This window comes from Rhizobium sp. RU36D (assembly GCF_900176345.1).
Taxonomy (GTDB): domain Bacteria; phylum Pseudomonadota; class Alphaproteobacteria; order Rhizobiales; family Rhizobiaceae; genus Allorhizobium.
This window is the reverse complement of record NZ_FWXU01000005.1, coordinates 230687-288357: the sequence shown is the minus strand read 5'-3', so window position 1 is coordinate 288357 and position 57671 is coordinate 230687. Positions and strand designations below refer to the sequence as shown.

Sequence of the window (57671 nt, the reverse complement as noted above, 5' to 3'; positions counted from 1 at the left end):
CGCCGCATTCTATACTCATGCGAGTTCTGGCAGGCCCTTCAGCAGCTTGTCCATCGTGATCGGATAATGCCGAACCCTGACGCCGGTTGCATTGTAAATGGCGTTGGCAATGGCCGCTGATACGCCGCACAGCCCTAGTTCACCCACGCCCTTCGCCTTCATCGGCGATGAATACGGATCTGCCTCATCAAGGAAGATGACCTCCTGATGGGGTATATCGGCATGAACAGGGACTTCGTATCCGGCCAGGTCATGATTGACGAAAAATCCGTGGCGGATATCGACGGCCAGTTCTTCCGACAGGGCGCCGCCGGCGCCCATGGTCATGGCGCCGATGACCTGGCTGCGGGCGGTGATCGGATTGAGGATACGGCCCGCAGCGCAAACGGCCAGCATGCGCCGGATCCGCGTTTCGCCCGTCGCGACATCCACGCCCACTTCGACGAAATGAGCGCCGAAGGTGGATTGCTGGTGGGTTTTCGTCAGGTCGCCCCATTCCATCTGGTCTTCGCCGACCAAGCCCTCCGCGCCGGCCGCCTCGGCCAGCGGAACCGCGCGGTTTCCGGATCGAACCTGGCCATTTTCAAACACGATATCCGAGGAATTGAAGCCAAGCCGGGCTGCAACGGCCTCCCGCAACTTCACGCAGGCCGCATAGACGCCTGAAGTTGCGGAATTCGCGCCGAACTGCCCGCCGGAACCTGACGAGACCGGAAAGCGCGAATCCCCGAGTTGCACCGAGACCTTGTCGACCGCGACACCCATCATCTCCGCCGCTGTCTGGGCGATGATGGTGTAGCTGCCCGTGCCGATATCGGTCATGTCCGTCTCGACCGTGATTGTCCCATCCTGCGCAAGGCGAACCCGCGCACCTGATGGCTCGACCAAGTTGTTGCGGAAGGCAGCGGCGACGCCAAGGCCGATAAGCCAGTTTCCCTCGCGACGCATTCCCGGAGGCTGGCGTCGGTCCCAGCCGAAGCGTTCCGCTCCCCGTTCCAGGCAACCGACGAGGTCGCGCTGCGAGAAAGGTCGCTCGGGATGTTCGGGATCGACATCCGTGTCATTGACGATGCGGAATTGGATCGGGTCCATGCCGAGCTTCTCGGCGATCTCATCGATAGCGATTTCAAGCGCCATCAGGCCGGGCGCCTCGCCGGGAGCCCGCATGGCGTTGCCCTCGGGCAGATCCAGCGTGGCAAGGCGCATGGCCGTCATGCGATTGGCGCCTGCATAGAGCAGCCGTGTCTGCATGACAGCGGTCTCGGGACCGCCGCCGGGCAGATCGCCGGACCAGCTTTCGTGACCAATGGCGGTGATACGACCATCACGCTCGGCACCGATGCGAATGCGCTGGATCGTTGCCGGCCGGTGGGTGGTGTTGTTCATCATGAAAGGCCGGGGCAATGCGACCTTCACCGGTCGCCCGGCAGCCTTAGCACCGAACGCTGCCAAAACCGCATCGGCCCTCAGGAACAGCTTGCCGCCAAAGCCGCCGCCAATGAAGGGCGACATCAGATGCACCTTGTCCTTGTCGATCCCCAGTGTCCGTGCAAGGTCGCTGCGCCACCAGTCGATCATCTGGCTGGAGGTCCATACCGTCAGTTCGTCGCCTTTCCAGGCAGCGATCGAGGCATGGGGTTCCATCATCGCATGGGATTGGTCCGGCGTGTGGTATCGCTCGTCCACAGTCACCGGAGCAGCGGCGAAGGCGGACGCAAAATCGCCGACCGCGGTATCCGGCTCGGTGGATTCGTCGGGCTTTTCTGCATTGCCGATTTCGGCGGCCAGATCATAGGTTCCCGGTGTGGCGGCATAGTCCGCCTTCACCAGGGCCGCCGCGCTGCGCGCCTGCTCGAAGGTCTCGGCCACGACGACCGCAATCGCCTGGTGATAGTGCTGGATCTCGCTGCCGCCGAAGAGCTTGGCGGTGTTGAACTTGCCCTTCTTGAGGTCGCCCACGTCAAGCGTGGTGACGACATCAAGCACGCCAGGCGCCGCTAGCGCCGCCGACGTGTCGATAGCAACGACGTGGCCCTTGGCGATGGCCGATCCCACCGGATAGCCATAGGCATAGTTGAGGCTCTGATCATGCCATTCATAGGCATATTTCGCCCGGCCTGTGGTTTTCAGTTCGCCATCGACGCGATGGATGGGCTGACCGACGACCTTCATCTGGTCGATCGGGTTGGTGGTCGCTGGTGTATCAAACTTCATGTCTCAACCCCTTGCTTCCAAAAGCACCGCACCAAGCGTCCGCTCCACGAGATCGATCTTGAAACGGTTCTGCTCCGTGGGCCGGGCATCGGCCAGAAGTGCTGCCGATACGGCCCGCGCACCGCGCGACAGCTCCTGGTCGGCCGCCTCAAGCCGCCACGGCTTGTGCGCGACACCGCCGACGGCGATTTTCCCGGTGCCGTCGGGCAGAATCACCGCGCCGACCGAGACGATCGCAAAAGCATAGGAAGCGCGGTCACGAACCTTGCGGTAGATCTGTCGTCCGCCCACAGGCGGCGGCAGCACAACCGATGTGATGAACTCGCCCTGTTCCAGGACGGTTTCGATATGCGGCGTCTCGCCGGGAAGGCAATGAAAGTCGGCAATCGGGATGCTACGGGTGCTACCGTCGCCCTTCACCGTCTCGACTACCGCATCAAGGGCTCGCAGCGCCACGGCCATGTCGCTCGGATGCGTCGCGATACAGGCCTCGCTGGTGCCGACGATGGCGAGTTGGCGGGTGAAGCCGCCAATGGCGGAACAGCCGCTGCCCGGCTGGCGCTTGTTGCAGGGCTGGTTAGGATCATAGAAGTAAGGACAGCGCGTGCGCTGCAGCAGGTTGCCTGCCGTCGTCGCCTTGTTTCGCAGCTGACCCGAGGCGCCGGAGACCAGCGCGCGCGTCAGCAGCGCATAGTCGCGGCGCACCGTCTCATGTGCTGCGAGATCGGTGTTACGCACCATTGCGTCGATCCGGAGGCCACCATCTGCCGTTGCATCAATAGTATCCAGGCCAAGCCCGTTGACATCAATGAGGTGGGTCGGCGTTTCGATCTCAAGCTTCATCAGGTCCAGCAGGTTGGTACCGCCGGCGATGAATTTGGCGCCGGGGTTTGCTGCTGCCGTCGCTGCTGCCTGCTCGACGGAAGTGGCCCGTTCATAGGTGAACTCTCTCATGCCCGAACTCCCGCAACATCGGTGATGGCATCGATGATGTTGGAATAGGCGCCGCAACGACAGAGATTGCCACTCATGCGTTCGCGTATTTCCTCTGGCGTAACCGCCGCAGGAGACATCAGATCACCGGTCACGTGGCTTGGAATATCAGCCTTGATTTCCTCAAGCACGGCAATGGAGGAACAGATCTGGCCCGGTGTGCAATAGCCGCATTGAAAACCGTCATGCTTCACAAAGGCAGCCTGCATGGGATGCAGGTTCCCGGGTTCTCCAAGGCCCTCGATCGTGGTGATGTCATCGCCCTCATGCATAACAGCCAGCGTCAGGCAAGAGTTGATCCGCCGACCATTGACCATGATGGTGCAAGCCCCGCATTGCCCATGATCGCAGCCCTTCTTCGTGCCGGTGAGGTGCAGATGCTCGCGCAGCGCATCCAGAAGCGTGGTTCTATTGTCGACGGAGAGCGATCGCGCCTCCCCGTTGACAGTCAAGGTTAGATTGGTCGAACTTGTCACTGTGTCTCCCCGTATCGGTGCTGACGCTGCCTCGCCGCACTAAGACAGTCACGGCCGTTCTAACAAGTAGGCCCCGGATAGAAAGTTCCAACTGCCTATTGTCCGAATGAAGGCTCGACCTCCATACCTGAGGCTGCGCCGCGCCGACGGAGCGTGGTTTAAGCCGAAACCGATCACAGCGACGCCATGATGCCGCCGTCCACATAAAGCACGTGGCCATTGACGAAGGACGAGGCATCCGAGGATAGGAAGATGCAGGCGCCCACCAGTTCTTCCACCTGTCCCCAGCGGCCTGCCGGCGTGCGTTTTTCCAGCCAGGTGGAGAAGGCCGGATCGGCGACGAGCGCGGCATTCAGGGGCGTATCGAAATAGCCGGGCGCAATGGCGTTGCATTGCAGTCCATATTTCGCCCAATCCGTCGCCATGCCCTTTGTCAGGTTTCCGACGGCGCCCTTCGTAGCGGTGTAGGGCGCTATACCCGGCCGCGCAAGCGCCGTCTGGACGCTGGCGATATTGATGATCTTTCCGGCACCGCGCTTGATCATATGGCGGGCGACCGCCTGGCCGACATTGAAAACGGTGGAGATATTGGTCTTCAGCAGGCGCTCGAAGGCATCGGCCGGGAAATCTTCCAGCGGCGCGCGATGCTGCATGCCGGCATTGTTTACGAGAATATCGATGGCGCCCGTCTCGTCTTCGAAACGGTCGACCGCCGTTCTGACGGCCTCATGATCCGTGGCATCGAAAGCGAGGGAATAGCCGGCGCCAATCTCGCGGCGGGCGGCCTGAAGCTTGGCTTCGTCGCGACCGTTCAGGATGACCTCGGCACCAGCGGCCGCCAAACCTTTGGCCAGAGCAAAGCCTATGCCCTGCGACGAGCCGGTGACGAGCGCACGCTTGCCGCTCAAGTCGAAGAGTTGGATGCTCATGAATGCCTCCTGATGCTTGCGGGAAGAACGACGATGTCATTTTGAAACCGCCTCCTCGAATCCTCGTCCATTCCCGCAATAGCGCATCAGCAGCCGGGGTGCACCCCTATCAGCACGACACCATGATGCCTTCCGTCCCTATTGACCGCTCAACCCCGTCCCAGCAGCCAGAATCCGATCAAGCGCCGCCGTGAACCGGTCGACCTCTTCCAGGGTGTTGTAGTGGACCATGGAGACCCGGAGCATGCCGCCGTGGTCGGTCAGGTCAAGATACTCTGCCAGCCGGCGGGAATGGAAATCACCGAAACGGATGGCGATGTTTTCACCGTCCATCGCGGCGCAGATCGCCTGGGCTTCCCGACCATCAAAACGAAACGCGATGGTGGGAACACGCTCGCCGTTGCGGTTCACGGACTGGCCGACGATCCGGCAGTCATTGCGGGAGCGCAGATAGTCGAGCAGCCTATCGGCCAGCAGGTTTTCCTGCGCCGTGATCGCCGCAAAGGCCGCTTCGATCTTCTGCCGGGTCGATCCGCTTTCACCCGTACGCTCGCCGAGAGCTGTGAGATAGTCCACGATGCCGCAGGTCGAATAGGCAAGCTCGTAATTGGGGTTTCCGGGCTCCAGCTTACCCGGCACTTTGTCCTTGCCGTAGAAGTAGTGGTAGAGCGTATCGAGCTCTAACAGCAGGTCATAGCGTCCATACATCAAGGCGTAATGCGGACCATAGGTCTTGTAGAGGCTGAAGACATAATAATCGACGTCGAGAGCCTGGACATCGACGGCACGATGCGGCGCATAGGCCACCGCATCCACGCAGATCTTGGCACCGCGGGTATGCACGAAGTCGGCGATCTCGCGGATCGGATTGATAGAACCCAGGATGTTGGAGACATGGGTGACGCAGACCATGCGGGTGCGCTCGCTCATCAGCGGTGCGAGATCGGCGAGGTCAAGCGACAGGGTATCTTTGTTCAGCGGCCAAAATTTCAGCGTGATGCCGCGCTCCTGCAGCCGGTCCCAGGGGCCGATATTGGACTCGTGATCGCTGACGGTGACGATGATCTCGTCGCCCGGCGAAAGCTGGCTCTGCATGGCCCTCGCAAGATTCTGCAGCAAGGCGGTCGTCGAGCCACCGAAGACGATTTCCTCCGGCCGCGCGGCGTTCACAAGATGCATCGCAGCCGTCCGGGCCTCGTAGAGCGCCCGCGCGGCATCCTGGGAAACAGCGTAGGATCCACCGATCTGCACATTCTTCTCGATGAGGAAGGTGTTGATGCGATCGATTGCGCCCTTCAGGATCTGCGATCCGCCGGCATTGTCGAATAAGGTCCAGCCGCGTGCGAGACCAGGAAACTGGCTGCGCACGAAATCGAGATCCAGTGGCGAAGTGGTGGCCATCCTTGTGGTCCTCCTGATGTTTTTCTTGTTCAATGATTGAGGACCGCGCGCAGGAAACCGCGCGTCCTGTCTTCCTTGGGATTGTCGAAGATCTGCTCCGGCGTACCTGCCTCGACAAGGCGGCCGCCGTCCATGAAGATCACCCGATCGGCCACCTGGCGCGCGAAGCCCATCTCATGGGTCACGACCACCATGGTCACGCCCGTACCGGCGAGCTTGCGCATGACATCCAGCACCTCGCCCACCATTTCCGGATCCAGCGCCGAGGTCGGTTCGTCAAACAGCAGGACCTTCGGCTCCATCGCCAGCGCCCGGGCAATCGCCACCCGCTGCTGCTGGCCGCCAGACAATTGCCCCGGATACTTCTCCGCCTGTTCCGAAATACCGACGCGGGCGAGCAGCTCTCGCGCCTTGCGTTCCGCCTCAACCGCCGAGGTTTTGCGAACACGCATCGGCGCCAGCATGATGTTTCTGAGCACTGTCATATGCGGGAAAAGGTTGAAGGACTGGAACACCATTCCCACTTCGGAGCGGACCTTGGCGAGTGTCGGGCCGGGCCGCACTTGAACCCCGTCCACCGTGATGGTGCTGCCGGGCGAGAAGGCCTCCAGATGATTGATGCACCGGATCAGCGTGGATTTGCCAGAACCGGATGGGCCGATGACGCAGACAACTTCTCCCTCCGCGATATCGAGCTCGATACCGTGGAGAACGGTGAAGTCGCCATAGGATTTGACCAGTCCCCGGATCGAAATCAGGGTAGAGCCCAGTTTGGCCATCAGCGTCTTCCCTTGCTGAAATGCTTTTCCAGCCGCCCGACCACCCCGACCATCGGCCAAAGCAACAGAACATAGATTACGGCGGCGCCGATCAGCGGCGTCGGATTGGCCGCGAGGGCCTGGGCCTGTGTCGCCTGCTTCAGGAGGTCCGGCATGGCGACAACGGAAGCGAGCGCCGTGTCCTTCAGCACATTGATGCAGTTGTTGGTAAGCGGCGGTATGACGATGCGGATCGCCTGCGGCAGTATGACGTCGATCATCGTGTGCTTGTTGGACAATCCCAATGCGGCGGAGGCCTCGAACTGGCCATGCGGGATCGCCTCGATCCCGGCCCGGAAAATCTCTGCGGTATAGGCCGCCGAGACCAGCGAAAGGGCTGTCACCGCCGACACGAAGGGCGAGAGGCGAATGCCGACAAAGGGCAGTGCGTAATAAACGACGATCAGCAGGACCAGCAGCGGTATCGAGCGGAAGATATCGACATAGATGCGGATCAAGAGCTTGATGACGGCAGGCGCGTAGAGCCGCGTGACCGCCAGGAACAAGCCGCCGGCAAGGCCGAACACAATGCTGGTGATGCCGATCTGGATCGTGACCAACAGACCGCGCAAGAGTTGCGGCAGGCTGTCGACCAGCACCTGCATGTTGAAGAAGGTATTGAGAAGGTTCATGCCATCCAGGCTCCCATGACAGTCCGGCGGGATCCGACATCCCGCCGGATGCTGTTCAAGCCTTACTTGCCCTTGGGCATGTCGAGAACCATGGCGGTCGAGGTCGTTTCTTCAGCCTTCGCGCCGAACCAGGTTTCATGCAGCTTGGCGATGAAGCCTTCCTTCTTCAGCGTGGTGATCACGTCATTGACCTGGGCTGCCAGCGGATCGCCCTTGTTGAACATGATCGAATATTTCTCGCCGGTCGGGATGCGCTCGACGACCTTCAGTTCCGGTTTGTCCTTGACGTAGTACAGCAGCGCCGGAATGTCTGAGATGTAGCCATCAATGCGGCCGGCGACGAGATCGAGCATGGCGGGAGACAGGCCTTCGAAGCGGCGGATTTCGCCCAGCTTGTATTCGCCCTTATGAGCCTCGGCCCAGATGTCGCCGGTGGAGGCGGTATCAACGCCGACGACCTTGCCGCCCATGTCCTTCAGACCGGTGATGCCAGACTTGGCCGTGACCGTCAGCGACTGGTCGCTATCGTAATAGGGCTGGGCAAATGCCACCGATTCCAACCGCTTCTCGGTGATCGTGATGGAGGAAACCGCCATGTTGATGCGACCGGACTGAACCGCCGGGAAAAGGCCGCTGAAGGGCGTGTTGACGAATTCGACCGTCCTGCCGAGACGCTTGGCAATCTCGTTGACCAGATCGACTTCGAAACCGGCGACCTTGCCGCTGGCGTCCTCGAACTCCCAGGGCACGTTGCCGATATTGGCGCCAACAGTGAGGTCGGCGGCGTTTGCGCCTGCCGCTCCGATCACGGCCAGCACCGCCGACAGGATGGTCGTCTTGAATTTGGATGTGCGCGTCATGAGGCTTCCCCTTGTTTTTTGAACATGACTCTACCACTATTGGCCTGACTGGTCAGACCAGTCAGGCCAAAGAAGCATGCTGGTTAGCCCTTGGCAAGACGGCTTGTGAAAAAATACAGTGGTTCGCCACCTCAGCGCAGATCGAGAAGGACCATCATGCTGAACAAGACGCTCGTGCCACAATCTGTCGCCCGAGAGATCCAGACGATGATCCAGACCGGCGTTCTAAAGGCCGGCGAAAAGATACCCTCGCAGCGGGAATTCGCCCAGAAGTTCGGCATCAGCCGGGCCTCGTTGCGCGAGGCCTTGTTGACGCTGGAAACCCTTGGCCTGATCAAGACCGAGGCGGGTCGAGGAACATTTGTCGCCGCTCCCGTGACGGGTGCCAGTGGTTCGGCCGGCCATATGGCCCCCTGGCGTTATTCCGACAGCTATCCGGTCTTCGATGTCTTCCAGACCCGCATCCTGCTGGAGGGCGAGATTGCGCGTCTCGCCGCCGGACGACTGACGCAACTGCAACTGGAGAAAATGGAGAGCGCGACGCGGACCATGGAGGAATGCTGGGCAAGCCAGGACTTGCTGGCCAATGTCGAGGCTGACCTCGAATTTCACGGCACCATCGTTTCCGCCTGCTCCAATGCGATGCTGAAGGCGCTCTACCAGACGGTTCGCGACCAACTCACAGAAACCCAGCGCCAGCCCATCCCGATCACGGATCCCGAGCGCATGCGGGAATCCATATCCGAGCATCGGCGCATCATCGCAGCCCTCAGCGCCAATGACAGCGCCGCGGCCCAGCGGGAAATGCAGAACCACATCCGCAACACCGCCCGGTGCGCCGGCCTCTCGCCTTGATGCAAGGACGTCGGCTGCGAGCCCGTGGTGCGCCATCTCACCAAGGCTATGGTTTCAGAAGACCTTGCCGATGATCCGTCCGAAGATCGTGTAGTCAGGAGCCCCCGGCAGCTGCTGGCCAACCGGTATGGCGCCGGTCACTTCCAGCGTCACCCGATCATTGATGGTCCAGCCGGCACCAACGCCGATGCCGGTCAGGCTCACCTTGGCGGGGCTCGTCGAATAGACGCTACCGTGATCCACGAAGCTGAACAGGTCTAGACTGCCAAAATCGCCGCTGAAGCTTTTGTGCAGTTCGATATTGGCATAATAGCCGCTACCGCCGGCCGCGGCCCCGCCATCATAGCCCCGGATCGTGGTCGGCCCGCCGATCTGGAATAGCTGATCGCCGGTCACCAGCTTGGTGGAGGCAACCTGCCAGGAGCCAAAGGCCTGCAGCACGAATTCCTGCGGCAGCGCCCCGGTGAGTGATGCAGATCCATTGAAAAAATGCGCCTGCTCGCTGCCGCCGGTGACCAGAAGATCTGTCGTGGAGAAGGCATAGGATGGCGACACCGACACCGCGATATCAGTACCGTAATAGTTGATGGTCACGCCGGCCGTCGGCTTGCGTGTGATATTGTCGGTGACCTCCAGATTGCCCTGCCGCGTGATCGACCGGTTGATCGTGGCACCGAGATTGGCCAGCAAAAGCCAGTTGGCATCCGAATAGATCGGTTGCGCATAGTTGAGGCCACCGCCCTGCGAACTACCAGTGACATCGAGATCGGCAAATGGCCCATCGATGATCTTGATACGGGACGCCGAATAGCTGATGCCGAGCCTGCCGCCAGTTGGTGACACGCCAAATGTATAGGACAGATTGCCGGCAAGATTGCCCTTGGAATAGACGCCGTAGGCCTTGAACCTGTCGTCTATGCCAAGCAGCCCATAATGCTGGAACAGGAACCCGCCCTGGTATCGCCCTGTCGTCTTTGAGCCAAAATTGTCGGTGAAGACGTCGAGCAGATTCTGTTGGGGTTCCGTCACGGACAAGGTGACGTCGGTCTGACCGAATTCCGTGCCGGGCTGCAGGATGGTGCGGATGCGGGCCTCGCCGAGACGGTTCTGCGCCGAAACCCGGCTGCCGAGCTTGGGCACGTCAACCACGGTTCCTTGCTGCAATTGCACCCGTGATCGGACATACTCTTCCGAGCGCGGCGCCCCCTCAACGGACACGGCACCGACGCGACCCTCGATGAGCTCTATCTTGAGCACCCCTCCCTCGAGATCCTGTTCCGGCAGGGAGGCGCTGGCGGTGACAATGCCGCGGGCGCTGTAGCGGGCATTGACTGCATTGACCAGTGCCTGGATTCCCGAGAAATCGAGGGTGCGCCCAACGAAGGGCTGCGCGATCGCCGCCAGCTCGTTCTGGCTGAAGAAATATGACGGCGTGAATTCCACACGGGTCAACTCGAAGGTCGGTCCGCCTGGCGGCACCTCGGGCGCCTGCTCCCGCGCCGGCCCCGTCACGCCATCGGCGCCGTCAGGGCGACGCGGCGTGACCTGGTCTTCGAGTTCACGCTGCAGACGATCCGTGCGGTTTTGCAAGGCTCCGGCATCGACATTGGCCGGTGGCTGCTGAGCCTGGGCGTTGGCCGCAGACAGACTGCCCGTCAGCAACGCACAGCATATCCCCAAGCTGATCGCGAGTGGCGAAAGCAAGATGCGCTGTCTCAAGCTCGGTTCCCTCCCGCCAGGACTCGCAGCGACGTTTTCATCGGGAATCGGCAAGCAAAAGCCATACATCACCGAATCGGATTCGTCACTGTATTGTCCAGCCTGACGGCAGGTCCAGGCCCACTATTTGGATCAACGGCCAGAGCCGGACGTGTCTGTTGCGCCAGGAAGTCCAGAAGGGCCGCGGCGGTCGGGCCGGTCATGCCGGAGCCTGCTCCGGTTTCATCCTCATCCCCTCCGCTGCCGGCCGATTGCAGCGCCAGATTGATGTCGCGCGACATGCTCATGCCGGCATAGAGTAGCCCATTACGTTCGAAATAGGTTTCCGATCCGGGCCCAAACTGGACGTAGAACGCGTCTGTCGTGGTGCGCATTCCCTCTTGAACCAGCTTGAAGCGATAGTCAGGCTGGAAAAGCTGCACGTCGAAGCCGTTGACCGGCACCGGCGACCTGTTGTTCATGAAGATATCGCGCATGGAGGTATTGAGCGTCATCGTGTTGGTAACAACCCCGCGCGCGATGGAGACGAAGGAGCCGCTGGTCCTCAGGCTTGAGGTGGCGACGCGATAATCGCCAATGGCGACCCCGCGGGGTGTCGTGAGGAAGGCCTGCAAGGTTTGCGCATCCGCCCCGCCTGCGCCCGTGACATCCAGCGCCAGCGGGCCGGTACTGCCGGCATGCGCGAGGTTGGTGATGCGGATATTGTCTGCGGCCAGCGTCGCATCGTTCTGAACGGCGAGTTCGTTGGCGTCGAACTGCGATGCCCCGAAGATTGCAAGCCGCACGGCCTGTGCGCGCCCAAGCCTGATCGAACCGCCGCCATCGACCGACAGCGCCAGACGGTCCGAAGCCGAGAGCTGCTCTGCCTCGATCTGCCGACCGGCAGATATGCTCAAGTTCGCGGCGCGACCGTTATTGATACTGACAACCGCGGCCGACAGCGCAAGATTGCCACCGGCACGCAGCTCTTGCGCACGCAGTTCGGACGCGGCCGCGAGGGTCAATGCCCCACCCGCTTGCAGGCTGCCCAGCTGTATCGCACCGCCTGATGAGGTCAGGCTGCTATCGCCGTCACCCGCGACAGCGCCGCTGATCTGCACAAGTCCACCCGACTGGATGTCGAGCGAGGAGCCCGCCGCGACGCGGCCAAACAGGGTGGAGCTGCCGGCGCGGGTCGTGAGCACGGTGCCGACATCCAGCGCGGCGACATCGATGTTTGCGCCTGCGGCCAGCACTGTTGCGCTTTGGCTCTCGAGCGTTGCGGCCCTCAGGTCGGTGCCCGCGGAAAGTGCCAACGCGCGACCGGCACGGATTTGCGTCGCATTGAGCATCGTGCCTGCAGTGAGGGAAATGGAGCCGCCGGCTTCAGCATTGCCGACTGCCATCTGTCCCCCAGCCGTCGCCGTCATATCCTCCACCACCTGGATGTCATCGGCATCCAAGCTGCCAAAGGCATCAATAAATGCGCTACGGCTGCTGACCAAGCGATCCAGGATGATCGATCCCCCGGTTGAGGCGAGACGGGCGTCGCCCGCCACCGTTTCCAGACTGTTGACCGAAAGCAGGCCTCCGGCACTCAGTGCTGCCGATGTTCCGGTTTGGGCTGTGGCAATGGTCATGGCGCCGCCCGCGCGGCCCGAAAGTGCCGTGCCGACGTCAAGCCTGTCTGCCCCAAGCGCGCCGCCGGCAGCGATGTTTGCCGCACCGCCGGTTGCGAGGATGGAGATCCTGAGATCGCCGACCACATCCAGAGTGGCATCGGTGCCGGCAGACAGGTTCGTCGCCGTCAACGAGCCGGCATAGAATTCGAGCGCCCCGTCTGCGGTGGCGGTGCCAAGATCAAGCAGACCTCCGGCACGCGCTTGCAGCGCGCCTTCCACCAGAAGTTCATTCGCATCGATACCGCCCTGAGCCTGCAGCGTCGCATCCCGTTCAGACGTCAGCCGATCGATCAGGATCGATGCACCGGTGGAAGCGAGGCGGATGCTGCCCGTCCGCGAAGTCGCTGAGGTGATATCAAGCAAGCCACCCGACACCACATCCATGGCGGCGGCCTGCGCCGTGCCAAGGGTCGTCGAAGTGCCAGCGCTACTTGCAAGCACGGTGCCGATGTCGAGATTGCCAACGCTGATGGCGCGGCCCGCACGAAGCGTGGCCGATGTTCCCGTCCGCAAGGAACCCACAGTGATATCCAATGCCGCATCAAGCTCTGCCGCAACCGGCACTTCGATCGTCGAGGCGGAAATGAAGGTACCGGCATAGAGGACGAGGGACGAGCCGACCCCGATCGAGCCCAGCTGGATCTCGCCACCGGCCCGAGCGCGCAAGGCACCTGCCGCCGTAACCGACCGCGCGTTCAGATCCCCGAAGGCATTCAGCAAGGCGTCGTTGCCGGCATCGAGCGTGCCAAGCCGGATCGAGCCACCGGTGGAGGCCATGCGGATGTCGCCGGTGCCAGTCGTGGCGCTCGCGATATCGATGAGACCTGTTGAGGTAACATCCATCGATGTGCCAGCACCGACAGTTCCAAAAGTCGTCGTCGTGCCAGCCGTCGTTGTCAGCACCGTGGCGATGTCGAGCGTTTGGATGTCGATCAATCCACCAGCGCGAAGCGTGGCGAAGGTGCCCGTCGTCAGGTCGGTTGCCCGGATATCTGACAGGGCGTCCAGCGTCGCCGACGTCCCGGCATTGAGCGCGGTGAACTGAATGCCTGAGCCGGCATTGAGGCCAACCGAGCGACCGCTACGCAGGGTGGCAACATCGATTAGGCCACCAGTCGCGGCGTTGATCGAGCCATCAGCAACCGCCGAGGTGCCGCGGATATCACCAAAGGCGTTGAGCACAGCGTCGTTACCCGCATCAAACGATCCGAACCGGATCGAGCCGCCGGTGGAGGTCATGCCGATATTGCCGGTGCCAGTCGTGGCGCTCGAGATGTCGATCAGGCCGGCAGATGTGACATCCATAGACGTGCCAGCGCCCACCGTATCAAACGTCGTCGTCGTGCCAGCCGTGCTGGTCAGCACCGTGCCGATGTCAAGCGTATCGATACCAATCAAGCCGCCGGCGCGAAGGGTCGCGAAGGTGCCGGTCGTCAGGTCGGTTGCCTGGATGTCCGACACGGCGTCGAGCGTCGCCGACGTTCCGGCATTGATGGTCGTGGCCTGAATTCGGGAACCCGCATTGAGGCCAACCGAGCCACCCGTGCTCAGGTTGGCGATATCGATCAGGCCACCGGCTGTCGCGTTGATCGAGCCGTCAGCAACCGCCGAGGTGCCGCGGATATCGTCAAAGGCGTTGAGCACAGCGTCGTTACCCGCATCAAGCGATCCGAACCGGATCGATCCGCCGGTCGAGGTCAAGCCGATGTTGTCGGCGCCCGTCGTAGCGCTCGATATGTCGATCAGGCCGGCAGATGTGACATCCATAGACGTGCCAGCGCCCACCGTATCAAAGGTCGTCGTGGTGCCAGCCGTCGTCGTCAGCACCGTGCCGATGTCGAGCGTATCGATACCAATCAAGCCGCCGGCGCGAAGGGTCGCGAAGGTGCCGGTCGTCAGGTCCGTGGCTCGGATATCGGAAACCGCATCCAGCGTGGCCGATGTCCCAGCTTCGATCGTCGTAGCCTGAATTCGTGAACCGGCATTGAGGCCAACCGAGCCACCCGTGCCCAGGGTGGCGATATCTATGAGGCCACCCGACGTGGCGCTGAGCGAGCCATCTGCAACCGCCGAGGTGCCGCGAACATCGCCAAAGGCGTTGAGCATCGTGTCGTTACCCGCGCCGAGCGATCCGAAACGCATGGAACCGGCGCTAGAGGTCAAGCGAATGTCGCCCGTGGTTGTCGTGGCGCTGGTAATATCGATGAGACCCGTTGAGGTGACATCCATTGATGTGCCAGCTCCGACAGTACCGAAGGTGGTGGTCGTGCCCGCGGTTGTCGTCAGCACCGTCCCGATATCAAGCGTGGAGATATCGATCAGGCCACCAGCCGTTGCGCTGATAGAGCCGTCGGCAACCGCCGAGGTGCCACGAACATCGCCAAAGGCGTTGAGCACGACATCATTTCCGGCATCCAGGGTGCCGAAGCCGATCGAGCCGCCGGTGGAGGATATGCCGATATTGCCGGTGCCCGTCGTGGCGCTGGTAATGTCGATGAGACCCGTTGAGGTAACATCCATTGATGTGCCAGCGCCCAACGTACCAAACGTCGTCGTGGTGCCGGCCGTGCTGGTCAGCACCGTGCCGATGTCGAGCGTGGAGATATAGATCAACCCACCGGCGCGAAGCGTGGCGAAGGTGCCCGTCGTCAAGTCGGTGGCCTGGACATCCGATACGGCGTCAAGCGTGGCCGACGTACCGGCGTTGACGGTCCTGGCCTGAATTCGGGAACCCGCATTGAGGCCAACCGAGCGACCGCTACGCAGGGTGGCGATATCGATGAGGCCGCCTGATGTGGCGCTGATCGACCCGTCGGCAACCGCCGAGGTGCCACGAACATCGCCAAAGGTGTTCAGCACGGCATCATTACCGGCGTCAAGCGATCCGATCCGAATGGAGCCGCCGGTCGAGGTCATGCCGATATTGCCGGTGGTGGTTGTGGCGCTGGCAATGTCGATCAGGCCGGCAGATGTAACATCTATCGACGTGCCAGCGCCCACCGCAGCAAATGTCGTCGTCGTGCCGGCTGTGCTGGTCAGCACCGTGCCGATGGCGAGCGTGTCGATATCCACCAATCCGCCAGCGCGAACGGTCGCGAAAGTACCGGTCGTCAGGTCGGTGGCCCCGATGTCCGACACAGCGTCGAGCGTGGCCGATGTTCCGGCATCGACCGTCGTGGCCTGAATGCGTGATCCGGCATTGAGACCCATAGACCTACCGCTACGCAGGGTGGCAATATCGATCAATCCACCAGATGTGGCGCTGATCGAGCCGTCAGCAATGACTGACGTGCCTTCGATATCAGACGCTGCTTCCAACGCCGCATCGCGGTCAGCGGTCACCGTGAGGAAACGGACAGCACCGCCCAGCGAGACGAGCCGCGTATCCATCCGGGACGCAACGGAGCCCAGCGCCAAGGTGCCGCCCGCGGTGATTTTGACGCTTCCGCCTGTCGAGGCAAGAGCCGTCGAGGTCAGGCCACCAGTGGTATCGATGACAAGGTCGCCATTGCCGGCGGTCGCGTTCAGCCATCCCGTGGAGACGTCGAGGTCGATGGCCTGGCCAGCATTCAGAACCACGCCGCCAAGCGAGGTCGTCTTGATGTTGGTGACCAGGTCGCCATTGCCGATGATCGAGCCGGAACTGCCGGCGGTGATCTGGATAGCCGGGACAGTCCCATGACCGGCCGACGTGGACTCGACCTGACCGATCAGCGCGTTGCCCGTCGTCAGAATGCTGACCGTGCCGCCAGCAAGAATGCGCGTGCCTGCGCCCATCCCGAGCGTGCCGGCCGTCACAACCACGTCACCCGCATTTGCACTCGCAGTCACGGCCCCATCATCACCGCTGTCCGCCAGGGTCAGCAAACCGCTGGCGACCAGGGTCAGATTACCCGCAGATTGCAGGGAACGGCTGAGCGTCAGAGCGCCGCCGGTCGAATTGACGACGATATTGCCGCCAGCCGTCAGCGTTCCGTAAGCGCCGTCACGACCAGTCGTCACCCCTTGCGTCGGCGACAGCAGGCTGAAATCGCCGCCGGCATGTCCGGTGACAGCCCCCGTGATGGCAATCTGCAGGGGCTGGAAGGTCCCATTGCGGAAGCTGATGGAGCCGCCGGCGCGCAGATCAAGCGTCGAACCGAGAATATGGGGCACGGTACGGTCAGTGAACTGGGCCTGGGCATAGATGCTGCCTGTCGCGCCAAGCTGGACCGCAGCCCGGCTGCCGCTGCCGCCGGAGATGTTGCCGAGGATCAGATCGCCGGTTGTTTGCCGCAGATAGATGCCACGAGCGGCCTGGGCGAGGTTGAGCGTGCCGATATTGGACCCCGTCAGCGCAATCTGCAGCGCGTTCAGATTGTCCGCCGGATTGCTGCCGTCGACCCCCGCCAAACCGATGCTGCCGGTCTCGGAGATGATGGTCAGGTTCGAGATATTGCCCGAGATCGCAACCTGGCCTGTGACGCCGCCGACGATATCGCCGATGGCTTCCAGGCGCACGGTGCCGCCATGAGTGGTCTGGACGCCCTGGGTGTAGGCCGCAGCCAACACACCGCCGGGGAACAGGCCCTGATCGACACCACCCAGCTTCAGGTTCGAGGCGCTGCCGAGGTAGATTTCCGATTTCGCCTTGGCGGCAATCGTGCCGAGCGGGCTTGCAATAACGAGGTCCTGCTGAGCCACCTGAACGGTGTATTGGGTTGCTCCGTTCGACAAGGTGCGGGTGCTGACCTGCAGCTCGCCGGGTCCGGCAGCAGAGATCGTCGCACGGTCCGCCTCCGACAGGGCGCCAAGATTGTCGCTGCTGAAGACGATGGTGCGCGGGGCGGCGAGACTGCCGATCGAACCATTGGGCGCATACAGCATGACCTGACGGGCGCTGACATTCTGCGGCAATTGGCCGATTGTCGGCAGCGGCGTGTTCGATGCCGGATTGGCCGAAGCGTCGATCGTGTAGGTCAGCTGGTCCAGCGTCCAACGGGCGCCCGAGGTCAGGCTGGCATAGAGAGCCGTGGTCTCGCCGAGCTTATAGCTGAACCCCTGGGTGTAGGCGCTAAGTCCCGATGTGAGGATGGCCGTTGTCGGCGCCACGCGGAACGCCTCAAGCTGGTTCTGTGGCAGATCGAGGACCTGACCGTCCGACGAGCGTCCGAGATTGGCGCGCGCCGTTGCAAAGCGGCTGCGGGCCTCGGTTTCGATCTGGGCATCGGTAATGGTGCCGGGATCGACATTGAGCCGCGTTGCGAGCTCAGACCGGAAGAACTGGCTTCCCTGCGTCGTGATGGCATAGGTCGTGCCATCGGCAAAGGCCATGTCCCGCAACTGCCAATAGGCATCATAGGAGGCGTTGACGGTCTGATCCAGGCCCAGGATCGAACGCGCGGTGGCAAAGCGGCGACGTGCTTCCGCTTCCACGTCACTTTCCAGAACCTGGCTCGCCGCCACGCCACGCTCAGCCGCGATCTGGGCCTTCAGTGCCACGCGCCCCGCGTCGGTCAGCGCATAGGTCTGGCCATCGGCAAAGGCGATGGTGCGCAGTTGCCAGTAATCCTCATAGGCGCGATTGACCATCGCCTCGTAACCGTGAACGGCGGCACTGCCGGCATAGACTGATGTATTCAGGCTGCCATCGGCGCCAACGGTGCCATCCTGCTGGGCTTGCCGCAGCAGGTCGAGCGAGGTCCATATGTTTTGCAGGCGGGCGCTTTCTTCCACCGACAGGCCGGTACGGCTGCTGCCGGGAACGATGTTGGCCGCCTGTCCATTGGAACCGGCTGCCGCGAGGAAGACGGCGCCGTCGGAGCTGACATGGCCGATGCGCAGGTCACCTTGCGACTGCACGAGATAGGCCCCGGTCGAAGACCTGCTGTCGAGCACGCCGCCATCGAGGCTGCCATTGGCCAGGCGAACGCCGCTGGCCTGGAAAACGATGGGGTTGATGTTGGTCAGAGCCGGCTGGCCGTTGACGCTGCCGGACCGGGCGCCGATCGCGCCGCTGGCGCTGTTGATCGAGACAGACTTGCCGACGATGATCGGATTGGCGACGTTATAGGCAGAGGCCGAGGTGATGTCGCCGCTGGCGGTCAAAGTGACATCACCCGCCGTGAGGGCCTGGCCGTTCCGGCCGTTGACCCTGACACTGGCGACGTTCAGGTCGCCGCGCGCACTGATGTTGATATCCCTATTGGTGGAGGATGCCGTGAGCGTGCCGCCATAGACCTGCACGCCAACCGCCTGCGCGGCCGTGCCGATGCCGCCCTCGCCATTGATCGTCACCGAACGTCCGCTGACGCTGCCGTCGCGGCTGGCGATGACGGCTGATGTCGAGCCCGTCGCGGAAATGCTGGTAGCGCCATTGTAGTTCGTGATCGTGCCGTTGATCTGCACGGTCGAATTGGAGCTGACCGACACCTGGCCGTTGGACCCGCCGATGAACTGGATGTTGATCGGGTTGGAAGCCCGCACCGTGTTTGTCAGCGTGATGGTGGCGCGGTCATAGACGTTCTGGACCCAGTAGCCGTGGAAGTCGGTGCCGTTCTGGTGATTCTGCGGCATGTCGACCCGGACACTATAGCTCGCGGTGCCGGTCACCACCTCGCGGAAATTCGTGCTTTGAGTGCCGATATAGACCGAGCGGGTGGTCGTATAGGGATCGGCGAGGTTCGATTCCCATTGCCATTCGCCCAGTTGGACATGGCTGTTGGGGGTGGCCTGCCGAACCGCAGTTGCCGTCTCCACCCATTGGTACAGCAAGTTCTCGTGTGGATTGTAGCTCGCCGTCTGGCCGTTGCTTGCGGTGACGAGCCTGGCATTGCGGTAATCGGTATTGTTGGATCCGTTGGTCTGCTCGTAGACGCTGAGCGCATTGGCCTGGCTGACATCATAGACATACCAGGTGCGGATCGGCGCACCATTGGCCCATTTGTACTGGTCGACGATTTCCACGACGCTTGACGTGCTGGTGCCGGTATTGATGGTGTTGGTCACCAGCGAGGTGCCCGTCGTATTGACGACATTCACCGTGGCATAGCCGCCATTGACGCGGATCAGACCCTGGCTCTGGCCTGCTACCGTGGAGGTCGAGATGATGCCGCCATTGAGATAGACGCGACCGCCGGCGCCCTGCACGACGTTCTGAAGCTCGATGCGGTCGTTGGAGACGTCGTAATAGGCCCTGATCGTGGTATCGAGCGAGCCGTTGATCGCCGAGACGGGCAGTTCGATGAAACGGCCGGCATTGGCCGCGCGCACCGCCGCATCGTTCTTGTAGTAGGCGATGGTATTGGCCGCAGCAGTGCCGACATTGACCGACCAGGCATTCGAGAAACCGCTCTGGATCGTACCGTTGACGTTGATCGTACCGGCGCTGAGGATGATCGAGCCGCCGATGATCTGCGGCGTCGTATCCAGCGGAATGCTCGCGTTGTTCGCCTCGTAGGTCAGCGCCTGACGCTGGATGACGTCAAATTTCAGCCATCCGAAAGGCCCCGATCTGTCGCCGTCGCCGTTCCAGACGGTCCAGCGGAAATACCCTTCTCGGAAGTCCCCGACGACACCGGTCTGGGAGTTCTGGCTGCCGATATTGTCGGGATAAACTTTGAACCACACATTGGAAATCAGGCCGTGCGGGTAGATGCTGTCCTGGTAGTTCTTCACCAGAGTGCGGGCAGTAAAGCTGTTATTGTCAGTCGGATTGCCTTGCCGATCGATATTGGCCCAGCCTTCCATATAGGTGGCAACCGCCTGGACCGCCTGAGCGGCAGACAGCGGTCGGTACTGGTTTCCGCGCCACTGCGCCATCACGTCGTTGTTGGTTTCGTAGATCGATCCCGCGCCCTGGTTGACCGTGAGATTGCCCCGCGGGACCTGCATGTCGATCGTTGCGGCCGAGAACGAATTGCCGAGGATCGTGACATTGCCGATCGCGTTGCGGACAGTGACCGCGCCGTTCAGGTTCTGTACGTCGCCGAGGAAGTAGATGTCCGGGGTCACGGAGGGGATGGTGACGTTGCCCAGATGATCGACATCGCCGCCCCAGGTGCTGCGCACGCTGATTTCCGGCTTGTCCGGGCCGGTATCGGTAGAAATCCTTAGCCCGTTCGCACTGCTGGCCGCAGCCGCACCGGTGAAGTCGACGTGGCCGCCTTCGTTCGACGTCAGCAGCAACTTGTTCAGCAGCACATAGCCGCGGCCGTTGTTGACGATATCGATGCGCGGCGCACCTTTGGCGGTGACGTTGGCCGAGCCAGAAAGCGTATCGGCATGGATTTCCACGTCGCCTGCAGACGCCATGATCGAACCGATGGCGACGGTTCCAACCATGCGGTCGGGGACGCTGCCGGTTCTGATCTGGTTGACGAAGGTCTCGACCTGCCGGCGGGCGTCCGCGCTGATCGTCACGCCGTAGAAGATGTCGTTGCGGGTCGCGAGCCGCCAACGCGTATCGGCCTCATTGAGCCCGGTGAGCTGCATGATCTTCGTGACGATATCGGCATAGGGGTTATAGGTATTGGCAATATCGTAGCGCAACTTTCGGTCGTTGTAGGACACGAAGCTGGTCGCGACATCGCCGGCCGCAACTTCGGTGAAGGCGAAGGGGTAATCCTGTGCCGCCAGCGTCACGCTGCCGTCCATGCCAATGGTCACGTTCTGGCTGTTGTGGGTGCCCGCATAGATCGTGCCGTTCAGCACGGCATTGGCACTCGTATTGGTGTCGCTGTTATCGTCCGAGGTGGTCGTATTGAACATCGCAAGATAGGGGTTGTGGTTGGTGCCACGCCCTTCCGCCGTCACCGAGCCCTTGTATGCCCCGACCAGGATATTGCGGCCGGCAAGCAACTTGCCGCCTGTCCCCACGGTGAGGTTGGAATTGCTGTTTGCGACCGCGCTGCCGCGATACTGGGCCGTGATCGGTATCAGCGCGTAGTTGTAAACCTCCGTGCGTGCCTTTGCCGCCACGAGGCTGCCGGAAAGGCCATTGCCGCTCTGGCCCGCGGTCAGGGTCAGGTTCCCGAACGCCTCCAGCGTGACGTTGTTGCCCAGGGTAATGGTCTGCCCGACATCGATTTTCGAATATGTGGAAGCGCCGGCACCGGTGACGACACCGTAGAGCGATGCATTGGCATTGTTGCTGGAGGTATTGACGGATGCCGTTCCAACCTGAAGCGCGCCGACGCTAAACAGGATGGCATTTTGCCCGATGTTGATCGCATTCCGGATCGTGGCGTCCAGATCGGAGCGCCCGCCGCCGCCGGCAAAGAATCCGCCCGCGTCGACAGCAACTGTGTCGCCGGTGGAAAGCTGGTTGAAGGCTTCGATATTCAATTTCACATCGGCCGTCGTCGGGTCGCCGTTGAGGCTGATAACCGCACCCTGGCCGATATTGACGGTCGTCGTGTTTTTGACTTTGGTGTCGCTAAAGGCGGCAGAGGCGCCCACCACGCCACCGGATCCGGCCCGCGCACCGCCACCGGTCTGGCCCGTCAGCGACGTCGCCGTGATGAAGACATTGTCCAGGGAGTTGATGACAATTCCTGCGCCGATATTGGCATCCACCGTCGTGTCGACAACATTGCGAGCATCGGCGCCGCTTGCTCCAACCACCGAGGCCTGGAACGAATCGGCATTGCCGTTGAAGCGGGACTCGTGCTCCGCCTTCAGCGTGAGCCCGGCTGTGTAGAGCGTGTATGCGGGAGAGCCCGAGCGTATTTCCGCAAGCGTGACGGTCTTGTCGCTTGTGCTTGCCAGTGCCGCAGCGCCTGCGAAGACACCGCCGGAACCGGCCGTACTGTTGGCCTTGTTTTCCGTGATACCTTCGGCGCTGACCGAAATCTGGCCGGTGCGGTTGGACTGGGTGATCGCGTCCCTTTCCAGCCAGGCCTTGGAGGATCCCGAAGAGGAGGATTCGGCCCTGGTGGCACCGGCTGCGATATAGCCTGCGGCAATGCCGGTTGCCTCGGATCTTTGCCGGCTGTCGTTGACGGCAGAAATCGAGACATCGCCATTGGGCATGCGCAGCCGCTGCCCGCCATAGGCTTCCACAGTGCTGGTATTCGTGGAGGTTGCGATCGTGGCGTTGGCCCCGACAAGCCCGCCGCCGGTGCCTGCCACGGCACGCGACCAGGCGGTATCGCCAGATGTCGGAAGCAGCATGGACGCGGAAATCGTCAGGGCACCGCCGCTGACGGAAACGTCATTGCCGACATAGGCCCTGACCTCGGCGCTGGACTTCGAGTCTGCCTTCGATACGCCAATCGCCACACCGGCGGCTGCCGCAATGCCCAGCGACTCTGAGCTGAGCTTGGGCATGGCTGTCGCCATGACATCGACTGACGTTGCGGAGACAGTGGCGTTGTTGCCGATGCTGGCCGTGACTTTCTCCGAGCCGATGGATTGCGCAATCGCACCCGAGGCGGCCGCTCCGATGCCGCCTGCCCCGGCAATCGCCTTCGAAGACAGGGCGCCTGCGGTGCCGGCACTGATCGACACATTGTTCCAACCGGTCACGCGGGATCCGTCCACGCCGGTGGCATCGACCTTGCTCGATTTCGTCGACGTGGCAACCGATGCGCCAACCGCAGCGCCACCGCCGATGGTGGCACCAACTGCGTAGGAGGACAGCCGGGTGGTATCCATGGCGTTGGCGAGAACAGCACTGCTACCGGACCGACCCGTCAGCGTACCGCCAAGGGTGGCCGAGACATTGTTGTTGCCGGTGGATATCGCGACAGCGGCACCGATGCCTGCCATCAGGCCGCCGGCGCCGGCAAACGCCTCGCTGCTGGCGGCCGCGCCTGCCGATCCATCCCGCGCCAGCGCGTTGACCGCAATCGCACCGGCGTTGATATTGCCGGCCGCATAGGCGCTCACCGTGGCGTTGCTTTCGCTGTATGTCAGCGCAGCGCCACCACCAACCGCAACCCCGGCAACGCCCACGCCATTTGCCATGTTGGCGATCGAAACGCCACTGATGGCGTCGATGGCCAGGCTGCCCACGGTGACCGAACCGCCCGCGACACCGGCATAGACGCCTTCGGCCGCATTCGAGGTCGCGTTGGTAACGCTAAAATTCTCGCGCGTCGCGACCTGGTTGGCAGCCATGTTGCGGTATTGGTTGTCCGCGCCGGACTGGATTGCCTGGGCGAGACCGTTATAGCGAGCGGCCCAGTATTCCTGGACGCGCTGATTGTTTGCCGTACCCGAAAGGTCAGTATCAAGGGCCTCAGCCGCGACCTGACGGAAGCTGCGACCATCCGCATAGACCGCATCCACATTTGCAAGACTGAAGGTATCGCCCGTGCCACGCGCCGCTGCCAGCCTTGTGAACTGGGTCGCATCGGCGCTCGGCAGCATAGTATTGGCGAGGCCGGCCAGTTGACTGGAATTTACAACGAAGCGGCCATTGTCGACGGCACCCTTTGCCATGAGCGCGGCATAATCAGCATCCGCACGCACCCGGATTGCGGCGACATAGCCCTGGTAGCGGCTTTCCAGATAGGCCTGGATCTGCGCATCGGTCGGCGCCGCAGTGAGGCCAAGCGCCGTGCGCGCCTCGGTGGCATATTGCGCCAGGACGCCCGCCTTGGGCACGAAGGCCATGCCGCTTGTATTGTTGGCGGCCACCAGCGCGGCAAAGGCTGTCCGGTCATTGCCGGTCAGCGCATTCTGGGAGTAGCTCAGCAACTGATCGTCCGCCAGGACATAAGTTGCACGGCCGCCGGACAGGCTGTTCCAGTCAGCAATGGCCTGAGCGCGCGCCTGAGCATGATCTGTGGGCGTGAGCGCCGGATCTGGGATGTAGGTGCCATTATTCGTGAACGAGCCGGCCTGCAGCAGGGCGACGTAGCGCTGGCGTGCCCAGGCCTGCACCTGCATGTCGGTAGGATTGGAAACACCCAGTTCGGACGCCGCGCGGCCGCGCCAATTGGCGATCTCGTCACCAGCCAGCACGAAATCGCCACCGGCAGCACTCAGTTCGTTGATGCTGGCGAGCGTGCCCTCGCCATTCTTGTTCAGCTCTGCCATGGCATCGGCCGCCGCGCTACCGCCGGCGATGACAACGCCGACCGCAGCCCCGATGCCGCTGACTGCGCCGCCGCCGATGGCGACCGTTTTCGCATCAACAGTCTTTTCGGTGGTTGCCGAAATGTCGAACAGGCCTGGTGCGCTGATGCTGCCGCCAGAGGAATCCGCCTGCACCTTGCTGGTCAGCACCACGACGTTTGCGGCGGCACCAAGACCTGTGCCGACGAAGGTGATCGCTCCGGCCCCGGTTGCCGTCTTGGTCTCCAGATCCTCATGAGCGCTGAGCGTGATGCCAGCAGCGCGGTTGCCCACCATGGCATTGGAGGCAATGGTGATCGTGGCATCCCGCAGGAGCGCCTGCGTATCGTTGGCAACCACGGTAACAACGGCAAGGCCTGCAATCGGTCCGCCGACGACGCTGCCGGCAACGCCATAGGCATTGGCCGTGAAGGCGTTGTGGCTGGCGGAGGACACATTGAGATCGCCCTCAAGATCAAGCCTGGTCGTGACGCCTGTGTCGCCAATGCGGGCGACGGTCGTATTCTTGCTGACGCCAACGACGGCCGCCCCAGCATAGCCGCCGAACAGCCCGCCAGCCCCGGCGCCCGCCGCGGCGAAATATCCATTGGTGCTGTCAGCCGAGACATTGGCGGAGGTCGCCCTGATGTGCCCGCCCTCGATCGAGGCTTCGGTATCGGCGTTGAATACGGTGAAGATCGCCGAACCGGCGCCCCCGCCAATAAGACCCGCGGCAAAGCCGATGGCGATGTCGGATGCCGATTGCGAAGCCACAGCCTCGACGGTGACATTGCGCGGCCGTGTCACCAAGTTTACTGCCGCGCCAATGGTCGATCCGGCGATGCGGGCTTCGGTGGCACGCTTCATCGTCGTCGCCACGCTGGCCGCAGCACCGGCCGACGCCGTGGCTGAGCCTGCGCCGCTCAGCGCGAGATTGCCCGAATAGCTGTGGGAACTTGCCGAAACCAGGATGTCCGAGGACACACCCACACGCGTGCCGACCGTGGACTGATCGATAGCCGCAATCGTGCGCCCACCCGCAAGCGTGGTGACCGGAAGGATGGCAGCCGCAGGTCCCGCACCGGCCAGGCCGACTGTGACCGCAACGCCGGTCACGGTCTGGGTCGAGTTTGCCAGCACAGCTACGCCGGAAACCGAGCGAGTGCTGCGCGTGAAATCCGGCGTGGAGAAGCCCATGTCCTGGACGTCACCAGGTTCAAGCGCCTGGGCCAGTGCCCCGGCTTGCACCACGTCATCCGCGCCGGCTCCATCGGCATCCAACGTGCTGTCGGCAATCCGGGCTTCCGTATCGCCGTCGATTTGATTGACCACAATCGAGAGACCGACGCCGGCACCGGACATGCCGACACCGAGCGCACCTGCAATGACGGAGATCCGGCCTGAATTGCTGGCATCAATAATGACATTGTTGGCGGCATCGATATCGGAGCCGGACAGCACAAGCGCCCGCACATTCGTATCGATCTTGCTCGACGCGGCCGAGCCCGCAAGCCCTGCATTGGTACCGGCAGCAACGCCGGCGGCGACCGTCAGAATATCGGCCGTGGAACGCGCCCGCACCTTGACGGAGCCCGAGGTATCGATGGCGGCGTTGGCAACCTTTGCATCGACATTCATGCCGACGGAGTTCACCGCAATACCGATACCGCCGGCCAGTCCTGACGCCACGGCTGCGGAGGTCGCCGCACCACGAATGACCACGGCATCTTGGGCCGTGACGGCAAGCTCGGCGGCGGCGACTGTCGTCGCGCGGCTCCCACCGCCAACATTTGCGCTGATGGAGCTGTTGACACGGTTATCCACCGCAGCAGCCTGCCCGGCGAAGCCGCCGGTGGAAACGCCCACGCCCATACCGAGCGCCAGGATGCTGGTCGCATCGGTCGCGGCAACTGTGACATTGCCGCCGGCGGTGACATCAACGCCATCGATCCTGGCGATATGGCGCTGGTGCACGTAGTTGCTGATGATGCTCGCGCCGGCGCTGGCGCCGCCTGTGCCACCGCTGATATTGCCGGCCATCGCCACGATCGCTGCTCCGGCCGCGATCTCGGTGACCGCACCGTTTTCGGCATTCTCGTAGGTAATCTCGGAATAATCGACGGCGGCCGTGTTTACGCCCCGCGTCGCCGCGGATAGCAGCGCATTGAGGTCGTCTGCATCGGCAGTGCCGGATTTTACGTTGACGTGGCGGCTGGCAATGATGTCGTCGTCATCATGGCTGCCGTCAATTGATGCCAGTACGGTGCCGCCGATATCGGTGATGATCAGCGCGCCGGACAGGGCGAGCGACCCGGTGGTTACTGCGGAACTGGCGACGCCGGTATAGATTCTGCTGGGCGCGGCGGCGACGGCCGAAACATCGATATAGCCCCTGATCGCACTATTGCTGATGGATGCCTGCGTGGCATAGCCACCCGCGCCGTCCTTGATCGCCACATAGGTGACAGCGAAGCCGGCGCCGACCTTGCCGCCGAGCGCAATCGTGCCGGCGCCGATGGCGACATCCGTCTTGCGATAGGCCGTGGCGGCAAGCGATCCGGTGCCCGAACCGACGAAGCTGGAGTCCTGAATGAGACCCTGCACGGAGTCCGTGATCTCGGTCACGGAGACCGAGCCGGCGATCGACAAAAGATCGGAGCTGCCGGCGGCAAGGCTCATGCCGACGGCGGAGACCGTGTAGCTGCCGCCGGTGAGGCCTTGGACGGCGACATTGGCGATATCAGTGACATTGGTGTTCGAAACGGTCGCGATGGTCTTGTTGGCGCTGCCGCCTATGGCGATGGAGCCGGCGACGCCGGCCGTGCCGCTGGAGTTCGGGCCAGTGGCGGTCAGCGCGGCGCCGCCGGCAAGGGAATAGAGATGGCTTGTGTTGATCGCCTCGACACGCATGCTGGCCGCAGTGTTGGCGGCGTTGCGGCGCGTGACGTTGACGCCTGACACTTCGGCGCGGGTGTCCAGCGCATTGATGATCACCGATGCGGAGCCGACAACGGCCAGGTTGAACTTGGGGGCCTGCGCGGGCTGCGAACCCAATAGCAGTTCCAGGGCCTTGGATGGCGTGCCAGCCGGAGGTGCCGTCGCAGGTGTCGGCTGCGAGGCTGCCGCAGAAATGGCGGCGGCCATCACAGTGCCTTTTGTCAGCGCACGCACGGCAAGCTCATCCGCCAGGATGACGCCGCGCGTGCCAGACGCTGCGCGCAATTGCGTGCCCACCACAGAGCCGGCGGCCCCGAAATTGTCCCCTATATACGCAGCCGTGTCGGTGCCTATATCGACAATCGCTGCTGAAATGCCGAGCGTCGCGCCGGTGCCATGCTGCAATTGTCCCGTGGCGCTGTAGATCGCGAGATCCTCGCCGGCCGTGACCGACAGTGCATCGGCCGTGACATTGGCCGTATTGCTGATGGACGCATGCGTCTGGCTGTCGACATCGAAAACGCTGACCATTCCGCTGCCGGCGATGCTGCCACCGGATCCACTGGAGGGCGTGACTGAAATCAGGAAATTCCTGGACGTCGCGTCGACCGCGAGATCGCTGGCAGACGTGACACTGGCGGAATCCGCAATGCCGGCAATGGTCGAGATGTCGAACATCAGGGCAGAGGCGGAGCCGCCGACGGCGGTGGTCTGGCTGGCATTGCCGGTCAGGCCCCAATTGCCGACGACACTCAGCGTTTCCACGTCCGTGCTGGCCAGCACGTCTACGCCGGTCTGGAAAGTGAAGCGAACCTGATCGCTGCCGTCGGTCTGCACCACGCCGATGGCGTCGAGCTTGTCGACCGACCACGTATTGTCCGTGGCCGTTGAGGTCACGCGCGCGCCGCTGCCAATCCAGGCCAGCGTATTCATGCCGAGGTTGAAATGATTGTAGGATCCAGCCAGCGACAGTTGGTCGGATTCGGCGGTGGCTTTCGCGCCGCTGGTAAAGATGCCGGGATTCGCGACCACCGCACGGTAGACGTCGAAGAACACCTGCTTGGCATTGTCCCAATCGGAAATGAAGATGCCGACCGGGGCGCTGCTATAGGCGTTCACCCCGACATGCCGGGCGGTTACCTGTACATCGCTGCCGAGATAGGCACGGGAATAGTGGTCGACATCATAGATCGCCACGGCCGCAGCCGCGCCAACAGTGGCACTGGTGGACGCCGATGTCGGGTCCTTGGCCGTCGAATTGATACCGGCCACGCTGTTGCTGACGATCTTCTTGTTGATGACGTCGCTGACCACGCTGACATTGCCGCTGGCCTGGATGGAGGGATTCAGACCACCGGTCGCATTCCTGGCGATGGAGGCGTCGGCGGTGATGGAACCGTGGGACAGCGACAGGGACGCAGCGCCCTTCACGCCGATATTGCTGCCGACCATGCCGGCGGGGCTCGCCATGAACTTGCTGTAGATCAGGTTTGTGACGCCCTGCAGATCGAGCGTTCCCCCGCCCAGCAGGTTGCCCGCGACGCCGATGGTGCTGACCACGTCGGCCACGGTACCCGAGCCAACCGTTATCCCAGCAGTGGTGTCGTTGGCCTTGACGTTGGAAATAGCCTGGACCGTAACATCGCGCCCGCTGGCACCTGTGTTGTTGACGCTCGAGCCGAGCCGCGCCACGGTATTGGAATTGATCTCGCTGATGGCAAGCGTACCGCCCGCCGCCGTCTGGCCGGTACCATAGCCCTTGGCATTGACGGAGAAGCTGCTGTCGCTGCGGGCAAGCACAGTCACGGAGCCATTGCCCCGGATATTCGCATTGCTTTCAATGACCGCATTGGCATCGACATCGGCACTGCCATAGGCGACAGCACCGACCGCCTGGGCGCCGCCGGTCAGTCCCGCAAACGGCAATCCCGACACGACGGAAGACAGGACATTCAGCCGCGTATCCGTGACGGCGCCGACGCCAAGGCTTTCGCTGGTGGTAATCGTCGCGCCCTGGGCGACGTTCGTGCGGGCATCGGTTTTCACCATGCCGACGACCACCGACACGCTGAGATGGCTGCTGCCGCTCAGGCCGACCTTGCTGTCCACCGCCTCGCCGATCGCAAGGCTTTCCAGCTTCACCGCGCTGCCGCTGATATTGGCGTTCATACCCACGTTCAGATGCGCCACGGAACTCGCGCTGACCCATGCGGCGTCGAGACCGAGCGGATTGACCGCCGAAATCGCGCCGTTGAGAACGCCGAAAGCCCAACCCGTGTCATTGTAGTTGGACCGCGCAATCGACCGCGAGAGCACGCTGATCTGGCTGCCCGACAGGGTGCCGTTGATGCCGATGGTCGAGGTCGTGCCCGCATGCAGGCTGTTGACCTCGTATTCGGCGAGCGAGCTCAGCGTGATATTGCGGGCCGTGATCGTGCCGTTGACGGTGATCGACGAGGAAAAATGGTCGGTAACGCCGGCCGCGCCCCAATTGTTGTCGGTATCGATCTGATGCGCGATCAGGGAAACATCGCCGGCCTGATAAGTCGAGCCTGCCGTCACGCTGGTATTGATATAGCCGCCATTTTCGATGGTGATATTGGGCGCGGTCAGGGTGACATTGCCGGAATTGCCTGATGTCACCCCGCCGGTAAGCATGCGCGTATCGATGCCGAAACCACTGCGGATGGTGATGGAATTCGACGCAAGCGCGGAATAATCGGCGCCATTGGTGAAGATCGACGGCGAGAAGCCGCCGATGATCAGATCCTCCGGATCGATGAACAGCGTGCCGGCGCGACCGCTGCTGGAGCCTAGATCAAGATTGACAGTCGCGAGGTCGACCACCTTCTTTGCGGAAAGCTCGACAAACCCGCCATCACCAGTCAAACCGGCTCTGGCCTTCACCGTGGTGCCATCGGCAACGCTGAGGTTGCGGTCGGCAAAGACGATGATGCGACCACCGGCTCCACCAATACCATTGGCCGAAAGCTCCGATGTCGAAGCCAGTGCGATATCCTGTGCCGCATGCACGTCGATCGCCCCGCCTGAGCGGCCATCGGCACCATCAGCGGAAACACGTCCGGAGAGTTTGAGGTCGGCGGAAGAGCTTATTTCGACCTTAGCGACGGAAAGTGGCTGAAGGGACGAGGCGCCGGCCGCCTCCGTGGTCGCGACAATAGCGGCGCCGTTTTCGATATCGACGCCATTGCCGGCGATGGCCACATGGCCGCCCGTATGGACCGAACCTTCCGCTACGACAGCGCCGGCAAGCGACAGCGTGCCCGCGGCCGTGATGCTCACCTTGCCCGCGCTCGCGGCGCGAACCGCAGCAAAGGCTGAGGTAAGCGTTTCCGCATCATTGGCACGCAGCGCCTCGATACGGGCGGTCGGGAGCACCTGCACGTTGGCGCCCGCTTTGATCTCGATGTCGCCACCCCTTGAGCCGCCGCCGGCACGCAGCGTGCCGCCGACGCGCGCGGAGCCGGCTGCCACGATCTTCAGCTTGCCATTGCGGACGACGATCTGTCCGCCCGACCGGTGGCCTGATGTGTTGACGGTTGCCTCAAACTGAGCCCTGTGACGCTCAGGTCCATCGACATCCACCGAATTGGCCTTCAGGAAAACACCGCTCTCCGTGTTCACCTTTCCTCGAATGACGATCGCGCCATCCGGGGAAAGCGGCACATCGCCCTCGATGATGCGAGCGCCCAGAAGCGTATCGATCCGACCGGAGGAGTCGATCGTCTGCTCCAGGAATTCCCGCGTCGGCGTATTGACCGTGAGGCTGCCGGCATTGACCACGCCATTGCGGTTGACGATGAAACCGTAAGGATCGGCGAACACGACATTGCCGCCGATGCGGCCGTCCTTCATGGCGTTCAGCGTCCCGTCCACGACGACGGGCGCATCGCGCACGATGTTGATCAGGTGGCCGGCATTGGTGGGCACATGGAGGTTGACGGTATTGTTTTCGCCAACCTCGAAGCGCGAGAACGAGTTATAGGCGTTGCCGCCGGCCAGCGTATCTGTCGTGACGTCGGTCGCTCCGCCGTTGTCGGCAACGCCGGTGGCGGTGCGGCCATCGGGAATGATGACATTGGGGGCGGGATCCATCGACTGGCCCATGGCCGTCGTGGCGGTTGCGAAGGGAAGCAGTGCCACGCCATGGCGAAGGCCACGGCTCCACTGCTTCAGCAAACCTTTGTTTTTCCCGCCGGTCATCATCTCAGAACTTGCCCGTTTCTATCTTGAACACGTCAGGTTTCTTGGCGTCGTTGATGTAGTAGAGCACCAGAGCATTGGGCGTCAGGTTCTTCTGAGTGCCTTCGCCGGTATAGGTGCCCTGCAGGAGGAGCATCGCGGTGTTGTCGTCCTTGTCAGTCCCGCGGAACATGATGATGCCCGCATCCACCGCCGCGCCGCTGACGACCGTTTGCGGCAGGTAGCCCTGACCGTTGAAATAGCCCTGCAACACATTGGCATTGGAAAGAAGCCGGTCTGGATTGAGCGCGGTATCCGTCTGCGCCGACCACAGCAACACCACCTGGATCAGCTTCTTGGACTTGTAGCCAAACACATAAGAGACGCTGCCGGTGCCCGCGCCCTCGAACAGATCCGGCACGAGGACGTTGAAAAGCTTCGTCTTTTCGGCGGCGTTTTCCTGCTCCTGGATACGGTCGGCTATGTCCTTGCCAAAATCCGCCTTGATGGCCGCGCGCACAGCCGCTTCATCCATGCCGAACTGCGCCGACCGGAAGCCGGTGAGGTCGACAGGCTGAACGGCAGGCGCGGCCGCAGGATTGGCTGCCGTGGTCTTGGGGGCTTCGGTGGCGGCGATAGCATGCAGCGGCATGATGCAAAGCGCGGCTGCGATCAGCCCGGCGATAGGGTGCTTTCTCATGCGTCCAGTCCTTTGCGTGCGGCGTCAAACTTCGCGCTCAACCGGCCAACGGAGCCCATGCTGATCAACTGCGCATAGATCGCCGGAAGGTGTCCGGCCTTGCGAAGCTTGTCGAACTCCTTCGAAGACAGGGCGTTCAGTTTCTCCTCGTCGATGGAGAACAGGCCATGCACCGATGTGGCCGCACCTTGCGACCGTACGTCAATCGTGACGGACTTCAGCAGACCCATGCTCTGGATCGTCTCGCAGAACTCCTCGGAGCGACGGCTGGCCTCGTAATAGGCATTGACCAGGCCGACCTGGTTGTTGAGGTAGGCTGTCTGTTCGTCATCGGTGAAGAAGGCTTCGCCTCGCTCCTCGTTCAGCCCCTCGAAATCCTGGTCGATGCAGATGATTGGGTCGGCACCTTCGATGTCGCCGCGGATGAACGGGTAGCGCCGCAGGAATGCCGGCACATAGCTGCCATCCCACAAGCCTTCCTGTGTCACGAGCAGGTTCTGCCCGGCGGAAAGGCCGACAACGAAGACCGCGTTGAGCCGCTGCGTGCCGGGCAGGAACAGAATGACCAGTTCACGGCACGCGGCCGAAAACTCATCCGTGACCGCGGGAATGAACTGCGTGCCCTCTGCAAAGCCATAGGGACGGCTTGGGCTTTCCAGTCGCGCAAGCTTGTGCCTGCTGCGATCGAGAGGAACGATGTTGCGATAAAAGAGCGGATTTTCTCGTGTCATGGTCCTACCTGTTTTCCAGCCGCACGACATCATTCGGCGCATACGTGATGCGCCGGCTGCCCTGCCTGATCTGACTGCTTTCTGCCGGCCTGTCTTGCGACCGGATAACATGCGCAACCGGTCGGCCGTTGCCAGAACGGCGCAACTGGTGGTCGCTTTGTTAAGTCGAAAGCTACGAAGTCGACCCTTTTTGGTCAACAACGGCAGTCCAATTATTATTGGGTGAATTCTTGTGGTCCGGCTTAAGGTTAACCGGCGTCACCGGCCCTGAAATACTGAAAAGCCGGCCATCGGCGCGGTCTCAGCTTGTGTGTGGTACATGGTCTATAGGTGGGTCGTCGCTTCAGTGACCGATGGCAAAACGGTGTGGTCACAGGCCGGATTGAGATTGCTGAGCCACAAACGAAATCGGCCCCGAAGAGTGTTCTTCGAGGCCGAGGGAGGGATGCGCGGCAGTTACTTGACGGCGGCGACAGCCGCGTCAATACGTTCGCGTGCCTTCTTGGGCAGCTTTTCCGCATCGAATGCCGCCTGATTGGCAGCCGGCGCGTCGCCGACCAGGATCGCGGCGACCATGCCCATGCCGACATGGGGCGAGCATTTTACGCCGTAGAGGCCGGGCACATCGAAGGTCACCTTGATCGACTCGCTCATCTTGCCTTTGAACTCGGCAGCGCCGTCCGGGATCATGCCCTTGATGGATTCGGCATTGTGGCTCTTGTCCGTCGGCACGAAGGTCACGGTGTCGCCGGGTGCGATCTTCAGGCCGGCCGGCTCGAAGACCATGGCGCCCTGTGCGCCCTTGTTCAGCATATGCACTTCGAAATCGGCGGCCTGAGCCAGAGCCGGCAGGACGGCCGTAACGACGGCTGCGGCAACAAGTTTCGCGATAAGGCTTTTCATGGTCTGTCTCCTTGACTGGGAACACCGTGTTCCGTTGGATCAAGAAGTAGGCGCAAACGCTCATCTTTTCTTTGAGGCATATCAAACAACAAACCGCAATTGGCGACGGTGGGCTAAAGCGCGTCGCGATCTTCCAGTTTGGCTTACACGCTTTAATCCCTAGTTTTTCCGCATGTCGTGGTCGCAAAACCGCTGCACACTTTTGCGCGACATGCTCTAGTTCCGCTCCTTCACCGCCTCGGCCAGTTCCTCGAGAGCGGCCGCATCCTTGACGAGCAGCTTCTGCCGCCCGCCCTCGACCAGCCCCTTGCCCTCCCAGGCGCTGAGAATGCGAGACACGGTGTGCAGGGTGGTGCCGGTCATCTCGGCGATATCCTGGCGGGAAATGGGAAAATCGATGCGAATGCCGGTTTCTTCCCGGCGACCCGCCTTGCGCGCCAGCCGCAGGATGGTGTGCGCTACCCGCCGCTCCACTTCCTGGGTCGACATTTCCCGGATGCGCATATGGGCTTCTTCCAGCCGCTGGCCGATCGTCTGCATGGCGCTGACGGCCAGACGCGGATTGTGCTCCACGAAGTTGGGCCAGAGATCCGTGGGCCAGCCGAGCGTCACGCTTTCGGCGGCGGCGATGGCGGTTCCGGGATAATCCGGCCGCTGCAGGGCCTTGGCAAAACCGAAGAGATCGCCCGGATGGACCACGCGCACGATGATCTGCTGTCCATCCGGCGTCACCTGCGTCACCTTCAGGCGGCCATGCAGAAGCAGATAGAAACTGAGCGCCGGCGATCCCTGCTCGAACACCGTTTCACCCTGGGGCACGCGCCTTGAGGAGGCGTGCTGCAACAGACGATCGAGTTCGTCATCCTGCATGCGGTCGAACAGCGGTAGCGACTTGATGACGGTTCGGTCGATTTTCAAGTCACTCTCCCTGCAATTGCATCGACACATGCGATCAATCCAAGGGAAAGGCCGCCGATCCGCCCTGTCCACTTCAACAGGAGGATTCCCTGCAGATTACATTGCTAGCGCCCGACAGCATAGAGCAGAGGCGCAAACCAGCGCGTGTCTTTCACAAGCCTGAAGCCGACATTATCGGGCGGGGTGCCAACAGCGCATCCGCCACCCTTGGGATCGCGCACGAAGGAACTGAGCGGCGCCCGGTGCTTGCCGGCGGCAATATAGACGCCGCAGGCGTCCGAAATCGCTGCCGATGAAGCACGCCCTGCCAGATCGACGCGCCGATTGCAGGACGCCGTCCATTCCCAGACATTGCCGCCGAAATCGGACAATCCATGCTCGCTCTCGCCGAAGTGACCGAAGGGCTGGGGTTCCGGGACGCGGGAGGCCTTGCGGGCGGCCTCGCGCTCGTAATCCGCAAGCCAGCGCAGAGCCGGGTTTCTGCTGTCGCCATCGACGCCTAAAGCATCATCGAGAACTTTGGAGCCAGCCGCATAGGCCAGTTCGACATCCTTAGGCAACCGCCAGACGTCGCCGGTCTTTTCCGAGAGCCAGGCCGCATATTGCACGGCGTCGTCATGGCTGACGCCGGTGACGGGCAGGTCGTCACCCGGGCTAGCCTCGGCATCCCTGGGCAGGCATGCCTGCTCTGCGACGCATTGGTCGTAGTCTGTGGCGCCGACCTGGAATTTCATGATGGTGACTGCCGCCATCTCCCGGCGGGTCTTGGGTCCATCGACGGCATAGCCATCGCGGTAGAATTCGCCGAATTCGCGGTAGTCAAATGAACCTGCCGGCACGGTGATCACCAGTGGTCCGGGCATCGCAGGAGGAGAAAGATCAACGAGCCTTGTCTGCACCGCCAGGGCGCCGGAGAGGACGCCGATCAGCGCGATCGGGACGAACAGGGATGCCGTTGATGACAGGAAATCGGGGAGAATGCTCGAGGTGGCCATGGCCGCATTCCTTGGGGAATGAAAGGAGGCGCGTGCCCGACGAGGCCGGGCGCGCACCGAAATCATCGCGATCAACCGTTGGGCGCGACCACCGCGGTCATCAGATCGTCATTCCACGGACCGGTAACCTTGAAGTGGGCGGCTGCACCCAGCTCAAACGCTTCGATCAGGTTGTGGTTGACATAGGCGTAGATGCCGGGCTGCTGGAAGGTGTAGTAGGCCGCACCGGCTGCACCGCCAGGGATGAACCAGGTTTCCTGGTCAAGCTCCGGAGGATTGGCGAACTTGCCGGTGGCCCAAACATAGTCGCCATGGCCGCCGATCAGGTGCGGGCGGGTGTCGCGATTGGCCTGCGAATGGACTATGAGGACGCGCTCGCCGACTTTTGCCGTCATCGCATTTTCGCCGGTCAGGGCACCCTTGGCGCCGTTGAAGACGATGTGCGTGGGGGTCAGTGTCTTCATCACTTCAAGCACGTCAGGATAGGCATCGCCGGCGCTTTCATACTTCTTGAAATTGCCCTGCTCGTCCTTCGGAACATAGAAATCCTGCTCGCCGATATAATAGACCTTGTCGTAGACCAGATCGTTACCCTTGTGGTCCTTCAGGCCGTCGCGCGGCAGCACCATGATGGCACCGTTCATGCCCGAGGTAACGTGCCAAGGCACCATGCCGGGAGGTGCGCAATGGTAGACGAAAACGCCGGCCTTGGTGGCCTTGAAGCGCAGCACCGCCGTCTCGCCGGGATTGACCACGGTCAGCGCACCGCCGCCAAGCCCGCCAGTCGCCGAGTGGAAGTCAATATTGTGCTGCAGGCTGTTGGTGTCGGGGTTGACCAGGGTCAGCTCGACGTAATCGTCCTGATGCACCACCATCAGCGGTCCGGGAACCGAGCCGTCGAAGGTCATGGCATGGACTTCGGTGCCCTCGTCATCGACGATGATCTTCTTTTCCTGGATGGTGAGCTTGAATTCGACCACCTTCGAGGCACCCGTCGCCTTCTGGCTATGGGTGTGCACGAAGGGGGGACGTGCCAGTTCAACCTTTACCCGTTCCAGTTTCGCGATATCGGTTGCCGTGGCTGCGGCATTGGTCTTGATGTCGCCGCCTTCGGCCTTGGCAACGGATGCGGCAAGAACGGGAGCGAGGGCGCCGGCGATTGCAACGCCAGTCAGCATATTGCGGCGGGTGAGATTGAAGCTATCAGACATAGGAGTATCTCCTTTCCAAGATGCGGAGCCGAATTTGCTCCGTTGATCTGGTTTTTACATCGGTTTCGGAATTTCTATTTTGCGCCAGCACAAAGAACTCATGACGACCCCTGCGTCATTCTGTCCCAAACGATAATTCGCAAAAGAAATTTGATCTCAATCAAAACAATACTTGGACTTGCACTTTCGCAATGAACGCAGGCGCAAAGCGGCATAGGGGGGTACCGGCTCGACAGAAAGGAAGTCCGATGCCCAGACAACGTCCGCCCGGCGGCATTCCGCGTGGCCCCGCTCAGACGGGGCCGACCCTTTTTTCCTATGGTTTTCGCCCGTTTTATCTCAGCGCCGCCATCTGGGCTGTCCTGGAGATGATCCTGTGGCTGCTTGCGCTGTCAGGCCGGATCTCCCTTGGCGGGGAGGCCGGTGCGGCAGCGTGGCACGCCCATGAGATGCTGTTCGGCTTTGCGCCTGCGGTCTTGTGCGGCTACCTGCTGACCTCAGTTCCCAATTGGACGGGACAGCTACCGGTATCGGGCCCTCCCCTGATGGCGCTTTGGGGCCTATGGTGCGCAGGCCGCCTGGCGATGTCGCTTTCGGCGGCGTCCTATCCGCTATCGGCGGCCATCGACTGGCTATTCCTGCCGGTGCTGCTGATGATCTGCCTGCGGGAGGTTGTCGCGGGGCGCAAATGGAAGGACCTGAAAGCGGTTGCGGCGCTTCTGGCCCTGACTTTGGCCAATACGCTCCACCACTGGACCGGCATGACGACGGGAGACACCGGCATAGCTACCCGCCTCGCGCTGTCGGTCTACCTTCTGCTGATCAGCGTGATCGGCGGGATGATGGTCCCGAGCTTCACACGCAACTGGCTCAACCGGCAGGGCAGCCAAAACTTTCCGGCAAGCCAGGGCCGGTTTGACAAAGCCGCGGTGATGGTCGGTCTCGTCGCCTTGCTTGCCTGGACCCTAGCCCCCGAGACTGCCGTGACGGCCACGGCCGCCTGTGTCGCAGGCAGCCTCCACGCGATCCGTCTTTCCCGGTGGAAGGGAGCGGCAACCTTCCGCACGCCCCTGGTCCTTGCGCTGCACGTGGCCTATGCCTGCTTGCCGCTGGGATTGTTCGGCGTCTGCGCCTCCGCGCTGGGTTACGTCGCCCCACCGTCGGTGCTGCATCTCTTCGGCGTGGGCGCCGTGGCCGGCATGATGCTCGTGGTGATGACCCGCTCGACGCTCGGCCACACGGGCAGGCCGCTGCAAGCCTCTGGGCTGACCGCACTATCGCACGTATCGTTGTTTCTCACAGCCGTTCTCCGTCCCCTGGCGGATATCATCCCGTCGGTTGGCGGCTTCCTGGTGATGGCGGCAGGGCTGGCCTGGCTTCTTGCCTTTGGCCTGTTCCTTGTTGAATTCGGCCCGCTGCTTGTGAGCACCAGACGGCAAGCGCGCGGTCAGGAATGATCGAGGTCCCCGATCCGGATCAACATCCGATAGGCCGAGCCGGCCTCATCGTAATTGCCCACCCACTGGTGCCCGCGGCGTTCCAGTTCCGGCATCAGAAACACAGGCTCCCTGGAAAACACCGCAAAAAGCACCTCTCCTGGCTCCATCAGCTCGGTCCGGGACAGAACTTTTTCCATGGGCTCGGGCGCCTCCAGGGTGGTGAGATCGAGCTGCCACAGCGGGTCGGGCCAGGCAGCAGCCTCTTCGGCGCCCATCGACAAGCGAACGTCCGCCACCTCTTTTGCCCTAGGAGAAAAATGCACCTCCCAGTCGCCATCTCCCAGGGGATTGGCCTCGCCGACAAAACCGCGCCGATCCATGACGGTGAACAGCGGATCGGGACGAAAGGTGGCGATCAGCCTCAGGCCCTCTCCTGGACCAAGGGATTTGACCGCCTCCATGATGGCGGGGAACGGCTCTCCGCCGCCACGCAGGATCGGTCGCACATCGAGTTCCCTGAAGATCTGAGCCATTCCCGTTCTCCTTGAACATGCGGATCGAAGCGGATTGTATCCGTATCATCCGGCAATGTGGAGTGCGGCTGTTCGTCTGGCAAACCTGATGACGGCGAGCCGCATCCAATCTCGATCTACGAATGACCGCCGCCACAATTGCAGTTGCATCCGTCATGCTTCAGCCGGGCGATTTCCACCCGCCAGAGATCCGGTCCCCGCTGCAGATACTCCCAGCCGAACATTCCCGAAAACATGCTCTCGAGGTGATAGCGCAGCGGCACCGGATCATGATCCACGGTCAGCAGAACAGCGCCTCCTGGCGCCAGCGAATTGAGCATGCCGAAGATTCGGGGATGACGTTCACCGTGAGGAATATCGCGAACGTCAATGGAAGGCATCTGGTCAACAGTCAAAGTCATGCAGCTCTGGTCCTTCTTGGATCGATCAAGGGAAGTATCGCCACCAACAGGTAGCCTTGCATGTGTAAGTCTTCGGCCGCTGGGAAACGTTGTCGCGCAACAAAGAAGATGCATCTTGCACCAAGGTCTGACGGCGCCTGATGGACGGCGATAAAACAGGAAAGGCCCGACTCCCGTGAATTGACCGGTGCGTCGGGCCTTTCCATCAGGTCTCGTCGGACCCCTAACCGACGAGACTGCGGTAGATCGCCGGCAGGGCGGCCGGCAATCTGCCGATTTTTGGAACCACGGCAAATCCGTGTTGTCCGAAGACGGCGGGAAAATAGGACTTCGCATCGCTGTCGATGGTCACGCCGAAGACGCGGACACCCTTGCGCCGTGCTTCCATGACGGCACGCCGGCTGTCTTCCAGCGCAAACCGTCCCTCATAGTGGTCGACATCGTTGGGCTTGCCGTCCGTCAGCACCAGCAGCAGCTGCCGCCGGTTCGGCTGTTTCAATAGCTCGGCGGTAGCGTGACGGACCGCGGCACCGATGCGGGTGTAGTAGCCCGGCTTCAGCGCAGCGATCCGGCGCCGCACGGCAGGCCCCATCGGTTCGTCAAAGCTCTTCACGGTGTCCACACGGACCCAGTTGCGACGGCGCGAAGTGAAGGTCAGGATCGAATGGTTATCACCGCAGGCCGATAAGCCCTCGGCCAGAACGGTCAAGGCTTCCTTTTCGACATCCAGAACCCGCAGGTTGTCGAACCAGGCGTCGGTGGACAAGGAAACGTCGACCAGCAGCGTCACCGCGAGGTCATGGGCCTGTGGGCGGCTTGCAAGGTAGATGCGGTCGGAACATTCCCCGCCCGCGGCAAAGTCGACCCGGCTGCGGACCACGGCGTCGAGGTCGAGGTCTGCTCCATCGGCCTGGGCCCGCAGCAATTCATGTTTCGGTCTCATGACTTCGAACTGGCGAAGGACACTGCGGACGAGGCGCCGGGTCTCCGCCCCCATTTCCTCAGCGGCGTCACCGTCGGGCGCCGTGGCGGCAACCACGCGGCAATGGTCCTTGAGATAGGCGCCGCGGCGATAATCCCATTCCGGATAGGTCAGGTCTGCCTTCAGCGCCGTCGGGTCAACGGCCTCGGGCGGCAGGTCGAGATCAAAGCGAAAGCGCGCCGAAGGCCTTCCCTTGCGTTCGCCGAGCGTCATTTCATCGAGTTCGTCTGCGGCGGTCGCGTCATGATCGTCGCTGTCGTCGCTGGGCCTGTCGACATTGACCATCTCCACCATGGCCAGGATCTTTTCGAACCGGTTCAGAATGAAGGGGCTGCGCTCTCCGCGCTGCTGGGAATCCTTCTCCCGCACGGCGATATGCCGTCCCCCCGCCTGCCCGTCGCCCTTGCTCTGAGATGATGGCTGATCTTCCTCTCGGCGCGGCTCGCAAGTCTCGCGCAGCAAGGCGTCGGGCCATAGCGGCACAGGCAACATCGGCAGATAGCCGGGCGGCGCGCGGTCGGGGAATGTCTCATGGGCATGGAGCGGCGCCAGACCGCTGCCGGCCCTCAGGAGATCAACAACCCGCCGCTCGACCAGGTCTTCCACGCGGGGCAGCTTGCCACGTCCTCGCGCGGTAAGAAGCGCCGCGCACAGATCGGCATAGAGGGTGGCAAGGCCCGGAAAGGCTTCAAGAACCCTTGCAACATTGCTTTCGGCACGGTCGATCCGGGCGAGATCGGTCAGGAGCGGATCGGCACAGGCGATCGGCTCCCGTGGCATCACCGCCAGGACGGCGGCAAGCCAGATATAGAGATCGCGGTTTAAGCGCCGCTGCGGCAGGAGATCCAGCACGGGCGGCAGCAGCAGCGAGGCATCGTCCCGGCAAGGCTGCGTCAGCTTCTCCTCGCCGAGCCCCAGCTTCTGCCTGAGCTTCAGCCGGTGCGAGGACGCTCGCCCGCGCGCCGGCACGATCTGCACCGTGCTTTCGCCGCCAAGACCCCGAAACAGAGGGGCAAGCATGGGCTGAATATCCTCCAACCGGACGGCCTCCGACGGGTATCGCGGCCAGGTTCGAGTGTCACCGGCCAGGCCGTGCCACATCCGGCCGACCGTCTCTTCGAGTTCCAGGAAGTCCAGCATGGAGGTTCTCAGCGGATCACCGCATTGGCGAGTTCAAACAGGGCGGCCCGGATGTCAGGCTCGTCCGTCAACGGCTCGATCATAGCCGAGCGCACCGCATCCCTGGCCGGCAGACCGGCATCGATGAGGCTGGCGCAATAGACCAGCAAACGGGTCGACACGCCCTCTTCCAGGTCGTGGCCCTTCAGGGCGCGCAGGCGCTGCGCCAGCACCACCAGTGGCTCCACCTTGGAAGGCGGCAGGCCGCTTTCGGCGGAGACCACTTCGATCTCGCGATCCCTCGGCAGGAAATCGAACTCGATCGCCACGAAACGCTGGCGTGTGGAGGGCTTCAACGCCTTCAAGAGGTTCTGATAGCCGGGATTGTAGGAGACCACGAGCATGAAGGAAGGCGGTGCCGCCAATTCCTCGCCGGTTCGTTCCAGCGGCAGGATGCGTCGGTCGTCGGTCAGGGGATGCAGAACGACGGCCACGTCCTTGCGCGCCTCGACGACTTCGTCGAGATAGCAAACACCGCCGTCCCGGACGGCCCGCGTCAGCGGTCCGTCGATCCAGATCGTCTCTCCGCCTTTCAGCAGATAGCGACCCGTGAGATCGGCAGCGGCAAGATCGTCATGGCAGGATACGGTGGTCAGCGGCAGGCCTAGCTTCGCCGCCATATGGCTGACGAAACGCGTCTTGCCGCAGCCCGTCGGCCCCTTGAGAAGCAGCGGCAGCTGCCGCGTCCAGGCGGTTTCGAACAGGGCGCATTCGTTTCCGACCGGGGCATAGGCGGGAATTTCGGGAAGCGGATGGCGAAGCATGAGGTTCATGGGGGTGCCTCGATGAAGTGCGGGTTCGGGGAAGCGGGGTTCGGTGACGGCTAACCGTCACCGAACATCGTGGGATCACTCGGCCGGCTGGGCCAGGGCCGCGGGCACGACATCACGGGTCTTTCCGGGCACCAGGATCGCCCAGATGAACATCAGCGCCGAGATCAGCACGAAGACGCCGGAGCCAAGGCGGATCCAGTAGAAGAAGGCCAGTTGATCCTGGACCGCCATGTAGCTCTCGCCCAGGATGCGTTGCAGGTGCACCTGCAGCACGCCGGCAAAGGTCAGCGCGAAGGTCATGACCGACATGGCCGTGCACATCATCCAGAAGCTGACGATCGAAAGCCACTGGTTGAACGGCGCCCGGCTGCGGATTTCCGGCACGGCATAGGCCATGACAGCGAGGTTCAGCATGACATAGGCACCGAAGAAGGCGAGGTGGCCGTGGGCCGCTGTCACCTGCGTGCCATGGGTGTAATAGTTCACCGAGGACAGGGTGTGCAGGAAGCCCCAGACGCCGGCACCGAAGAAGGCCATGACCGAGCAACCGATCGACCAGAGAAGTGCCGCCCGGTTCGGGTGCTTGCGGCCGGCTTTCCAGGTCATCACGAAGGTGAAGATCACCATGGTGAAGAAGGGCGCGACCTCAAGCGTGGAGAACAGCGAGCCGATCCACTGCCAGTAGCCCGGGGCGCCGATCCAGTAATAGTGGTGGCCTGTGCCCAGGATGCCCGAAAACAGGGCGAGGCCGACGATGACATAGAGCCACTTCTCCACCACTTCGCGGTCGATGCCGTTGAGCTTGATCATCAGGAAGGCGAGCACGGAGGCCATGATCAGTTCCCACACGCCTTCGACCCAAAGATGCACGACATACCACCAATACATCTTGTCGAGCGCGAGGTTGATCGGATTGTAGAAGGCGAACAGGAAGAAGATCGCCACGCCCCACAGCCCGAAGATCAGGATGTTGGTAACGACGGTCTTTCGCCCCTTGAGCGTCGTCATGGTGACGTTGAAGAGGAACATCAACGCGACGATGACGATGCCGACCTTGATGGCGAAGGGCTGCTCGAGAAATTCGCGCCCCTCATGGATGTGGAACAGATAGCCCACGACGGCGACGGCAGCGGCGACCAGAAAGATCCAGAACTGCGCGATCGCCAGCTTCGGCGAGTATAGTTCCGTCTCCGCTTCCTCCGGAAGGAGGTAATAGGTCGATCCCATGAAGCCCATGAGAAGCCAGACGATCAGTGCGTTGGTATGGATCATGCGCACGATGTTGAAGGGCAGAAGCTCCGACAGCGTGTTGGGCAGAACATAAATGGTGCCGGCCAGCACGCCGAACAGCACCTGGGCGAGGAACAGGCCGAGCGCGCCGTAGAAATACAGCATCGCGACCTTCTGGGTTTGATATTTCATGGCAAGTCTCCTTGGGTCACGTCGGCTCAGCCCGCCTCGTTCGGCGGCCAGTTCTGGGTCTTGATCTTGCTGGTCCATTCCAGGAAGTCGGCGAGGTCGTTGACTTCCTCGTCGGTCAGGTGGAATTGCGGCATCTGCCGACGGCCTTCGATGCCGCTCGGTTGCGCCGCCATCCAGGAGCGCAGGGTTTCACGCGCGCCATCGCGATCTTCGGCGCCGCCCCAGCGGGTCCAGACATTGCCGAGTTCGGGCGCGAAATAGGCGCCCTCGCCCAGCAATGTGTGGCAATTGATGCAGGCATTCTTTTCCCAGACATGCTTGCCGCGGGCCACGCTGTCGGTCAGCGTCGTCTCGTCAGTGGATGTGGTCCGCATGTAGTAGTGGCTGTGGGCGGTGAGCCCCACGAATATCGCAAAGAAGAACACGGAGCCGCCGTAGAAGACGTTGCGTGCCCCGGTCTTGGTCAGGCGCTCTGCCATACCTTCGTCCTTTCAGTCGCCGGCCATTCGAGAGGCGGCATAAAATCCCCCGCCGGATTTTCTTGCCGGCGATCCCCTCGCCTGCAGTGCGGGACAATCACGTTGTAGCGAGATGGAAAAAGCCTTCTTTGCGCTTGTGCAAACAAGACGGCAGTCTCTAGCCCAGCACGGCCAGCGCGATCCATTTCACCAGTGCCAGCGAAAGAAGCCCGACGGGCCAGGCCAGCACGGCGTTGCGCAGTCCGGCATGGGCGCTGCGCAGCTCCAGAAAATCGAGGATGACGAACCGGCTCTTGACGAAGGCCATCAGCAGCACGGCCGCAATCGGTACGACCGTCGGGCCCGCGAGGGCTGAGACGATCGCGCTGCCGGTTGCGAGCACCAGAAGCAGCATCAGGATACCAAGTAGTTCCTCACGGTCCCTGCGGGTCATGACAGCCTCACGCGAGATAGAGAATGGGGAACATGACGAGCCACACCAGATCGATGGCGTGCCAAAGCGTGGCGATCAGCACCACATTTCCCGGCATCGGCCGCCAGGCGACGAGCGCCAGCAGCAGGGAACCAAAGATCACATGCAGCAGGTGAAAGCCGGTGATGATGAAATAGAGCTCGAAGAAGGTCGAAAGCGTCGCATCCGCGGCAAAACGGATTTCCCCTGTATATTCGATGCACTTGATCGCAACGAAGACCAGGCCCAGCACCGCGGCGATGGCCAGGGGCCGCCGGACACGGACGACATCCTGCCGGCGGCGCAGCGCGACCGCCGCCAGATAGCCGCTCGACAGCAGCACCATTGTATTGGCGGCCGCCAGGCCCGGGCTTAAATGCAAACGCGCCAGCTCGAAGGCTTGCGCATTGACGCTGGAAACAACCAGGAACGACACCAGCAGGATGCCAAAGGCGATCAACTCGCTCCACACCAGCACCCACAACAAAAGCCGGTCGTCTTCACCCGCATTGCCTTGAACAACAATCGCCATATCGGTTCTCCCTGATGGCGACAGTCCTAAGCGAAGCAATCGCGGGCTACTTTGCGCGGCCGCAAAGAAGGAGGGGGAAAGTTGGTTCAAGGTCCATCCCAGTGAAATGGAGCCCAGACCATGACAGACGCCCAAATCGGCCTACTGGTGGCAACACCCGTCATCATCGCCTTCGCGCTGACCCTTTACCGAATGGGTGTGTTGCAGCGAGGCGGCGCCTTGTCGGCCGTTGCGGCATCAGTGGCCATTGCGACCGTGCTGTTTCTTGGCCAGTAGGAGGAGGTTTCGATGCCGGAAGCCCATGCTTGCCTGACTGCCGAAGACGTCGCCCGCCTGGAGCGCTACCATCAGCGGCTGCTCAGCCTGTGCATCCAGCTGGAAGAAGCCGCAGCGGAGCTTGATGACGGCCGCGTGCCGCAGGACCTGTTCGAGACGACCGAGCGGATATTGCCGCTGCTCGCCGTGGCCCAGGAGTTCGAAGAGCGGATCTTCTTTCCCGATTTCGACCGCAATGCCGGCTCCTGCTTCGCAGCCATGATGATCGAAAAGCTGAAGGCCGAACATCGCTGCGATCATCGGGCCGCAGAAGAGCTGTCCCTGACGCTTCAATCCCTGTGGAGGGGGCGCTGCAAGCTGGCATTCCCCGTCGTGTCTTCCATGCTCCGGGGTTTCCAGGAATGCCTCCGGCGCCACATCTCGGCCGAGCAACTGATTTTGGAAAGCCTGCTGGTGGCCGAGGCCGAGGGCCGGGAGATGCTGGCGTGACCGAATTGCTCGTGTCCCTCGCGGTCTTCCTGTTGCTGCATTCGCTGCCAGCCATGCCCCAGGCTCGGGCCGTCATCATCGCCTCCGTCGGCAGGAAAACCTATCTGGCCACCTATTCGGCGGTCTCGATCATCGTCATGCTCTGGGTGCTGAAGGCCGCCCTGAGCAGCGACTACATTCCTCTTTGGGATGCAGCGGCATGGCAGGCGCAGGTCACGCTTGTTTCAGCGCCAGCGGGGCTGTTCCTGGTGCTGGCGGGTCTCTTCAGCGCCAATCCAGCATCCGTCACCCTGCGGGGCGGCCAGCAATGGGGGGCGATCACCGCCGTCACCCGCCACCCCGTGCTATGGGGCTTCATCCTCTGGTCGCTTGGCCATCTTGCGCCCAACGGCGATCTGCGTTCGCTCATTCTCTTCGGCGGGCTCGGCATGTTTTCGGTGGCTGGCCTTGTGGTGCTGGATAGGCGCGCCCGGCGCAGGCTGGGCAACGGATGGTCCGAAGTCGCGGCCACGACATCGCTTGTCCCCTTCGCCGCCATATTTTCCGGCCGCAGCCGCCCCAGCGTCGATACACCTATGATCCTCGCCCTTTGCATCACCGCAGCTATCACCGGATGGCTCCTGACGAGCGGTCACGCCACCCTGTTTGGTGCAGATCCGCTGAGCGCCGCCGGATACTGATCATGCGCCTCCCACAGCCGCAGAACCCTACCGGACGCGCCGCGAACGCGGTCAAAGAGACGCCAAACATGCCTTGGCTTGTTTTCCAGAAGGAAATCACCGAGGCGTCTTTGACATTGGTCAATTTCCGGCTATGTGAACAACTAATGGGCGAAGTTCACATCGGATGCTCAAAATGTCGACTTGGAGTATGCCAGGAGTGCAGAACCGGTTCATTAGGGCCGTTTTTTCCAGCCGCTTCGAGGGCGCAGCCGGTTATGTGCTCGCTGTCGTCGCCGTGACGCTGGTCTTTTCGCTGCGGCTGGCGCTGAGGCCGGTGCTGGGCGAAGCTCCGATCTTCATCCTGTTTGTTCCAGTGCTTCTGATCGTGGCCGTGGCCGGAGGTTTCGGCCCGGGGCTATTGTCACTGGTCCTCTCGATGGCTGGCGCCATCTTCATCGCCGGTGTTGCGAATGCCGCCTGGGTGCAGGTCTTCGTCTTTGTCCTGGTGGGCCTGACCATCGTCTGGATGGGCGAAATGCTGCATGGCGCGCGGCGCGTCCTGGACGAAACGGAAATCGCCCTGAAGTCCCGTGAGGCCCATCTTCGTTCCATCCTCGACACAGTGCCCGACGCAACCGTCGTGATCGACGAGCGCGGTCGCATATCGTCGTTCAGCGCCGCCGCGATCCGTCAATTCGGCTATACGGAAGAAGAAGTGGTGGGCCGCAATGTCGATATCCTGATGCCGGAGCCGTACCACAGCGAACATGATCGCTATATGGGCCGATATATGACGACGGGCGAGAAACGGATCATCGGCGTCGACCGCGTGGTCGTCGGCCGGCGCAAGGACGGCTCTACCTTCCCAATGAAGCTCTCCGTCGGCGAGATGACATCGCCTGCAGGCCGATTTTTTACAGGCTTTATCCGGGACCTGACGGAGCGCGAGGAATCCGCCGCACGCCTTCAGGAAATCCAGAGCGAACTGGCCCGACTGGCGCGCCTCAACGAACTGGGCGAAATGGCCTCCACCCTCGCGCATGAGCTCAATCAGCCCCTGGCGACAATCGCCAATTACACGCAAGGCTGCGTTCGCCTGCTGGCCGATACGACGGACCCCAAAGCCGAGCAAGTGCGGGACGCCTTGGCGGAGACGGCGCGGCAATCGCTCCGCGCGGGCGAAATCATTCGCCACCTCCGCGAATTCGTCACCCGGGGTGAGACGGAAAAGTCGCGGGAGGACGTTCGCAAGCTCATCGAAGAGGCGGGCGCGCTCGCACTGGTTGGATCGCGGGAACAGGGCGTCCGGACCGTGTTCGAGTTCTCCCGGGATACGGATTTGGTACTGGTGGACAGGGTCCAGATCCAGCAGGTATTGATCAACTTGATGCGCAATGCCCTCGAGGCGATGCGCGACAGTCCGGTCAGGGAACTTGTTGTGCAGACATCGGAGGACGATCAGGGCTTCGTCTGGATCCAGGTGGCCGATACAGGTCCGGGGATATCCGACGAGATCGGCGAAAGGCTGTTCCAGCCCTTCGTCACCAGCAAAACGAGCGGGATGGGCATAGGCCTTTCGATATCCAAGCGGATCATCGAGGCCCATGGCGGGCAGATCCTGGCCCAGGGCAATGACGTCGGCGGAGCCACCTTCCGGTTCTCGCTTCCCTCGGTAGAAAAAGAGACGGCAGATGAACATTGATAGCTATGTCGTTCACGTGGTGGATGACGAAGAGGTTGTCCGCAAATCGCTGGCTTTCCTGCTGACCACGGTCGGCTTCACCGTGCGGGTGCACGGCTCCGCAACCGGCTTCCTGGAAGCGGCGGCCGGCCTTAGCAAGGCGTGCCTGGTCACGGACCTGCGTATGCCTGATATGAGCGGTGTCGAGCTGCTGGAACAGTTGCGCGAGCGTGGCCAATCGATACCCGCCATCGTCATTACCGGCCAGGGTGACGTGCCCATGGCGGTGGCAGCCATGAAAGCCGGCGCGGTCGATTTCATCGAAAAACCCTTCGAGGACGAACTGCTGATCGATGCCATCAAGCGAGCGGCAAGCCGGCTGGACGAGTCCGACAAGGTCATTGCCGATATCGGTGCGCTGCAGGAGCGGTATCGTCTTCTCAGCGAGCGGGAGATCCAGGTCATGGCTGCGGTCGTCTCCGGCCTGCCGAACAAGACGGTCGCCTATGACTTGGGGATCAGCCCAAGAACGGTGGAGGTCCACCGCGCCAACATCATGGCCAAGATGCAGGCGCGCAGCCTGCCGGAACTGGTGCGGATGGCCCTCGCGATGAACTTGATCGAGGGACAGCCGGCCCGGCCCTGAGCGGACTACGTATATTCCCTTACGAATAGAACCGAATTTCGCCTTGTCTCTGAATGCGCGATTGTTGGACCGTCAAATCGGGAGACGGTCATGGCTCAAGTTCACGCATCTCAGGCATTCCAGGCGGCATCGGCTCTGCGCCATGCGTCGGAAGCTTCGGTCACTGCCTTTTGCGGCAGCCCTGCGTCGGTCCAGTTCCTGCCCCCAGAGACGGAAATCTTCGCGCAGGGCGAATGCTGTGGCAAACTCTACAGGGTCGAATTCGGCGCTGTCCGGGTCTATCGCCTGCTCTCGGATGGTCGTCGCCAGATATCGGCCTTTCATCTCACCGGCGAAATTTTCGGTTTCGAGACGGACACGGTCCATCAGTTCTTTGCTGAGACCCTGTGCAGCACCGGCATCAGCACGTTGCGCCTGACCTCGGCCCGCAACGACATGGCTTCGGAACTACTGCCGCTCGCCCTCAAGAGCCTGGTTCGGACACAGCAGCATCTGCTGGTTCTCGGTCGCCAGAATGCACTGGAGAGAATCGCGGCGTTCCTCCTGGATATGTCCGAGCGCCAAGGTGACCTTCAGCCGATAGAATTGCCGATGTCGCGCATCGACATGGCCGACTATCTGGGACTGACAATCGAAACCGTATCGCGCGCCTTGTCGCGGCTCAAGAAAAGCGGGGTTATCCTGATGCCGAGCCTTCGCAGCGTCGAAATCGTGAAATTGCAGACTTTGCAGAGCATGGCGGGTTGAGGACAAACAAGGGATACCGGGCAGAAGCGACGGATCGGACGCTCTATCGGTGCAGTGGCATCATGTGGAAACCGATAACCAAAGCCCCTTTCGGGCACGACCTGGAGATCGCGGTCATTGACGGCGATGGTCCTCACGCGCTCGTTTTTCCCTGCCGTCGCTCGCTTGCCGGCTGGGTCCGCTCCGAGACGCGCGAACTGGTGGATGTGTCCCCCACCCATTGGCGTCCCTGGGAACAGAGCGAGAGTGCGAAGATGGCCGGCGACGAGCAAGGCCTGGCCATGGCGACAAGCCTGCAAGAGCAGACGGACGGCTAGATCCGCAGAAGCGGCGGCCAGCACTTCTTCACTCGATCGTAGCCCAGGCGGCCTGCATGGCTTCGAATAGCTGGGCATATTGAGCAGCACTGCGTTCCCATGAGAAGTCCGTTTTCATGGCCTGCCGCTGCAAGTTGATCCAGCTCTCGCGGTCCTGATAGGCATCGCAGGCGCGCCGAATCGCTTCGCGCAGGCCGAAGGCGTCGATCGGGTGGAACTGGAAGCCCGTGGCGACGGCGCGCGCCATGGCGGCGTCATTGGCATCGATGATGGTTTCAGACAAGCCGCCGGTCCGGCCCACCAGTGGAACGGCGCCGTAGCGCATGCCGTAGAGCTGGGTCAGGCCACAGGGCTCGAAGCGCGAGGGTTGAACAAGCACATCACAGCCAGACACGATCAGGTGGGCCAGGTGCTCCGTATAGCCCACATGCACCCCGACATGCTCCGGGAACCGGGCCGCACAGCTGCGCAACTCCGCCTCTATGTCCGGATCGCCCTGGCCACAGACGACAAGCTGTCCGCCATGGGCGACGATCTCTTCCGCCGCCTCGGCAAACATATCAGCACCTTTCTGCCAGGTGAGCCGGGTCAGCGCCGCAAAGACTGGCCCGCCTTTATCGGGTAATCCCACATGGGCAAGGACCGCCGCGCGGTTTGCATGGCGCCGGGACAGGGACCTGACGTCATATTGCCTTGGGATCAGCGGGTCGCTTGCGGGGTTCCAGATATCCGTATCGATGCCGTTGACGATGCCATAGAGTACTGTCCGCCGAGCCTGTAGCACGCCATCCAGCCCCATCCCCAAGTCCGCTGCAAGGATCTCCCGCGCATAGGTGGGACTGACGGTGGTCACGACATCAGAGGTGACCAGACCGCCCTTGAGATAGCCAATTCCGCCATAATATTCGAGGCAATCGATGCCGAAGGCCGACGCGGGGAGACCAAGGCGATCACCGATTTCGGGGGAGAACTGGCCCTGGAATGCGAGATTGTGGATGGTGAACATGACCGGCAGCGAACTGCGGAACCGGTATCGCAGATAGACCGGCGTCAATGCCGTCTGCCAGTCATGGGCATGGACGATATCGGCGCTTTCCGGCGGCAGATGGCCAAGCGCGATGCAGGCGCCGGCGAGAGACAGAACGGCAAATCGCAGCCAATTATCGGGATGATCGCGGCCGTCAGGACATATATAGGGTCCGCCCGATCGCTCGAACAGCTCCGGGATTTCCAGGATCAGCAGATTGAGACCGTTGAGGGACGCTCTGGAAACACGAGCTTCGTGGCCGAGAAGGTCTGGGAGCGTGCCGACCTCGGTCCGGCCCTGCAAGCGTTTCAGGACCTGCGGGTAGCCAGGCACAAGGGTGACCACCTCAATACCTTGGGCGCCCAAGGCCTTGGGAAGGGCGCCCGCAACGTCAGCCAAACCTCCCGTCTTGATAAGGGGAAAGACCTCCGAAACAACCGATAGAATCTTCATAACTGGCCAGACAACGCTTCAAAGGAGGCAAACGGGAGGAAAGTTTGGCGACTTGCCCCTCATGAAGCTGAGGCGAGTGTCCAGCCTGGCTGGCCGGGCTTGCGTTTGGGGCGCGCGGAAAGAACGACACGCTTGATCGAAAGAGGAATGACCGGTGCACGGGCGGCTTTGGCGCGCGCCTGGACGCGCTCGACGGCCATGGCCCAATGGCGATCATGCTGTCCGGAAGGGCAGCCTTCGGACTGCCAGATAAGATAAGCCTCCTTGCTGACCAATTCATCAAAATTAGACATCAGTACCCACCCCTTTCAAACCCATATCTCTACATCATCATCTGCTCGAAATGCTAAAGCAGGATGAAGCGAGCCGAGGCGTTCTTTGCACGCCACAGCCCCCGCTTTCGCTTTCACGTCAGCAGAAGCAACTCTGCTAAACGGAACAACCCGGAGCTTTGTTCCCTTCAAGATGCGGAAATGATGGAGAGGATGTTGGGTCTGTCGAATGTCAGGTGCCGACGGCCAAAAATCCATCTAGGGCGCGCTTTGCTCTTTGTCAGACGTCCTTGCCCGATCGCTTCAAAAAAATCGGATCGCGCCGCACCGCAGATGGTCCGCGTGGGGCCTGCTGACGTAATGGACAGCAAGGAGATACCCATGCCCACAACGTCGACCACCCTCACGCGCATCCTGACTTTCGCAGGAGCGGCCCCGTTCTACCTCGCCTCGATCCTGATGCTGTCAGGGCTGCAGCCGGACTGGGCGACGCGGGCCTTTCTGGCCTATGGTATGGTCATTGCGAGTTTCATGGCCGGCGCGCTGTGGGGCATGACCCAGAGAGATGAAATCCCGTCGCTGATGCTTCTTGTCGTGAGCAATATCGTCGCGCTGGCGATATGGGCAGCCGCGCTCATGCCAAATGTGATTGTATCTCTAACGGTCCAGTTTACCGCCTTCATCATGCTCCTCATCGCGGATACCGTGCTGTTGCGCGGCGAGCCGTCGCTTTCCTGGTATCTCAGGCTGCGCCAAAAGATTACCATCGTGGTCGCGCTGGCTTACGTCGTCTTCGCGCTATCCCTCTATGTCTCTGGCGCCGCATAAGCCCGCAGCCCACCAACCCCGTGCGGATCGTCCGAGGGAAACCCAATGAACAGGCCTAGAATTGCAGTTATTGGCGCCGGCATGGCCGGATTGACCTTTGCCAGGACGATAAAGCCCCATGCCGACGTCACCGTCATCGAGAAAAGTCGCGGGCTCGGTGGACGCATGGCAACACGCCAGACGGAGAACGGCAGCTTTGACCACGGCGCGCAGTATTTCACGGTCCGGGATCCCCGTTTTGCATCGGCCCTTGCGGCGGACATCGACGATGGCAGCGTTCAGCCATGGCCTGATCGGGTCATTGGCATCGCAACCGATGGGAGACGCCATGAGCGCCCCCAATCCGGGCCAACTTATATCGCCGTCCCTGGCATGACCGCGCTCGCCAAATCATGGGCCAAGGGGCTGGATATCCAGCTCAATCGGACTGTCAAAGGGATTGCCGGAACGGCCGGAGCCTGGATGATCGAGACGGATCAAGGACCACTCGGGCCATTCGACTGGGTCGTATCGACAGCGCCAGCACCTCAAACAGCTGCTTTGATGCCACTCGGGCCTGTTGAGATGGCAGCGTGCCAATCGGTTTCCATGCAAGGTTGTTTCACGCTCATGCTGACGGTGAAAACCGGGCAAGACCTGCCGGATGAGCCATTGCGCTTCGATCATCCTGTGCTTGGCTGGCTTGCGGTCAACGACACAAAGCCGGGACGCGCGAAAAGCGGCCACGTCGTCCTCCATTCGAACAATGCGTGGGCAGATGCAAACCTCGAAAGGCCTCCGGACGCCGTCCGCGACGACCTTCACGCTGCGCTCGTTACCGTGGTGGACATTCCCGGACTGTCGCAGCCCGAAAACGTGACGATCCATCGGTGGCGATATGCGAATGTCTCAAAACCGTTAGATCGACCGTTCATCCTCGACCGCGAGCGGGGACTCGCGGCGTGTGGCGACTGGTGCATCGGCAATCGGGTAGAAGCCGCGTTCGTCAGTGGGTTGGAGCTTGCGCATGCCCTCGCAGACTTGCCGTGAAGCGCGGGACCGGCTTGCTGAGATAGGCAGAGCCGGCAATCACAAAGCGCCAGGGATGGTCGATGGCCTTGCTGATGCCGATGCGTGGACAGGCAATAAGCGGCGGTTTCAGTGCTGGAGCGATGAGGGCAAAAGGCGCCGATAGGATCGACGCGCCATTCATGTCGAGGTTGACGTTGAGGGCCTGGCATAGGTTGCCCGGCCCCGCACAAAGACGGCGCTGATCTGCCGTTCCGCGACGTACCATCATGGCGTTGATGCCGTGAGTGGGTTGCAGCGCGCGGATCAGCACCGCACTTCTGGGCTCACAGACAATGTTCACGCACCAATGAATGCCGTAGGATCTGTAGACATAGACCCCGCCAGGGGCGCCGAACATAGCTGCGTTGCGAGGGGTCTGCCCGCGAAAGCTATGCGACGCCTCGTCATCGCGACGATAGGCTTCGGTCTCGACGATGACGCCGCCAACCCCCTCCACGAGTAGAGTCGCCCCAAGCAATTCCGCCGCGACAGACACGGCATCCCGGTTGAAGAAGGCCAGGTCCACGGACATGCGGACTCTATGGCTCAGGCCGCGGGCCAGAGATGTTTGTGCAGACGTGCGGCGATGAACGGCGTTGCCAAAGCGCCCATCCGGCCCAACCCCATTCGGCGAGCGAACTGGCCGACCACGAATGTCAGGGCGACCACCGAGAGATTGCGTAGCCAGAGGTTCGAGCGTCGCGGCGCGGGGACTTCGACGTCTTCCATCTCTTCTAGCCGAATGCGCAGATCTTCGATCTTACCGCGCAGCACCGCTATTTCTCGTCGGATCGCTCGATCCTGAGGCGTTTCAGTGGACTGGCCATCATCCAGATCATCAAGATATTCGCGAACCTGTCCGGGACCGTCGAAGCCTTTAATCCTTGTATTGCTCATACCTGCTCTTCCTTGTTGATCTCGGATATCTTGCCTAACCGCCCCTTAGACCGGCCAAGCCGTAGCGAAAACCTTGAGGGCCCGGAGTTGTTCCCACCTCCCGTGTCCTCGACGTTCAGCGTCCCTATCAGTCGTCACAGAAGGGCGAGTCGCATGTCCGGCGGCTGACGAGCAGCAGGCTCCTATCCGGCTGAATGACATAGGTTTCCATGACGCGGCGGCCCTGCCGGTCTCGGAACTCGTGAGGCACCTGACTGCCAATCGGAGCCTTTGTCAGGCGTGACGCCGGCTGACCGCCATAGGTGATGCTGCCGGGAATGGGTTCCAGAGCACCGACCGAGGTGCCGTAGCCCGTTGTACAGCCTGCAATCGGCAGCATCAGGGCCAGGAGCGCAATAACCGTCTTCATGTTCAACCTCATCTGGTTCGTTTTCAGCGCCCACAGCGGCCACCGACGGGAGCTTTCATGAAAGCAAAAACCCGCTGACGCGGACGTTGTTCCCCGCTCCCAAGCCGAGCTTGGCGTAGCGCGGATTTGGCAGCCGCCCATGCACGCGGAACCCAAAGGCTCTCCCACCGTTTTCGGTCCACTGGCACCGCGGGAGCAGGATAGCGTGAGCACTCTGGAAGACAAAATCCAATTCGCCGTCCTCAAGAAGGCTGGCCTGATCTATGTGAGCGACCAGGAGCCGGGCATATCGCGCGAGCGCCGCGGCAAGAATTTCTGTTACCGGCTGCCAAGCGGCGATCTTCTGACGGACCCGGAGGTCAGAACACGCATCAAGTCGCTCGGTTTGCCGCCAGCCTATGACAATGTCTGGATCTGCCTCAAGGAAAACGGCCATCTCCAGGCGACCGGTCTGGATGCAAGGGGCCGCAAGCAATATCGCTATCACAATGACTGGCATATGCTGCGGGACGAGAAGAAGTTCGACGAACTCAGCGCCTTCGGCCAGGCACTGCCGGTTATCCGGCGCCGGGCGGCGCGAGACCTGGAACGCCACGCCGACCCACAGTGCCTCACCCTTGCGGCGCTCGTTCTGCTGCTGGACACCAGCTATCTGCGCGTCGGAAACAAGACTTACCGCGATACAAACGGTACCTACGGTGCCACGACCTTGCTGAAAAAGCATGTGCGCTTCGGTGCCGATCTTGAACTTAGGTTTGCGGCCAAGGGAGGCCGTAAAATTCGCCGTCGGCTGCAAGCACCGAAACTGCAAAAGGTGCTGGAGCGCATCGCCGGGCTACCAGGGCGGGAGCTGTTTGTCTGGCAGGACAATGCGGGTCAGTTGCATTCCGTGGATGCGGGCCATCTCAACCGCTATCTGGGCGAGATCGGCGAAGGAGGCTTCTCGGCAAAGACATTTCGCACCTGGGGCGGAACGCTGGCGGCCTTCTCACGCGCCATGGCGGAGATCAAGCAGGGGCAGGCGCCGACCGTGAAGGCCCTAACCCATGCGGCGTCCGAGGAGCTTTTCAACACGCCCGCCGTCTGCCGCAAGAGCTACATTCATCCAAGCGTTCTGTCACTTGCGACCGATGCGAGCCGGGCGGAGATATTGGCCGCCCAACTCCGGGTTTCCGCGGCGGCGATACGCGGTCTCTCGGCGTCGGAACGGCGCCTCCTCGCCTACCTGAATGCAGGCTAGCGGAACCAAATGACGAGGTGGCGGCAAACCGGATATTCGCCGCCACCGTGTTCATCCCTAGGGCTTCAAGCCTAGAAGCTTGATGGCATTGCCATGGTAAAGCTTGGCTCGGGTTTCCTCGGACACATCAAGGCTATCGAGAATGCGGAGCGTTTCGCGAATATACATCGGCCCTCCTTCGGGGTCGAAGGGCGCGTCGGATGCAAAGAGAACATGGTCTTCACCGAAGAATTCCATGGCATGCTCGATGGCCTTGCGCGAACCGAAGCTTGCGGTATCGGCATAAAAATCCTTGAAGTAGTCGAGATGCGGACGTTTCAGCGCCTTGGTGACACCGGAGAGGTCGCGATCGCTGGTGCGCTTGCCCATCTGGTCCCAACCGGCACCGACACGGCCTTCGAAATAGGGGATCATGCCGCCGGCATGGTGCGTAATCACCTTCAGGCCCGGGAACTTGTCGAACATCCGCGAAAACACCATGCGCGACATCGTGGCCGAACTCTCGTAAGGCCAGCCGAGCGTCCACCAGATTTCATACTCCGACCGGTCTTCCGTCTCATAATCCGAGAATTTCTGGGTCCGGGCAGGATGCAGCCAGATCGGCTTGCCGGCCTTGGCCATGTAATCGAAGAAGGGCTCGAATTCCGGCAGATCGACCGGCTTTCCGTTGATATTCGTGAAGATCTGCATGCCGACAGCGCCCAGATCCTCGATCGCCCGGCGGCATTCCTCGACGACGGCGTCGGGATTGTTCATCGGTGCGGTGCCGATAAAGGCGGGAAAACGATCGGGATATTTCTGGCACAGTTCCGCCATCGCATCCGAGCCGATACGCGACAGTTCCAGGGCGCCATCGGGTCCAGCGAACTTCTCCAGGGGCGGCGACGCCAGCGACAAGATCTGCTGGTAATCGGCCCCGAACATATCCATCACCTCAAAACGACGGTCGAGGTCCGTCATCATCGGCACTTCGCCGGAACGCCTGGTCATATCGGTCATCGTGCCGATATGACGGATCAGCGCGTCGAAAAACGGCTGCGGCCAGATGTGGTTAAAGACGTCGATCTTTCTCATGGGTGCGCTCCTCCTCGCATGGCTCCAGTGCCAGCAAGGTGATGGGAGGCAGGAATGAAGTCAACAAAAATCTCATTATATGAGATAAAATGAGATCTACTTGCCTTTGGACAGGGTGAGCGTGCGGCTGAGGTCCGCGGCCGCCTTGCGCACATCGTCGCTGATCGCGTCGATCGCTTCGCCGTTCACGAGACTGCCCGAGATTGTCAGGCCG

The 57671-nt window shown here is 61.9% G+C and carries 42 protein-coding genes and 1 pseudogene (1 of these 43 cut by a window edge); 12 read left to right on the top strand and 31 right to left on the bottom strand.

Annotated features, from left to right (window positions below; all coding sequences use genetic code 11):
- Positions 1 to 15: 15 nt before the first annotated feature.
- From paoC to B9A97_RS08935, 8 genes and pseudogenes are all read right to left on the bottom strand, one after another.
- Positions 16 to 2214, bottom strand: coding sequence for an aldehyde oxidoreductase molybdenum-binding subunit PaoC (gene paoC, locus B9A97_RS08970; protein WP_084364911.1), 2199 nt, complete (start codon positions 2212 to 2214; stop codon positions 16 to 18).
- Between the two features lie 3 nt (positions 2215 to 2217).
- Positions 2218 to 3168, bottom strand: coding sequence for an FAD binding domain-containing protein (locus B9A97_RS08965; RefSeq protein WP_084364909.1), 951 nt, complete (start codon positions 3166 to 3168; stop codon positions 2218 to 2220).
- A pseudogene (gene paoA / locus B9A97_RS08960) lies at positions 3165 to 3774 on the bottom strand (aldehyde dehydrogenase iron-sulfur subunit PaoA). The gene B9A97_RS08965 and the pseudogene paoA overlap by 4 nt, the downstream one beginning before the upstream one ends.
- Positions 3775 to 3856: 82 nt before the next feature.
- Positions 3857 to 4612, bottom strand: a complete 756-nt coding sequence (locus tag B9A97_RS08955; RefSeq protein ID WP_084364907.1) for an SDR family oxidoreductase — start codon at positions 4610 to 4612, stop codon at positions 3857 to 3859.
- 138 nt (positions 4613 to 4750) lie between these two features.
- Entirely contained in the window at positions 4751 to 6013 is a 1263-nt protein-coding gene (locus tag B9A97_RS08950; protein ID WP_084364905.1) for a cysteine desulfurase-like protein, read from the bottom strand.
- 29 nt (positions 6014 to 6042) lie between these two features.
- Positions 6043 to 6792: an amino acid ABC transporter ATP-binding protein gene (locus B9A97_RS08945; protein WP_084364903.1), complete on the bottom strand. Its 750-nt coding sequence runs from the start codon at positions 6790 to 6792 to the stop codon at positions 6043 to 6045.
- The gene (locus tag B9A97_RS08940) at positions 6792 to 7463 is read right to left on the bottom strand and encodes an amino acid ABC transporter permease (RefSeq protein WP_084364902.1); all 672 of its coding nucleotides are present in this window, start codon (positions 7461 to 7463) and stop codon (positions 6792 to 6794) included. Before B9A97_RS08940 ends, B9A97_RS08945 begins: the two co-directional genes overlap by 1 nt.
- Before the next feature lie 62 nt (positions 7464 to 7525).
- A complete protein-coding gene (locus tag B9A97_RS08935) occupies positions 7526 to 8323 on the bottom strand; it encodes an ABC transporter substrate-binding protein (protein WP_084364900.1) in 798 nt (265 codons plus the stop codon).
- A 156-nt stretch (positions 8324 to 8479) separates the two neighbouring features.
- On the opposite strand from B9A97_RS08935, the gene B9A97_RS08930 reads away from it, so the two are divergent.
- A complete protein-coding gene (locus B9A97_RS08930) occupies positions 8480 to 9178 on the top strand; it encodes a FadR/GntR family transcriptional regulator (RefSeq protein WP_084364898.1) in 699 nt (232 codons plus the stop codon).
- A gap of 54 nt (positions 9179 to 9232) precedes the next feature.
- Here the strand turns inward: B9A97_RS08930 and B9A97_RS08925 are convergent, their stop codons facing one another.
- The 8 genes from B9A97_RS08925 to nirK form a co-directional block, all read right to left on the bottom strand.
- Positions 9233 to 10840: a ShlB/FhaC/HecB family hemolysin secretion/activation protein gene (locus B9A97_RS08925; protein ID WP_179145254.1), complete on the bottom strand. Its 1608-nt coding sequence runs from the start codon at positions 10838 to 10840 to the stop codon at positions 9233 to 9235.
- A gap of 125 nt (positions 10841 to 10965) precedes the next feature.
- Positions 10966 to 31737 (bottom strand): leukotoxin LktA family filamentous adhesin, encoded by a 20772-nt coding sequence (locus tag B9A97_RS08920; RefSeq protein ID WP_179145253.1) that lies wholly within the window; start codon positions 31735 to 31737, stop codon positions 10966 to 10968.
- A gap of 28 nt (positions 31738 to 31765) precedes the next feature.
- Positions 31766 to 32440: a hypothetical protein gene (locus B9A97_RS08915; RefSeq protein ID WP_084364892.1), complete on the bottom strand. Its 675-nt coding sequence runs from the start codon at positions 32438 to 32440 to the stop codon at positions 31766 to 31768.
- The gene (locus B9A97_RS08910; RefSeq protein ID WP_179145252.1) at positions 32437 to 33171 is read right to left on the bottom strand and encodes a SapC family protein; all 735 of its coding nucleotides are present in this window, start codon (positions 33169 to 33171) and stop codon (positions 32437 to 32439) included. Before B9A97_RS08910 ends, B9A97_RS08915 begins: the two co-directional genes overlap by 4 nt.
- A gap of 456 nt (positions 33172 to 33627) precedes the next feature.
- Positions 33628 to 34074, bottom strand: coding sequence for a pseudoazurin (locus B9A97_RS08905; protein ID WP_084364888.1), 447 nt, complete (start codon positions 34072 to 34074; stop codon positions 33628 to 33630).
- A gap of 216 nt (positions 34075 to 34290) precedes the next feature.
- On the bottom strand, positions 34291 to 34992 hold the full coding sequence (locus B9A97_RS08900) for a Crp/Fnr family transcriptional regulator (protein ID WP_084364886.1): 702 nt from the start codon (positions 34990 to 34992) through the stop codon (positions 34291 to 34293).
- Positions 34993 to 35096: 104 nt separating this feature from the next.
- Positions 35097 to 35987 (bottom strand): SUMF1/EgtB/PvdO family nonheme iron enzyme, encoded by an 891-nt coding sequence (locus B9A97_RS08895; protein ID WP_084364884.1) that lies wholly within the window; start codon positions 35985 to 35987, stop codon positions 35097 to 35099.
- Positions 35988 to 36058: 71 nt separating this feature from the next.
- Positions 36059 to 37198 (bottom strand): copper-containing nitrite reductase, encoded by a 1140-nt coding sequence (nirK, locus tag B9A97_RS08890; protein ID WP_084364882.1) that lies wholly within the window; start codon positions 37196 to 37198, stop codon positions 36059 to 36061.
- Positions 37199 to 37446: 248 nt separating this feature from the next.
- On the opposite strand from nirK, the gene B9A97_RS08885 reads away from it, so the two are divergent.
- Complete coding sequence (locus B9A97_RS08885) at positions 37447 to 38655, top strand: NnrS family protein (protein ID WP_179145251.1); 1209 nt, start codon at positions 37447 to 37449, stop codon at positions 38653 to 38655.
- Here the strand turns inward: B9A97_RS08885 and B9A97_RS08880 are convergent.
- The 8 genes from B9A97_RS08880 to B9A97_RS08845 all read right to left on the bottom strand — a co-directional run bounded on the left by B9A97_RS08880 (position 38646) and on the right by B9A97_RS08845 (position 45389).
- The gene (locus tag B9A97_RS08880; protein WP_084364878.1) at positions 38646 to 39170 is read right to left on the bottom strand and encodes a DUF2249 domain-containing protein; all 525 of its coding nucleotides are present in this window, start codon (positions 39168 to 39170) and stop codon (positions 38646 to 38648) included. The genes B9A97_RS08885 and B9A97_RS08880 overlap by 10 nt on opposite strands.
- Before the next feature lie 116 nt (positions 39171 to 39286).
- Positions 39287 to 39571, bottom strand: coding sequence for a DUF2249 domain-containing protein (locus tag B9A97_RS08875; protein ID WP_084364876.1), 285 nt, complete (start codon positions 39569 to 39571; stop codon positions 39287 to 39289).
- A 223-nt stretch (positions 39572 to 39794) separates the two neighbouring features.
- On the bottom strand, positions 39795 to 41693 hold the full coding sequence (locus B9A97_RS08870) for a nitric oxide reductase activation protein NorD (protein WP_084364874.1): 1899 nt from the start codon (positions 41691 to 41693) through the stop codon (positions 39795 to 39797).
- Positions 41694 to 41701: 8 nt separating this feature from the next.
- The gene (locus tag B9A97_RS08865) at positions 41702 to 42505 is read right to left on the bottom strand and encodes a CbbQ/NirQ/NorQ/GpvN family protein (RefSeq protein WP_084364872.1); all 804 of its coding nucleotides are present in this window, start codon (positions 42503 to 42505) and stop codon (positions 41702 to 41704) included.
- A 75-nt stretch (positions 42506 to 42580) separates the two neighbouring features.
- The gene (locus tag B9A97_RS08860) at positions 42581 to 43927 is read right to left on the bottom strand and encodes a nitric-oxide reductase large subunit (protein WP_084364870.1); all 1347 of its coding nucleotides are present in this window, start codon (positions 43925 to 43927) and stop codon (positions 42581 to 42583) included.
- A gap of 26 nt (positions 43928 to 43953) precedes the next feature.
- Positions 43954 to 44406 carry a c-type cytochrome gene (locus B9A97_RS08855; RefSeq protein WP_084364868.1) on the bottom strand — a complete coding sequence of 151 codons (453 nt, stop codon included), beginning with the start codon at positions 44404 to 44406 and terminating at the stop codon, positions 43954 to 43956.
- Positions 44407 to 44563: 157 nt separating this feature from the next.
- On the bottom strand, positions 44564 to 44839 hold the full coding sequence (locus tag B9A97_RS08850; protein WP_084364866.1) for a cytochrome C oxidase subunit IV family protein: 276 nt from the start codon (positions 44837 to 44839) through the stop codon (positions 44564 to 44566).
- Positions 44840 to 44846: 7 nt separating this feature from the next.
- Positions 44847 to 45389 (bottom strand): cytochrome c oxidase subunit 3, encoded by a 543-nt coding sequence (locus B9A97_RS08845; RefSeq protein WP_084364864.1) that lies wholly within the window; start codon positions 45387 to 45389, stop codon positions 44847 to 44849.
- Between the two features lie 120 nt (positions 45390 to 45509).
- On the opposite strand from B9A97_RS08845, the gene B9A97_RS29345 reads away from it, so the two are divergent.
- The 7 genes from B9A97_RS29345 to B9A97_RS08815 all read left to right on the top strand — a co-directional run bounded on the left by B9A97_RS29345 (position 45510) and on the right by B9A97_RS08815 (position 50207).
- Positions 45510 to 45665 (top strand): hypothetical protein, encoded by a 156-nt coding sequence (locus B9A97_RS29345; protein ID WP_143530374.1) that lies wholly within the window; start codon positions 45510 to 45512, stop codon positions 45663 to 45665.
- A 12-nt stretch (positions 45666 to 45677) separates the two neighbouring features.
- Entirely contained in the window at positions 45678 to 46154 is a 477-nt protein-coding gene (locus tag B9A97_RS08840) for a hemerythrin domain-containing protein (RefSeq protein WP_084364862.1), read from the top strand.
- Entirely contained in the window at positions 46151 to 46834 is a 684-nt protein-coding gene (locus B9A97_RS08835) for an NnrU family protein (RefSeq protein ID WP_084364860.1), read from the top strand. Before B9A97_RS08840 ends, B9A97_RS08835 begins: the two co-directional genes overlap by 4 nt.
- Before the next feature lie 175 nt (positions 46835 to 47009).
- Positions 47010 to 48518 carry a PAS domain S-box protein gene (locus tag B9A97_RS08830; RefSeq protein ID WP_084364858.1) on the top strand — a complete coding sequence of 503 codons (1509 nt, stop codon included), beginning with the start codon at positions 47010 to 47012 and terminating at the stop codon, positions 48516 to 48518.
- Positions 48514 to 49143, top strand: a complete 630-nt coding sequence (gene fixJ, locus B9A97_RS08825) for a response regulator FixJ (RefSeq protein WP_179145255.1) — start codon at positions 48514 to 48516, stop codon at positions 49141 to 49143. The genes B9A97_RS08830 and fixJ overlap by 5 nt, the downstream gene beginning before the upstream one ends.
- Before the next feature lie 90 nt (positions 49144 to 49233).
- On the top strand, positions 49234 to 49890 hold the full coding sequence (locus B9A97_RS08820) for a helix-turn-helix domain-containing protein (RefSeq protein WP_084364854.1): 657 nt from the start codon (positions 49234 to 49236) through the stop codon (positions 49888 to 49890).
- 62 nt (positions 49891 to 49952) lie between these two features.
- Positions 49953 to 50207, top strand: a complete 255-nt coding sequence (locus tag B9A97_RS08815) for a hypothetical protein (protein WP_084364852.1) — start codon at positions 49953 to 49955, stop codon at positions 50205 to 50207.
- A gap of 28 nt (positions 50208 to 50235) precedes the next feature.
- On the opposite strand, the gene glgA is transcribed toward B9A97_RS08815, so the two are convergent.
- Together glgA and B9A97_RS08805 are read right to left on the bottom strand one after the other, a co-directional pair.
- Complete coding sequence (gene glgA / locus B9A97_RS08810) at positions 50236 to 51687, bottom strand: glycogen synthase GlgA (protein ID WP_084364850.1); 1452 nt, start codon at positions 51685 to 51687, stop codon at positions 50236 to 50238.
- 59 nt (positions 51688 to 51746) lie between these two features.
- Positions 51747 to 51980 (bottom strand): DUF2934 domain-containing protein, encoded by a 234-nt coding sequence (locus tag B9A97_RS08805; protein ID WP_084364848.1) that lies wholly within the window; start codon positions 51978 to 51980, stop codon positions 51747 to 51749.
- A 360-nt stretch (positions 51981 to 52340) separates the two neighbouring features.
- On the opposite strand from B9A97_RS08805, the gene B9A97_RS29765 reads away from it, so the two are divergent.
- Together B9A97_RS29765 and B9A97_RS08795 are read left to right on the top strand one after the other, a co-directional pair.
- Positions 52341 to 52787 carry a DUF3429 domain-containing protein gene (locus tag B9A97_RS29765; RefSeq protein WP_179145250.1) on the top strand — a complete coding sequence of 149 codons (447 nt, stop codon included), beginning with the start codon at positions 52341 to 52343 and terminating at the stop codon, positions 52785 to 52787.
- A gap of 45 nt (positions 52788 to 52832) precedes the next feature.
- Positions 52833 to 53816, top strand: coding sequence for an NAD(P)/FAD-dependent oxidoreductase (locus B9A97_RS08795; RefSeq protein WP_084364845.1), 984 nt, complete (start codon positions 52833 to 52835; stop codon positions 53814 to 53816).
- Here the strand turns inward: B9A97_RS08795 and B9A97_RS08790 are convergent.
- The 3 genes from B9A97_RS08790 to B9A97_RS08780 all read right to left on the bottom strand — a co-directional run bounded on the left by B9A97_RS08790 (position 53773) and on the right by B9A97_RS08780 (position 55143).
- Positions 53773 to 54369, bottom strand: coding sequence for a DNA-3-methyladenine glycosylase (locus B9A97_RS08790; RefSeq protein WP_084364843.1), 597 nt, complete (start codon positions 54367 to 54369; stop codon positions 53773 to 53775). The two genes, B9A97_RS08795 and B9A97_RS08790, sit on opposite strands and share 44 nt — an antisense overlap.
- A gap of 14 nt (positions 54370 to 54383) precedes the next feature.
- The gene (locus B9A97_RS08785; RefSeq protein ID WP_084364841.1) at positions 54384 to 54734 is read right to left on the bottom strand and encodes a hypothetical protein; all 351 of its coding nucleotides are present in this window, start codon (positions 54732 to 54734) and stop codon (positions 54384 to 54386) included.
- Between the two features lie 127 nt (positions 54735 to 54861).
- Positions 54862 to 55143, bottom strand: a complete 282-nt coding sequence (locus tag B9A97_RS08780; protein WP_084364839.1) for a hypothetical protein — start codon at positions 55141 to 55143, stop codon at positions 54862 to 54864.
- Positions 55144 to 55348: 205 nt separating this feature from the next.
- Here B9A97_RS08780 and B9A97_RS08775 point away from each other — a divergent pair, with 205 nt between their 5' ends.
- Positions 55349 to 56383, top strand: a complete 1035-nt coding sequence (locus tag B9A97_RS08775; RefSeq protein ID WP_244564162.1) for a DNA topoisomerase IB — start codon at positions 55349 to 55351, stop codon at positions 56381 to 56383.
- Between the two features lie 57 nt (positions 56384 to 56440).
- Here B9A97_RS08775 and B9A97_RS08770 read toward each other — a convergent pair whose 3' ends face one another.
- Together B9A97_RS08770 and B9A97_RS08765 are read right to left on the bottom strand one after the other, a co-directional pair.
- Positions 56441 to 57457, bottom strand: a complete 1017-nt coding sequence (locus B9A97_RS08770) for an amidohydrolase family protein (protein ID WP_084364835.1) — start codon at positions 57455 to 57457, stop codon at positions 56441 to 56443.
- Positions 57458 to 57553: 96 nt separating this feature from the next.
- Positions 57554 to 57671: the 3' end of an IclR family transcriptional regulator gene (locus B9A97_RS08765; RefSeq protein WP_244564161.1), read on the bottom strand. It continues 830 nt past the right edge of the window; the window shows 118 of its 948 coding nt (coding positions 831–948); its start codon lies beyond the right edge, outside the window; its stop codon occupies positions 57554 to 57556.

What these genes read in the sequence shown, in the direction of transcription:
- B9A97_RS08875 (WP_084364876.1), bottom strand. Translation starts at nt 39,571, where the DNA reads ATGACTTTGACTGTTGACCAGATGCCTTCCATTGACGTTCGCGATATT.
- B9A97_RS08865 (WP_084364872.1), bottom strand. Translation starts at nt 42,505, where the DNA reads ATGAACCTCATGCTTCGCCATCCGCTTCCCGAAATTCCCGCCTATGCC.
- B9A97_RS08905 (WP_084364888.1), bottom strand. Translation starts at nt 34,074, where the DNA reads ATGAAAAGCCTTATCGCGAAACTTGTTGCCGCAGCCGTCGTTACGGCC.
- paoC (WP_084364911.1), bottom strand. Translation starts at nt 2,214, where the DNA reads ATGAAGTTTGATACACCAGCGACCACCAACCCGATCGACCAGATGAAG.
- B9A97_RS08945 (WP_084364903.1), bottom strand. Translation starts at nt 6,792, where the DNA reads ATGGCCAAACTGGGCTCTACCCTGATTTCGATCCGGGGACTGGTCAAA.
- B9A97_RS08770 (WP_084364835.1), bottom strand. Translation starts at nt 57,457, where the DNA reads ATGAGAAAGATCGACGTCTTTAACCACATCTGGCCGCAGCCGTTTTTC.
- B9A97_RS08915 (WP_084364892.1), bottom strand. Translation starts at nt 32,440, where the DNA reads ATGAGAAAGCACCCTATCGCCGGGCTGATCGCAGCCGCGCTTTGCATC.
- B9A97_RS08885 (WP_179145251.1), top strand. Translation starts at nt 37,447, where the DNA reads ATGCCCAGACAACGTCCGCCCGGCGGCATTCCGCGTGGCCCCGCTCAG.
- B9A97_RS08795 (WP_084364845.1), top strand. Translation starts at nt 52,833, where the DNA reads ATGAACAGGCCTAGAATTGCAGTTATTGGCGCCGGCATGGCCGGATTG.
- B9A97_RS08950 (WP_084364905.1), bottom strand. Translation starts at nt 6,013, where the DNA reads ATGGCCACCACTTCGCCACTGGATCTCGATTTCGTGCGCAGCCAGTTT.
- B9A97_RS08940 (WP_084364902.1), bottom strand. Translation starts at nt 7,463, where the DNA reads ATGAACCTTCTCAATACCTTCTTCAACATGCAGGTGCTGGTCGACAGC.
- glgA (WP_084364850.1), bottom strand. Translation starts at nt 51,687, where the DNA reads ATGAAGATTCTATCGGTTGTTTCGGAGGTCTTTCCCCTTATCAAGACG.
- B9A97_RS08840 (WP_084364862.1), top strand. Translation starts at nt 45,678, where the DNA reads ATGCCGGAAGCCCATGCTTGCCTGACTGCCGAAGACGTCGCCCGCCTG.
- B9A97_RS08930 (WP_084364898.1), top strand. Translation starts at nt 8,480, where the DNA reads ATGCTGAACAAGACGCTCGTGCCACAATCTGTCGCCCGAGAGATCCAG.
- B9A97_RS08805 (WP_084364848.1), bottom strand. Translation starts at nt 51,980, where the DNA reads ATGTCTAATTTTGATGAATTGGTCAGCAAGGAGGCTTATCTTATCTGG.
- B9A97_RS08965 (WP_084364909.1), bottom strand. Translation starts at nt 3,168, where the DNA reads ATGAGAGAGTTCACCTATGAACGGGCCACTTCCGTCGAGCAGGCAGCA.
- B9A97_RS08870 (WP_084364874.1), bottom strand. Translation starts at nt 41,693, where the DNA reads ATGCTGGACTTCCTGGAACTCGAAGAGACGGTCGGCCGGATGTGGCAC.
- B9A97_RS08780 (WP_084364839.1), bottom strand. Translation starts at nt 55,143, where the DNA reads ATGAAGACGGTTATTGCGCTCCTGGCCCTGATGCTGCCGATTGCAGGC.
- B9A97_RS08815 (WP_084364852.1), top strand. Translation starts at nt 49,953, where the DNA reads ATGTGGAAACCGATAACCAAAGCCCCTTTCGGGCACGACCTGGAGATC.
- B9A97_RS08830 (WP_084364858.1), top strand. Translation starts at nt 47,010, where the DNA reads ATGTCGACTTGGAGTATGCCAGGAGTGCAGAACCGGTTCATTAGGGCC.
- B9A97_RS08850 (WP_084364866.1), bottom strand. Translation starts at nt 44,839, where the DNA reads ATGACCCGCAGGGACCGTGAGGAACTACTTGGTATCCTGATGCTGCTT.
- B9A97_RS08860 (WP_084364870.1), bottom strand. Translation starts at nt 43,927, where the DNA reads ATGAAATATCAAACCCAGAAGGTCGCGATGCTGTATTTCTACGGCGCG.
- B9A97_RS08820 (WP_084364854.1), top strand. Translation starts at nt 49,234, where the DNA reads ATGGCTCAAGTTCACGCATCTCAGGCATTCCAGGCGGCATCGGCTCTG.
- B9A97_RS08955 (WP_084364907.1), bottom strand. Translation starts at nt 4,612, where the DNA reads ATGAGCATCCAACTCTTCGACTTGAGCGGCAAGCGTGCGCTCGTCACC.
- B9A97_RS08855 (WP_084364868.1), bottom strand. Translation starts at nt 44,406, where the DNA reads ATGGCAGAGCGCCTGACCAAGACCGGGGCACGCAACGTCTTCTACGGC.
- B9A97_RS29765 (WP_179145250.1), top strand. Translation starts at nt 52,341, where the DNA reads ATGCCCACAACGTCGACCACCCTCACGCGCATCCTGACTTTCGCAGGA.
- B9A97_RS08880 (WP_084364878.1), bottom strand. Translation starts at nt 39,170, where the DNA reads ATGGCTCAGATCTTCAGGGAACTCGATGTGCGACCGATCCTGCGTGGC.
- nirK (WP_084364882.1), bottom strand. Translation starts at nt 37,198, where the DNA reads ATGTCTGATAGCTTCAATCTCACCCGCCGCAATATGCTGACTGGCGTT.
- B9A97_RS08845 (WP_084364864.1), bottom strand. Translation starts at nt 45,389, where the DNA reads ATGGCGATTGTTGTTCAAGGCAATGCGGGTGAAGACGACCGGCTTTTG.
- B9A97_RS08895 (WP_084364884.1), bottom strand. Translation starts at nt 35,987, where the DNA reads ATGGCCACCTCGAGCATTCTCCCCGATTTCCTGTCATCAACGGCATCC.
- B9A97_RS08785 (WP_084364841.1), bottom strand. Translation starts at nt 54,734, where the DNA reads ATGAGCAATACAAGGATTAAAGGCTTCGACGGTCCCGGACAGGTTCGC.
- B9A97_RS29345 (WP_143530374.1), top strand. Translation starts at nt 45,510, where the DNA reads ATGACAGACGCCCAAATCGGCCTACTGGTGGCAACACCCGTCATCATC.
- B9A97_RS08790 (WP_084364843.1), bottom strand. Translation starts at nt 54,369, where the DNA reads ATGTCCGTGGACCTGGCCTTCTTCAACCGGGATGCCGTGTCTGTCGCG.
- B9A97_RS08935 (WP_084364900.1), bottom strand. Translation starts at nt 8,323, where the DNA reads ATGACGCGCACATCCAAATTCAAGACGACCATCCTGTCGGCGGTGCTG.
- B9A97_RS08910 (WP_179145252.1), bottom strand. Translation starts at nt 33,171, where the DNA reads ATGACACGAGAAAATCCGCTCTTTTATCGCAACATCGTTCCTCTCGAT.